A 57397-nucleotide genomic window follows, 5' to 3' on the forward strand; every position below is an offset into this window, starting at 1 on the left:
TACGCAGGGCAAGCCCTTCAACCACAGCGGTTTTACCCACCCCGGCTTCGCCAACCAGGATTGGATTATTCTTGCGCCTGCGCACGAGTATGTCGATCAATTGGCGGATTTCGGCATCGCGACACAACACCGGGTCGATACCGCCCTCCCGGGCCTGGCGGGTCAAGTCATGGGTAAAACGCGCCAGCAACGCATCGCCGCCCGGCACAGGGTCGAGTTCAGGCACCTGGCTCAACAAATAACTGCACACACGCTGTGCATCCAACCGACTCAGTACCGCCTGATAACCACTGTCGGCATGTTGTAACGGGTGACGCAACAGCGCCAGTAACAGAGCGCCGTGATCAACGTCCGCCTGCCGAAGCTCCAGGCGGGCCACCATCAGGGCGTGCTGCAGCCATTGCACCAGGGCCTGGGCAAACACCGGATTACACGAGGCATTCGTGCCAGCTTTGGGGTGCAGGGCCGCCTGCAGTTCGCCTGGCTCGACACCTGCATCCAACAACGCCCTTACCAGAATACCGTGGGGGTATTCCAGCAGGGTCAGCAGCAGGTCCTCCACCAACACTTCCCTGCCGCCGCGGGTCACGCAACGTTCCGCCGAGCGCTCAAGGTCTCGGCGCGCCTGGGGAGTCAATGTCTGGATAAGTTGCTGCAGGTCCACATTCTTCATAATCATTCATCCCTAATCAGCGTTGCTGGCCACAATGACCACACCGTCGGCACACCCATGGGCCAGCCAAGTGGTCCAGCCGAGGCGGCAGACGTTGTGTTCGCCGAGGTGCAACGGCCTGATCTCCTCCTTGAGCAGTACCAGACGCAGGTCATAGGCCAGAGGGTCGCGCACCGTCAGCCGCAGCAATGCGCACAGCAACGGGTAGTCCACACCCGTAGGTAGAAACTCATGGAAACGCTGCCAGCCCAGGTCCTGCACATGCACCCTGAACTTGCCGCTGCGGTCGGTGACCCGACAACCCAGCACCTGGTCATGACCGAGCACACTGTTGGTAGCACCCAGCCGATTCTGCTGGGGGACGGCAATAACCACCGAGCGTTCCACCCACTGCTCGACGAACAAGCGGGTGTGCTTGAAGTAGTAACGCAGCACCGTCTCGATCAAGGCTGCCGAATGGGCCCGCAGGCTGAGCAACCCCAGGTAGGGTAATAGCTGTTTGCAGTTCAATTGGGCAGTCGCGCGCAGGTGATGGCCCTTCAACCCGATCAGGGCAAACATCTGCTCGGAAAAGACATCCCGGGCGCCAGCCTGGAAACACGCCCGGTAGCGGTACTTGCGCCAGATCGGCAGCATCAGCCGCTGCAACCGATGATGAAACAGGTCGAGAAAGTCCCGGGTAGCCTGACCTCCCGCACCGTCAACAATCGCCTGCTCGCCATAAAATGCCGGCAATGGCGAACCTGAGCCGCACAGCCCCAACACGTTGAGGCAAAGACGCGCGCGCAATTGACCGTGTTCAACAAAAAACTCCACCCGTTCAATATCATGACCGGGGAAACCAAGACCTGGGTTGGCTTGAAACTCCAACTGGTCATACAGCGCGTCGTCATCCAGCATCGGATGAGCATCGCGTAAACGCCTGATCACCTGCAAAACCGCCTGGAACAGCGAGTATTCGCGGATGACGCTGGACAGTGCCGTCAAAGCAGGGGCTGCTGGCCCATCCGGGGTGGCCATAGGTACACGTCTCCTTGTGTGCTGATGACTCGCAATTCGTGATAGGTATTAAGGCTGGCGTAAAGCGCGAAGAATTCGTTGAGCACCGACGCGAACACAAACACCTCGCCCTGGCCAAGAAAACCTTGTGGATCAATCGTCAGGTCGATTCGCAAGCCCCTGAGCGGCAAGCCACGGTGCAATCGGTCGACAGCCGAGTGCCTGACGGATCGCAATGCGCCAAGCTTTCTCTCACTGACTTTCTGCGCCTGTCGGTCGTGGTAGCGCGGCAGGTCGTAGGTTTCGAGGATGACCTTCAAGGCATTGATGTCGGTCAATGACAGGTAGTTGAGCGACATGTTGCTGATGAGCCGCCAGAGAAAATCCTGCTCCAGGGGCGGCGAAAAACTCGCGGTCGGCGTGCAGATATTACGAAACGACAACCCTTCCGGTGTCTGCTCGCAAGGCTGGTTGATCTCCCCGATCTGAAGCAGCCGAGGCAGGTCGTGGTTGGTACACGTCAGCTCGACCGACAGGGTTTCCGGGCCAAGCTCCGGTGCATTGGAAAAACCTAGCCAGGTATCGAGGCCCGCGTGCTGTGCCGATGCATGTTGGCGAATGCTGTAGCTGGCGGAGGCCGCCGACAGTGCGTTATCGCTGTCATGCTCGAAGGATTCGAACGGTACGTAGGTCCGATACCCCGACCCGCCGGGACGCCAACCGGTGACACTGTCCACGGAAAATACACAGGCGTTTTCCCGTGAGTATTCCCCCGGTATCACCAGGTATTCGTCCTGCTTGCCGTCCAGGCGGATCGGTACGGCGTCATGTTTGAACAAATTGGCGATGGGCGTGCAATACAGCTTCACGTTGTCCAGGGTGGGGTGATGGGGCTCACGCCATGGGTTGCGCAGTTTGAAACGCAGCACCACTGCACGCACCTGCTTGAGCAACTCATGGGGCAAACCGTGCAGTACATCCAGCCCCACCACATCGACAAACAGGTACTTGTCAGGAAAGGCGAAGTACTCCTGCAAATGACGATATCCATGAAAGGTGTTCATTGGATACGGAATCAATGCCTGCTCCTCGCTGAATCCCACGGGGCGTACCGGGTCGGCACCCAATCGCAACGAGAGGGGTTGCCCATCCTCCCCACTGACCGGCAGGCCATCGCGGCCCAACGGTAGCAACTCGATACCCTCGAGATGACGCAACAGGCTCAGGTACAACCCTTGGCCGATGTGGCGATCACCCGCCAGGTGCAGGCGTAGTTGATCGAACGTCCATTCACTGAAGTTGCCCTCGGCACTCATGCCCAGGTGCAGACTCAACAGCGCATCTTCACCCTGGACGCTGTAATCCAGGGCGCTCAGTTGCAGCGGCAGGACTTGGGTGGCGTAACAGGTACGGAAGCGGCAACGCTCGCCCTTGACGGCGGCACTTTCGACCGGGGTATCCCGCGCGACCATCACCCCAGGGCCGACGTGCTTCAACGGATCAAACTGCAAGATGCTGAACGCGGGCATCGGCCGCATGTAGTTGGGCCACAGCAAATGCATCAAGGAATGAGTCAGCTCAGGCAGCTCATCATCCAGTTTCTGGCGCAAGCGACCGGTGAGAAACGCGAAGCCCTCCAACAAACGTTCCACGTCCGGGTCCTGGCCTGGGTCGGCAAGAAACGGCGCGAGCGCAGGGTTGCGTTCAGAGAAACGCCGCCCGAGTTGGCGCAACGCACTCAGCTCGCTCTGGTAATAGCGATTAAAGGACATCCGGCAAAACCTCAACCCGTCCGGGCTCGCAGAGTCGTGCAACGAACACCACAGGCTGCTTGACACCCGCCGCCATCAGCGTGGCCTCAATGGAGAACGCCTGGGCCAGAGGGTCGTGATCGCGCGGCAATGCCGTAACCCGCACCTGCTTCAATCGTGGCTCGTAGGCCCGTATGAATCGCTCTATCAACAAGCGCGACTGGCTTAATGACTCATGCAGGCTCTGGTTCATGTCATTAAGATCGGGCAAGCCGTAGTCCGGTAATGTCTGAACACTGCCCGCACGGATACTGAGCATTTTCCCCAGGTGGCTGGCAATGGACGTCACGCCACAGGCATGTACGGCCGCCGGGCGTTCGAGGCGCTCGAAAAGGCTATGTTTGTGGGGCATTCCCTGACCTTCTTTCATTCTTTGTCGAGCTTGCCAACCAGAGACAGGGTGAAGTCCGCCCCCATGTACTTGAAGTGCGGTCGCACACTCAGGTTGACGCGGTACCAGCCAGGCTCGCCCTCTACGTCACTGACAACGATGCGCGCCGCTCGCAACGGGCGCCGCCCACGCACTTCGGCGCTGGGGTTTTCCTGGTCGGCGACGTACTGGCGAATCCACTTGTTGAGCTCCAGCTCGAGGTCTGTACGCTCTTTCCACGAACCCAGCTGTTCACGCTGCAATACCTTCAGGTAATGGGCCAGCCGGTTGACCACCATCATGTAGGGCAACTGGGTCCCCAGGCGATAGTTCAGCTCCGCGTCCTTGCCCTCTGCGCTGATGCCGAACTGTTTAGGTTTCTGCACCGAACTGGCGGAAAAAAACGCGGCATTGTCACTGCCCTTGCGCATCGTCAAGGCAATGAAGCCCTCTTGCGCAAGTTCGTATTCGCGGCGATCGGACACCAGCACTTCGGTGGGAATCTTGGTTTCGATTTCGCCCATGCTTTGGAAGTGGTGCAACGGCAAGTCTTCCACGGCCCCTCCGCTCTGCGGACCGATGATGTTCGGGCACCAACGGAACCGCGCGAAGCTTTCGGTCAGGCGTGTGGCGAAGGCATAGGCGGTATTGCCCCACAGGTAATGCTCGTGGCTGCTCACCACGTTTTCCTGGTAGGCAAAGGTCTTGACCGGGCACTCAAGGGGATCATAGGGCGTACGGAGCAGGAAGCGCGGCACGGTCAGACCGATATAACGCGCATCTTCGCTCTGGCGAAAGCTTTGCCATTTGACAAATTGCGGCCCTTCGAAATGGTCCTTGAGATCCTTGAGGTCAGGCAGTCCCGTGAAGCTTTCCAGCCCGAAGAACGCCGGCCCGGCTGCTGCGATGAACGGCGCGTGCGCCATGCACGCGACACTGGCAGCGTATTGCATCAGTTTCACATCGGGCGCGCTGGGGGACAGAAAGTAATTGGCAATGATCGCGCCCACGGGCTGACCACCAAATTGACCGTACTCAGCGCTGTAGACATGTTTGTACAACCCGGATTGAGTCACTTCCGGTGAATCTTCGAAATCCTCCAGCAAATCTTGCCGGGAGACGTTCAACAGTTCGATCTTGATGTTTTCACGAAAATTGGTGCGGTCGACCAGCAATTGCAAACCTTTCCAGGAAGCTTCCAGGGCCTGGAACTCCGGATGGTGCAGGATTTCATCCATTTGCTGGCTGAGCTTCATATCGATCTCGGCAATCATTCGGTCGACCAGGCGCTTCTTGACGGGCTCGCCGTGGTTCTGTGGTTTGATCAACTCCTCGATAAAGGCCGAGACACCCCGCTTGGCAATGGCATAGGCCTCGTCATCCGCACTCAGCAGTGTTTGGGCGATGATGTTGTCGAGGATGCTGTAATCCTCACTGGTGTGTTCCGGTATCGGATTCTGTCGGGTGGTCATGCGGTCAGTGTCCTTTTACTGAAATGTCAGGCGGTGTGGTTGCTCAGCTCCAACTCGGCCAATACCCGGGCGCGGGACTCGTCATTCGCCAGGGCGTGCTCAATGGCTTTGCGAAAGCTTGGTGTATTGCCCAGCGGCCCTTTGAGCGCCATGAGTGCTTCACGCAATGCCATCAGCTTGTGCAATTCGGGTATCTGCTCCACCAGGTTCGCGGGATTGAAGTCCTTCATGGCATTGATACGCACCTCAATGGCCAGCTCCTCGACTTCAGCACACTCCTGCAGGCGATTGGGTACGTTCAGCGTCAGGCTTAATGCTTGCTTGGCCAGCACTTCATCAAGGGTGTTCTTGTCGATGGCAATGGGCTTGCGGTCTTCAAGCTTGCGTACATCCTCACGCTGGGTGAAGTCACCCAGCACCAGCAGCTTCAACGGCAGTTCGACTTCATCCTGCGCGCCGCCGATGGCAGGCTTGAAGGTGATATTGATACGTTCCCTGGGCGCTACCGAACCTTCTTTGGCCATCGTGTTTCTCCTTTTCCAAGTGGCTCGAAAGCCTATTCAAGTACCGCTTCAAGATCGAAGAGGCACAGCCTGCGATGGGTGTCTTCCTTACGCTCGCGTACGGCCTGGTTTTGTGGCAACACGTCACAGCAACGGTGCAGCAACTGGGTTACTTGCAAGGCCAGCTCCGGCTCCCAGTGTTCCAGGCCCCTGCGTTGCAGCTCGTTGTCGAGGTGTTCGAGCTGGATCTTCGCCAACTCGTGTTTGCCCGCCTGCCCACACAGGCGCGCCTGGGCAAGTCGCCAATGAAAACGGGCACGATCGCTATGAGCCGCATGCATGCCTTGCTTGAGTTCATGGACGGCCGCCTTGAGCCCGTCCTGGCGCAGCCGCAGCCGTGCCACTTGCAAGGCCACCTCCCAAGGCTCGGCGTCGGCATCCGCAACGGTCGGTGATTCGGGCCATTGCAGATGACGGGCAACCTGCTGCGCGATCCAGTCACGCGTGGGACCGTCGGCAAAAGGAGCGCCATCGTGAAAACGAAACTCGGGCAGGTGGGGCAGGCGCTGCAGCAGCAGGGCGAAGTTCACTTCCAGCTCAGTCATGGCCAGGTCGGCCTGCAGGGCTTCCAGGCACTGCCAGACCATGTACAACCCGTCGAACCAGAACAGCGCACCGGCGAGGCTGGCCTCGAGCTCGAGCATCAAGTCGGTGTAATGACCTTGGGCAAGCCGCTCCTGGTAACGCTTGAGCTTGTCGGGTGCAGGCCCGCGCAAGGTGGTGATCCGTTCGCTGTCAGCGTCCGGGTAGCTGACGAGGGTCAGCCAGGTTAGCGCCCGGTTCAGACGCAGCGCGCGCAGGTCGGTGGCGTTCTGGCGTAACCACCAGGCACACAGAGGACGGGCCTGATCCTGTAAGGCGCGCAGCAACTTGTGGGCATCTTTCTCGGTGCTCACCACGACCTCGGCATTCTGCAACAGGGTGGTCACCTGCCCGACCTGCTCCTGCACGGCAACACCGCCCAGGGTCGCGACCGGAGAATCGCCTTGCGCAGCACGCTCCAACCGCTGGGCCAGTTGCCTGCGAATCGGCAGGAACGGCGACGCGTTATCTTCAAGGCGCTCGACACAGCACTCATCGAGACACACCAGATGTTCAAGCACGGATTCGAACAAGGGCTGCTGGTCCTGCAGCGACAGGCTTTGCTCGAAGAGGGGCTCGAGGCGCCCCGCCAGCCAACTGAAGGCTGCGCCACGAGTACGCGGTTTTTCGGGATAGACCGCGGACCAATGATGCACACAGAGATAGCGCAATAACCCAAGGCCGGCCAACAGCCCTGGAAAGGACTCCCGTTGATACAATGCCCAGGTCAGCCAGACGACGATCCGCAGATCCTTGGATTGTTGACGCAACAGGTATTCACCGGTTTCCAGGACCTTCTGCCAGTCGGTCTGGACGCCCCCATGAATGGATTGCGCCTTGCCCAATTCGAACTCCAGAATTTCATACTCACTTGAATAGCGCATATCGCTGCCGGCAAAACTCGTCGGCGTGCAGGGCGACCGTGCAAGTTCAAGGTAGTCGTTATAAAGTTTTTCTGAATAAGACATTCGGCACAATTACCCAAAACAAAAAAGTCAGAGCATTAATATTTAAACCATCTATCAAATCGCCATCTAACCTTCGCCCCACCGCTGCAAAGTTCGTAAACCTTAGCCATGCAAACAGCATTCAACAAGCAGAGTCCCAACACTTAAGCCGTTTCCTACAACCACTATAATTCTAGGCCTGCGCAGGGTTTTGCGCAGTTAAACCTTCATCTGGCCTCGAGCATCTTTGCCTAGCCCAATACCAACAACCCCAATTCCATGAGCAACTAAATGCGCACTTATGCGCAACGTATTCTGCATATATTCGATTAAATCGCCCTCCCCCGAGCAAAAAACCGCTCCATTAACCGCTGACGCCAGTGTTTTTATTGAGCCTGATACTTTCGGGCACGCTTCTTGTTAATGAGAGTTGCCCGACCGGCACCATGATCGGTTGGAACAATTCATCAATCAGGCAAGGAAACCCGTCATGCCAACACCCGCGTATCTTTCCATCACCGGTGTCAAACAAGGTTTGATTACGGCAGGCACATTTACCCAGGACTCGGTAGGCAACATTTATCAGGAAGGTCATGAAGACCAGATTCTGGTCCAGGCCTTTGCTCATCAAGTAATCATCCCCCGCGATCCGCAGTCGGGTCAGCCGACGGGCCAGAGGGTCCATAAGCCGTTGATGATCAGCAAGGTCTTCGATAAGTCATCGCCTTTGCTGTTCAGCGCATTGACCAGCGGTGAAGAGGTCAAATGCCGACTGGAGTGGTTCCGTACATCATCGGCCGGCACCCAGGAGCACTACTTCACGATAGAACTGGAGGGCGCGACGCTCGTGGACATCCAGTCCCGCATGCCCAATTGCCAGGACCCGGACAATGCCCACTTCACTCACCTGGAGGATGTGTACTTCACCTATCGCAAGATCGTATGGACCCACGAAGTGTCGGGCACATCCGGATCGGATGACTGGCGCAGCCCGGTAGCGGGCTAAGTCGGACCTGAGCAGGAACGGGAGCCAGGGACGGCACCGTTTCTGCCAGGCAACTACACCATCGCCAGGGGATGCTTGCGCTTGGGTGCGCCGAACACCCGATCGATGGCATCCAGGTCGTGCTCATCCAGCACCACCTTGGCGGCAGCCGCATTGAGCCGCACATGCTCCGGGGTGACCGCCTTGGGGATGGCGATCACACCGTCCTGGCGCAGCACCCAGGCCAGGGCAACCTGGGCGGGCGTGACCTCGTGGCGGCGGGCGATCTGCTTGAGGGTCTGGCTGGACAGCAACGCCCCACCCTGGGCAATCGGGCAGTACGCCATCAGCGGCAAATGGTGTTGTTGCCACCAGGGCAACAGGTCGAATTCGATCCCGCGCTCTTCGATGTTGTACAGCACCTGGTTAGTCGCGCAGGCCGGGGATGCGAGTTCCTGCAGGTCGGCCACATCGAAATTCGAGACGCCCCAGCGGCCGATCTTGCCCGCCTCACGCAGGCGCTCGAACGCTTCGACAGTTTCTTCAAGGGGGTACTGGCCACGCCAATGCAGCAGATACAGATCAATGTAGTCCGTGCCCAGGCGCCGGAGGCTGGCTTCACACGCACGGGGCACGCCTTTTTGGCTGGCGTTGTGCGGGTAGACCTTGCTCACCAGGAACACTTGGTCACGCCTGCCGCTGATGGCTTCGCCGACGACTTCCTCGGCGCCACCCTCGCCATACATCTCGGCGGTGTCGATGAGGGTCATGCCCTCGTCGATCCCCAGTTGCAATGCCGCGACTTCAGCGCGGCGCCGGTCCGGGTCTTCGCCCATGCGCCAGGTTCCCTGGCCGATGACAGGGACGGGAACACCCGCCAGATCAATGGTGCGCATGACAACCTCCTGATGAGTTCGCGAATTAACAGTGTGGCATTGACCGGACAAAAGGGTTCAATCGAAGTATGGTTGCCCTTTGCCAAGTCGCCAGGAAGGACCTGCAATGCTGTTTGTCGTGATGCTCGGGGGCAAGCACCCACGGGCAAGGATTGAAGTGCACGATGTGGTGTTCGCCGTAGCAGACACCCTGGAAGGCACCTACCCGCAACTTCGCGAGGGCTGGTTTGGCAGCCCAAAGGGCGTGCATATCGATTCGTGGATGGCGGTGGACGGCGTCGACGGCTGGAAAGTCGAACTCAGCCACCTGGCCCCCGCTGCCGACGCCCATCACCTGTACTTCATCAACCTTGGCGGTTATGAAACCAATAGCTTTGGCGAGGCCCACCACTACCTGCTGGTGGTCGCCCGCAACAAACGGGAGGCGACCAGCAAGGGCAAGCAACAAATGCTGCGCCACTGGTCCCAGGCCCACACCGACGGCGTGATGGATATCGACGACTGCCTGCCCATCGACCTGGTGGACGGCCGCTACCTTCACCTGGTGCAAGGTGACCATCGACCGATCATTCAGCAGAATGACTATATCGTCTTGAATTGATGGGGGCTTATTCGACCTGACATGAGATGACTCCGGCAACGTCAGACGTAACACTGCTTTTGCTTTTGCTGTTGCTGTTGCTTTTGCTCTTGATCTCAGGCGCCCCGTCAAACACGCTGGCCGAACGCAGGCTTGAATCCGTGGGTAACCCGGCAGGACGCCGGGTTAGCCGTCCTGGGCCAGGGATGGCCCATGACGGCGGCCCACGGATTCAAGCCTGCGTTCGGGCACACCGAGCCTAGGCGAGGTGCCGAGTGTTGGGGCGAGGACCTTTTGCTTACTTTTGGGTCCCTCCAAAAGTGAGCCGCTGTAAGAGCGGAACCATAGGTGGCCGTTACCGCAGCAACGGATATGTACTCGGTCTGATCCAACATCCTGGTCGGCTGTCAGGCCGCCATCGGGGGCAAGCCCCCTCCCACATTTGATCTCCATACATCAGGTAGATACTAGTCTGCTCTGGATCTCACTCCATTACCGCAGCAACCGATATGCACTCGATCTAATTCAACATCCTGGTCGGCCATCAGGCCGCCATCGGGAGCAAGTCGAATCGTCGCACCGCCCCTCCCACATGTGATCTCTATGCATCAGGTAGATACCAGCCTGCTCTGGGTCTCACTCCATCACGCCAATACCCAAGCTCAGCGCCCCAACCTGAACCCCAGCGGAACTTTGCCAGGAAATAACCGCCTGAATCCGGTACGCTCACCGTTTTTACTCAAGGAGTTAATCCCCATGGCCAAAGCCACCGCCCGTCACATCCTCGTTGCCACCGAAGACAAGTGCAACGAACTCAAGGCCCAAATCGAAGGCGGCGCCGATTTCGCAGAAATCGCCAAAGCCAACTCCAGCTGCCCATCCAGCCGCCAGGGCGGTGATTTGGGTTCGTTCGGTCCAGGCCAGATGGTCAAGGAATTCGACACCGTCGTCTTCAGCGCCCCGGTCAACACCGTGCAAGGCCCGGTAAAAACCCAGTTCGGCTACCACCTGCTGGAAGTCACCAGCCGCCAGGACTGATCCCGTCCGCGCTGCTGCTTGAAACAACGGCCCGCCTTTTGGTGGGCCGTTGTGCATGTGACGACTGGCGACGCTGATGCCGTTAGCGTACAAATCCTTATTCTTCTTCACCCGGCGTTCAAGGCTGACAATGCGATTGGCTTTTTCCAGACTGTTCAGTACCTCCCTGGCCCTGCTGCTGGCCAGCAGCGCCGTGATCGCGGCGCCCCAACCGTCCATGACCGTGTACGGCGAACCGGCCAAGTATCCCGCCGGTTTCAGCCATTTCGACTACGCCAACCCCAACGCCCCCAAGGGCGGCAGCCTGCGGCGCTCGGCGCTGGAGATCGGGCGTTTCGACCATGTGCTGCCGTATATCGACAAAGGCATCGGCGTCTCCCAGGTCGACGGCTGGTTGTATGCGCCCCTGGCCCTGCGTTCCCTGGATGAGCCCTATACGGTGTATGGCCTGGTGGCCGAGAAGATGGAACGCGCGGAGGACGGCCTGTCCCTGCGCTTCTTCCTCAACCCCAAGGCGCGCTTTGCCGATGGCAAGCCGATCACCGCCGAAGACGTGCGCTACAGCTTCAACCTGCTGATGACCCAAGGCAGCCTGCGCTTTCGCACGCTGTTCGCCGACGTCAAGCACGTCGAAGTCGAAGGCCCGCGCCAGGTCCGTTTTGATTTCTCCAGCAATGAAAACCGCACCCTGCCCCTGGATGTCGCCACCCTGCCGGTGTTTCCCGAGCACTGGTGGAAAACCCGCGACTTCGCCAACGGCGGTGGCTACGAAGCCCCACTGGGCAGCGGCCCGTACAAGGTCGGCAAGATCGACTCGGGCAGCACCATCACCTTTACCCGCGACCCCGACTGGTGGGGCAAGGACCTGCCCGTCAGCCGCGGCCTGTACAACTTCGATCACCTGAGCCTGGAGTACTTCGGTGACACCGAAGTGGCCCGCCAGGTACTGCGCGGTGGCGCCTACGACTTCAACCGTGAGTTTTCCGCCACCGGCTATTCCATCGGCTACAACGGCCCGGCCCTGGACGATGGCCGCCTGCAACGTGCGCACCTGGCCAAGGACATGCCGCAACCGGCCCAGGGTTATGTGTTCAACGTGCAAAAGCCGATGTTCAAGGACCGTCGCGTGCGCCAGGCCCTGGCGATGCTGTGGGACTTCGAATGGGCCAATCGGCAGATGATGCGCAATCTGTACATCCGCCAGCAAAGCTACTTCTCCAACAGCCCGTTGGCCGCCACCCAGCTGCCCACCCCGGAAGAACTGGCGATTCTCGAACCCTTGCGCGGGCAGATTCCCGACGAGGTATTCACCCAGGTGTTCAAGGCCCCGGTCACCGATGGCAGCGGCATGATCCGCGACAAACAGCTGCAAGCCCTGGCGCTGCTGGAAGAAGCCGGCTGGAAGCCAGACGGCGACAAACTGGTCAACGCCGAGGGCGAGCCGCTGGAGTTCACCTTCCTCAATGCCCAGAACGGCCTGGAACGCCTGCTGTTGCCGTACAAACGCAACCTCGCACAGATCGGCATTACCTTGAACATCCGCCGCATCGACTCTTCGCAATACGTCAACCGCCTGATGGCCCGCGACTACGACATGATCGTCACCGGCTTCCCGGTCACCACCTCGCCCGGCATGGAGCTGTACAACTACTTCGGCTCGAGCGCCGCATTCGATCCGGGCGCCAACAACTACATGGTGCTCAAGGACCCGGCCGTCGACAGCCTGATCAAGGGCCTGGTCAAGGCCGACACCCAGGCGCAGATGCTTACCTATGCCCATGCCTTGGACCGGGTGCTGCAATGGAATTACCTGTGGATCCCCAATTACTACCCGCCCGGCACCTCCGCCGCGTGGTGGAACCGCTTCGGCCGTCCGGCCATCGAGGCCAGGAATGATGAAGCCCTGGAAACCTGGTGGGAAATCAGCCCTACCCCGCTGACCAATGAACAAATGAATGCCGAGTTGAAAAAACGCGCGGGAGCTCGCTGATGTTTGCCTATATCGTGCGGCGCCTGCTGCTGATCATCCCGACGCTGGTGATCATCCTGCTGGTCAACTTCGTGATCGTCCAGGCCGCCCCCGGCGGACCGGTGGAACAAGCCATCGCCCACTTGCAGGGCATCGGCGGCGGCGCGGTCGGTGGCTCATCCGGCGACGGTGTCAGCAGCGGCTCCCGTGCCAGCCGTGGCCTGGACCCGAAACTGATCAAGGACATCGAAAAACAATACGGCTTCGACAAGCCCGCGCCGGAACGCCTGTGGCTGATGCTCAAGAGCTACGCCCAGCTGGACTTCGGCAACAGCTTCTTTCGCGGCGCCACCGTGATCGACCTGATCCTGGAAAAAATGCCGGTGACCATTTCCCTCGGCCTCTGGGCCACGCTGATCACCTACCTGGTGTCGATCCCCCTGGGCATTCGCAAGGCGGTGCGCCATGGCAGCAGCTTTGATGTGTGGAGCAGCACCGCCATTGTGATTGGCTACGCGATGCCGGCGTTCCTGTTCGCGATGTTCCTGATCGTGGTGTTCGCCGGAGGCACGTCATTGAACTGGTTTCCGGTGCGCGGGCTGGTCTCGGAAAACTTCGCCGAGCTGAGCACCGTGGGCAAGATCGCCGACTACTTCTGGCACCTGGTGCTGCCGGTCAGTGCGCTGGTGATCGGCGGGTTCGCCACCCTGACCATCCTGACCAAAAACTCGTTCCTCAATGAAATCACGCGCCAGTACGTAGTGACCGCTCGTGCCAAGGGCCTGAGCGAACGCCGGGTGCTGTACGGCCATGTGTTTCGCAACGCCATGCTGCTGGTGATCTCGGGGATTCCCCAGGCGTTCATCAGTGTGTTCTTTGCCGGTTCGCTGTTGATCGAGGTGATCTTTTCCCTCGATGGCCTCGGCCGCATGAGCTACGAGGCCGCCGTGTCCCGGGACTACCCGGTGGTGTTTGGCTCGCTGTTTATCTTCACCTTGTTTGGCCTGCTGATAAAACTGATCGGCGACCTCTGCTACACCCTGGTGGACCCGCGTATCGACTTCGCCGCGAGGAACGCCTGATGCTTAACCTGTCTCCCGTGGCCCGTCGGCGTTTCGAACGATTCAAGAAAAACCGTCGCGGCTGGTGGTCGCTGTGGCTGTTTATCGGGCTGTTTATCCTGACCCTGGGCGGCGAGTTGATCGCCAATGACAAACCCTTGGTGCTCAGTTACAAGAACGAGCTGTATTTCCCCGTCTTCAAGCGCTACACCGAGCAGCAGTTCGGCGGGCAACTGCCGTTCCAGGCCGATTACCGCAGTGACTACGTGCAAAAGCTGATCAAGCAGGACGGCGGCTGGATGCTGTTCCCGCCCATCCCGTTCAGCGACGACACGCCCAACTACGAACTGACCCGCCCGGCCCCCAGCCCGCCCTCGACGGTGAACTGGCTGGGTACCGATGACCAGTCGCGGGATGTGTTGGCGCGGGTGATCTTCGGCGCGCGGGTGTCGATCCTGTTTGCCCTGGCACTCACGGCGATCAGCGCCACCATCGGCATCGCCGCCGGGGCCTTGCAGGGCTATTACGGCGGCTGGGTGGATCTGCTCGGCCAACGCATCCTTGAAGTGTGGTCCGGGCTGCCGGTGCTGTACCTGCTGATCATCCTGTCGGGGTTTGTCGAGCCGAACTTCTGGTGGTTGCTGGGGATCATGGCGCTGTTTTCCTGGCTGGCCCTGGTGGATGTGGTGCGCGCCGAGTTCCTGCGCGGGCGCAACCTGGAGTACGTCAAGGCCGCGCGGGCCCTGGGCCTGGGCGATGGCAAGATCATTCGCCGGCACATCCTGCCCAATGCCATGACCGCCACCTTGAGCTACCTGCCGTTCATTCTCACCGGGGCGATTTCCACCCTGAGCGCCCTGGATTTCCTCGGTTTCGGCATGCCTGCGGGCAGTGCGTCACTGGGCGAGCTGATTGCCCAGGGCAAGCAGAACCTGCAAGCGCCGTGGCTGGGCCTGACGGCGTTTTTCACCTTGGCGCTGATCCTGTCGCTGCTGGTCTTTATCGGCGAGGCATTGCGTGATGCCTTCGACCCACGCTCATGAGTGACTGCGTATGAACCTGATCGAAATCCGCGACCTCAGCGTCGCCTTCAGCGGCCAGACCGTGGTACGCAACCTGAGCCTGGATGTACGCCCCGGCGAGTGCCTGGCGCTGGTGGGTGAGTCCGGCTCCGGCAAGTCGGTGACCGCCCATTCGATTCTGCAACTGCTGCCCGAAGCCGGTACTGAAACCCATGGCTCCGTGAAATATCGCGGCCAGGAACTGGTCGGCGCCTCGGCGTCGACCTTGCAGAAACTGCGCGGCAACCGCATTGCGATGATCTTCCAGGAGCCGATGACCTCCCTCAACCCGCTGCACAGCATCGAAAAACAGATCGGCGAAACCTTGCTGCTGCACAAGGGCCTGGGCGGCAAGGCGGCGCAGGCGCGAATCCTCGAGTTGCTGCAGTTGGTGGGTATCCAGAAACCCCAGGAACGCCTCAAGGCTTATCCGCACCAACTCTCCGGCGGCCAGCGCCAACGGGTGATGATCGCCATGGCCCTGGCCTGTGAGCCGGAACTGCTGATCGCCGACGAGCCCACCACCGCCCTCGACGTGACCGTGCAGCGCAAGATCCTGCTGCTGCTCAAGTCCCTGCAACACCGCCTGGGCATGTCGCTGCTGCTGATCAGCCATGATCTCAACCTGGTGCGCAGCATCGCCCAGCGGGTGTGCGTGATGCACGCCGGGGAGATTGTCGAGCAGGCTGACTGCGAGACCTTGTTCACGGCACCACAACATCCCTACAGCCGCCTGCTGCTGGACGCCGAGCCGTCCGGCGATGTGCTGTGCAGCGAGCCACGGGAGACCGTGCTGGACGTGCACGACCTGAGCGTGCAATTCCCCCTGGGCGGCGGCCTGTTCCGGCGCAAGACCTACCTGTGCGCGGTGGATGGCATCAGCCTCAGCGTGCAGCGCGGCAAGACCCTGGGGATTGTCGGCGAGTCCGGTTCGGGCAAGTCCACCCTCGGCCAGGCGATCCTGCGCCTGCTGGATTCCACCGGCAGCATCCGCTTCCAGGGCGAGGCCCTCGACCCGCTCAACCACAAGCAGATGCGCCCGTGGCGCAAACAGATGCAGGTGGTCTTCCAAGACCCCTACGGCAGCCTCAGCCCGCGCATGTCGGTGCAGCAGATCATCAGCGAAGGCCTGGAGGTGCATGCGCCGTGCAGCCTGGCCGAGCGCGATGCGCAAGTGATCCAGGTGCTCAAGGACGTGGGCCTCGACCCCGCCAGCCGCCATCGCTTCCCCCATGAATTCTCCGGCGGCCAGCGCCAACGCATCGCCATCGCCCGCGCGCTGGTGCTCAAGCCGGCGCTGATGCTGCTGGATGAACCGACCTCGGCACTGGACCGTACGGTGCAGAAGCAGGTCGTAGCGTTGCTGCGTGAATTGCAGGAAAAGTACGGCCTGACCTACCTGTTTATCAGCCATGACCTCGCCGTGGTGCGCGCCATGGCCCATGACATGATCGTGATCAAGGACGGCAAGGTGGTGGAGCGCGGGCCGAGCCATGACGTTTTCGAAGCACCGCAGCACCCGTATACCAAAGAACTCCTGGCGGCGGCCGGCGGGCTGTCGTCATGAGTACCAGCCTGACGGACTACCAACAGGTTCGCGGCCTGGCGATCCAGTCGCTGTTCGAGATCATCGAGCAGTCCAGCGAAGGCACGGTGATTGTCGACCGCGACGCCAATATCGTCTGGATGAACGAGCGCTACGCCAAGCGCTTCGGCCTCAAGAGTGCCGATGAAGCCATCGGCCAGCCGTGCGAGCAGGTGATTTCCAACAGCCTGTTGCGCCAGGTGGTGCGCACCGACCGGCCGATTCTGCTGGACATCCAGGACACCCCCAAAGGCCCTTTGGTGGTGATGCGCCTGCCGATCCACAACGACGCCGGTGCAGTGATCGGTGCGATTGGTTTTGCCTTGTTCGATGAGCTGCGCAACCTGTCGCCGCTGATCGAGCGCTACCTGAGCATGCAGCAGGAACTGGCCTCCACCCGCTCGTTGCTGCGCTCACGCCAGAGCAAGTACAACTTTGCGCACTTTATCGGCACCAGCGCCGCCAGCCTGGAAGTCAAACGCCGTGCCCGGCGCAGCGCAAGCGCCGAGTCACCGGTGCTGCTGCTGGGCGAGACCGGTACCGGCAAGGAATTGCTCGCCCAGGCGATCCACGGCGCCTCACCGCGTGCGCACAAGGCGTTTGTCAGCATCAACAGCGCGGCGATTCCCCATGACCTGCTGGAAGCCGAGTTCTTCGGCACCGCGCCGGGCGCCTTTACCGGTGCCGATCGCAAGGGCCGCCCGGGTAAATTCCAGATTGCCCAAGGCGGCACGCTGTTCCTCGATGAAATCGGCGATATGCCGCTGCCGCTGCAAAGCAAGCTGCTGCGGGTGTTGCAGGAAAAGGAATTCGAACCGGTGGGTTCCAACGAAATGCTGCACAGCGATGTGCGGGTGATCGCGGCCACCTCCATGGACCTGGAAGCGGCGATCAAGCGCGGTGAGTTCCGTGCGGACCTGTATTACCGCCTGAACGTATTGCCGATCCAGGTGCCGCCGCTGCGTGAGCGGCTGGAGGACATTCCGGCGCTGAGCGAAGCGATCCTCGAGGAACTGCGCAGCCAGCATGAACTGGACCGCGAAGCCCTGGCGCTGTTGGCACAGCATGCGTGGCCGGGGAACATCCGCGAACTGCGCAACGTGCTGGAGCGCGCGGCGTTGCTGAGCGATGACCTGGTGTTGAACGCTGGGGACATTCGTGCGGCGATTGGCACGTTCAGCCCGGTGGAACGCGGTGCGGTGGACACGGTTGAGGGTGAGACGTTTGCGGCGGCGCGGGAGCGGTTTGATCGGCAGGTGATTGCGGCGGCGCTCGAGGCGTGTGACGGGAATGTGGTGGAGGCGGCCAGGCGATTGGGGCTGGGGCGATCGACGTTGTACAAGAAGATGGTGGCACTGGGTATCGCCTAGTCTCAAAATAGAGACCAAATTCTCCATACAAAGACATTCCCTGTGGGAGGGGGCTTGCCCCCGATAGCATTAGGTCAGTCAACACATATGCTGGCTGATGCACCGCTATCGGGGGCAAGCCCCCTCCCACATTTGATCTTCATTTGTCTCCAAATAGAGACAGCATTCAAAAACACTCGAAAGAAATTAAAAAATATCCATATATTTCAATAACTTGAAAATATGGCACACATCTCGCTATAGCCCTCCCCACTGCTTCACCCACAACAATAACAATCCGATGGAGACACACCATGAGTGTGATCATTGCCCTGGCAGCGCTCGCGTTGCTGATGCTGGCTGCCTACCGTGGCTATAGCGTTATCCTGTTTGCCCCCATCGCCGCCCTCGGCGCCGTGCTGCTCACCGACCCGTCCGCCGTCGCCCCTGCCTTTACCGGGGTGTTCATGGAGAAAATGGTCGGCTTTATCAAACTGTATTTCCCGGTATTCCTGCTCGGTGCGGTGTTCGGCAAGCTGATCGAGCTGTCGGGTTTCTCGCGTTCTATCGTGGCGGCGGCGATCCGTTTGCTCGGCACGCGCCAGGCGATGCTGGTGATCGTGCTGGTCTGCGCCCTGCTCACCTACGGCGGCGTGTCGCTGTTTGTGGTGGTGTTTGCGGTGTACCCGTTTGCGGCGGAGATGTTCCGCCAGAGCAATATCCCCAAGCGCCTGATACCGGCGACCATCGCCCTCGGTGCGTTCTCGTTCACCATGGACGCCCTGCCCGGCACGCCGCAGATCCAGAACATCATCCCCAGCACCTTCTTTAACACCACCGCCTGGGCGGCGCCGTGGCTGGGGCTGATCGGCACGATTTTCGTGTTCTGCGCCGGCATGCTCTACCTGGCGCGCCAGCGCAACAAGGCCCAGCGCGCCGGTGAAGGCTACGGCACCGAGCTGCGCAACGAGCCGGAAACCGCCGAAAACCTCACCCTGCCCAACCCGTGGGTCGCGCTGTCGCCGCTGATCCTGGTGGGCGTGATGAACCTGCTGTTCACCCACTGGATCCCACAGTGGTACGGCAAGACTCACAGCCTCAGCCTGCCGGGCATGAGCGCGCCGGTGACCACTGAAATCGCCAAGCTCACTGCGATCTGGGCGGTGCAGGCGGCGTTGCTGGTGGGCATCATCATGGTGCTGGTATTCGGCTGGTCGGCGATCAAAAGTAAGCTCGCCGACGGCAGCAAAAGCGCAGTCAGCGGCGCATTGCTGGCGGCGATGAACACCGCGTCCGAATATGGCTTCGGCGCGGTGATCGCTTCGCTGCCGGGCTTCCTGGTACTGGCGGACTGGCTCAAGGGCATCCCCAACCCGCTGGTCAACGAAGCGATCACCGTGACCCTGCTGGCCGGTATCACCGGCTCCGCATCCGGCGGCATGAGCATCGCCCTGGCGGCCATGTCCGAGAGCTTTATTACGGCGGCCCATGCGGCCAATATTCCCCTTGAAGTGCTGCACCGGGTCGCGGCCATGGCCAGCGGCGGAATGGACACCCTGCCCCACAACGGCGCGGTGATCACCCTGCTGGCGGTGACCGGCCTGACCCACCGCGAAGCCTACAAGGACATTTTCGGCATCACGATCATCAAGACCCTCGCGGTGTTCGTGGTGATCGGTACTTTCTACGCCACCGGCATTGTGTGAGGTTTTCATGACGACTTTGAACAGCAAGACCGCCCTGGTCACCGGCTCCACCAGCGGCATCGGCCTGGGTATCGCCCTGAGCCTGGCCAAGGCCGGTGCCAACCTGATCCTCAACGGTTTCGGCGACGCCAGCGCGGTGATTGCCCAGGTGCAGGCGTTTGGCGGCAAGGTCGGCCACCACCCGGCGGACGTCAGCGACCCGGCGCAGATCGCCGACATGCTGACCTACGCCGAGCGTGAGTTCGGCGGTGTCGACATCCTGGTCAACAACGCGGGCATCCAGCATGTGGCGGCGGTGGAGGACTTCCCGGTGGAACGCTGGGACGCGATCATCGCGATCAACCTGTCCTCGGTGTTCCACAGCACGCGCTTGAGCCTGCCGGGCATGAAGGCCAAGGGCTGGGGGCGTATCGTCAACATCGCCTCAGTGCACGGCCAGGTCGGCTCGGTGGGCAAGGCCGCGTACGTGGCGGCCAAGCACGGCGTGATCGGCTTGACCAAGGTGGTGGGCTTGGAGACCGCCACCAGCAACGTGACCTGCAACGCGATCTGCCCCGGCTGGGTGCTGACGCCGCTGGTGCAGAAGCAGATTGATGATCGCGTGGCCAACGGCGTCGATCCGCAGCAGGCGCAACATGATCTGCTGGCGGAGAAACAGCCGTCACTGGAGTTCGTGACGCCGTCGCAGCTGGGAGAGCTGGTGCTGTTCTTGTGCAGCGAGGCCGGTGCCCAGGTGCGGGGGGCGGCGTGGAACATTGATGGCGGCTGGCTGGCCCAATAAGGCCAGACACATTAGAACGCTATAGTTTGGAAAACCTGCATAAGAACAAGAGACCGTGCTGATGTCCGAAATCCTCTGGCAACCTTCCCCCGAACGCATCCGCAACACGCGAATGGACCAGTTCCGGCGCTTTATCAATGATCGCCACGGCGTGCAGCTCAGCGACTATCCGGCCCTGCACCAGTGGAGCATCGACCAGCGCCCGGACTTCTGGCAGGCGATCGTCACGTTCTTCGATGTGCAGTTTCGCAGCCCGCCCAGTGCAGTGCTGATCGAAGACGTCGAGATGCCCAGCGCCCAGTGGTTTCCCGGCGCGACCCTGAATTTTGCCGAACACCTGTTGCGCCGCCGCGACGATCACCCGGCGGTGGTCGCGATCAGCGAAGACGGCCAGCGTGAACAACTGACCTACGCCGAACTGGCCGCCCACGTCGCCGGCCTGCAGGACAGCCTGCGGGCGGCCGGTGTCGGCCGCGGTGACCGGGTCGCCGCCTGCATGCCCAACACCTGGCAAACCCTGGTCGGCATGCTTGCCACCACCAGCCTGGGCGCGATCTGGTCGTGCTCCTCGCCAGACTTCGGCACCCAAGGCGTCATCGACCGCTTCGGCCAGATCGAGCCCAAGGTGCTGATCACCTGCGCCGGCTACCGCTACGCCGGTAAAACCATCGACCAGAGCGCCAAGCTCAATGAAATCCTCGAACGCCTGCCGTCCCTGAAGCAATTGATCATCGTCCCGTATGCACGGCCCCAGGCCTGCGTCGAGGACTATCAGACCCAGGCCCGCGTCGCCCTGTGGAACGACTTCTACCAACCCGGCGGCGAGCCTGAGTTCGTCGCGGTGCCGTTCGATCACCCGCTGTATATCCTCTATTCCAGCGGCACCACCGGCGTGCCCAAATGCATCATCCACGGCACCGGCGGCGTGCTGCTCACCCACCTCAAGGAACACGGCCTGCACGCGGATATCTCCCGCGAGGACTGCCTGTTCTACTACACCACCTGCGGCTGGATGATGTGGAACTGGCTGGTTTCGGTGCTGGCGATCGGGGCCACGGCGGTGCTGTATGACGGCTCGCCGTTTCACCCCGGCCCGGAACGCTTGATCGACCTGATCGACGCGGAAAAGATCAGCGTGTTCGGCACCAGCCCCAAGTTCCTCGCCACCCTGGAAAAGGCCGGGCTGCAACCGCGCCTGAGCCACGACCTGGGCAGCCTCAAGGGCCTGATTTCGACCGGCTCGCCCTTGTCGCCCCAGAGCTACGACTACGTGTACCGCGAGATCAAGGCCGAGTTGTGCCTGTCCTCGATGTCCGGTGGCACCGATATCGTCTCCTGCTTTGTGATCGGCAATCCGGTGTTGCCGGTGCGGCGCGGGGAAATGCAGTGCAAGAGCCTGGCCATGGCCATCGAGGTGTGGGACGACCAGGGCCAACCGTTGGTCGGGGAAAAAGGCGAGCTGGTGTGCACCCGGCACTTCCCGGCGATGCCCATCGGCTTGTGGAACGACCCGCACCAGAAGAAGCTGCGCGCCTCGTATTTCAGCCAGTTTCCCGGGGTGTGGGCCCAGGGCGACTACGCCGAGCAACGCCCCAACGGCAGCCTGCTGATTCACGGCCGCTCCGACGCAGTGCTCAACCCCGGCGGCGTGCGCATCGGCACTGCGGAGATTTATCGCCAGGTGGAAAAAGTCCCGCAGGTGCTGGAAAGCCTGGCCATCGGCCAACGCTGGCAGGACGATGTGCGGGTGGTGCTGTTTGTGCGCCTGGATGACGGCATCGAACTGGATGAGGCCCTGGCGCAGCAGATCCGCCAGGTGATCCGCGCCAACACGACGCCGCGCCATGTGCCGGCGAAGATCCTCGCTGTCAGCGATATCCCCCGCACCATCAGCGGCAAGATCGTCGAGCTGGCGGTGCGCAACGTGGTGCACGGCGAGCCGGTGAAGAATACCGACGCACTGGCCAACCCACAGGCCCTGGAGCAATTTCGCGACCGCCCCGAACTGGCGGAAAGATGAAAGGTTTCAGCCCTGCCGCACTCATTTGAAGACAAACCCTCAATGCATGCTATTTTTCGAGGGTAGTCACCCATCGGTGTCCCACGGGATAATGGGTGTTGTCATTTTTCAAAGCGTTACGCTCAGGGCTTTTTATGAAGGAAACAACCACCGGCAGCGAAGCCGCTGCATTGATTGCGCGGCTGGACTGGGCGCACAGCCCCCTCGGTGAGGCCAATGATTGGCCGCAAAGCCTGCGCACAGCCGTGGACATCGTCATCCACTCTCCGATGCCGATGCTCCTGCTGTGGGGCAGCGAACTCACCCAACTCTACAACGACGGCTTCGCCCTGCTGGCGGGCAATAAACACCCGGACGCCATGGGCCAGCCGGCGCACCAGACCTGGCCGGAACTCGAAAGCTTCACTGCGCCGATCTACGACGCCGTGCTGACCGGCCAGGTGCGCACCTTCAGCGAGCAGCGTTTTGTCCTGCAACGCAACAATCGCGACACCGAAATCTGGCTGGACCTGACCTACAGCCCGATCCGCGATGAAAGCGCCAATGTGGCCGGCATCCTGGTCACGGCCATCGAAACCAACGAACGGCGCAAGGCCCAACACAACACCGAACAACGCCTGCAACTGGCCCTGGCTGCCACCGATGCGGTGGGCACCTGGGACTGGGACATTGGCGAAGACCGCTTTATCGCCGACGCGCACTTCGCCTACCTGCACGGGGTTGATCCAAGCGACGCCAGCCGGTTGCCGATCAGCAACTACCTGCAAGGCGTACACCCCGAAGACCGCGGCATGGTGGCGCGCAGCATCAAGCATTGCATCACCTTCGGCACTGAATACGCCGAGGAATATCGCTTGCAACAGGCCGACGGCCAGGTGCGCTGGGTGTTCGCCCGAGGGCGTTGCTACAAGGATCATCAAGGCCGCCCCGCGCGCTTCCTCGGCGCGGCACTGGACCTCACCGAGCGCAAAAATACCGAGCAGGCCCTGCGCCAGAGCCAGACCGAACTGCAGTTGATCATCAACGCCATGCCGGTGCTGATCGGCTACGTCGACCACGAGCAGCGTTTTCGCCTGAACAACAGTGCCTACCTCGACTGGTACGGCCTGACGCCCCAGGAGCTGTACGGCAAGACCATCCGCGAAGTGCTCGGCGACGATGTGTACGCCGGGCGCGAGGACAAGATCGCCGCTGCGCTCAGGGGCAAGGCCTGCAGTTTCATGACCGTCACCCCCCATCGCGATGGCCGCCCGCGCCATGCGTTGATGAAATACCTGCCACGCTTCAGCAATGACGGCTCGGTGAACGGTTTCTACATCTTTGTCATCGATGAAACCGAACGCAAACTCACCGAAGAAGCCCTGCGCCACCTCAACGAGAACCTCGAGGAGCGCGTGGCCCAGCGCACCCAGGCGCTGGCCGAAGCCAACGAACGCCTGCAAAACGAGATGTTCGAGCGCGAGCGCGCCGAAGATGCCCTGCGCCATGCGCAGAAGATGGAAGCAGTGGGCCAGCTCACCGGAGGTATCGCCCACGACTTCAATAATATGCTCACCGGCATCATCGGCAGCCTGGACCTGATGCAGCGCTACATCGCCGCCGGGCGCAGCGACGAGATCGGCCGCTTTACCGACGCCGCCGTGTCCTCGGCCCATCGCGCGGCCGCCCTCACCCACCGCCTGCTGGCCTTTTCGCGGCGCCAGTCGCTGGACCTTCGCCCGCTGGATCCGAACCAGTTGGTAGCGTCCCTGGAGGAGCTGTTCCAGCGCACCAAGGGCGCGCATATCACGCTCAAGGTGCAACTGGGCCGCGACATCTGGCCGGTCAACACCGACGCCAGCCAACTGGAAAACGCCCTGCTCAACCTGGTAATCAACGCACGCGACGCCATGCCCGATGGCGGCGAACTGCTGATCGAAACCGCCAACAGCTACCTGGACGGCACCGATATCACCACCCTCGAACCGGTCAGGGCCGGCGACTACGTGATGCTCGGCGTGTGTGACAACGGCAGCGGCATGGCACCGAAGATTCTCGCCAAGGCGTTCGACCCGTTCTTCACCACCAAGCCCATCGGCCAGGGCACCGGCCTGGGGCTGTCGATGATCTATGGGTTTGCCCAGCAGTCCGGTGGCCACGTGACCATCCAGAGCGAACCGGGCCAGGGCACTTGCGTGCGCCTGTATCTGCCGCGCCTGCACGGCACCTCCCTGGAAAGCAGCCAGCCCGCCCATCTGGGCGAAGTCCCGCTGGCCCTTGCCGGCGAAGCGGTGGTGGTGGTCGAGGATGACCCGGCGGTGCGCATGCTGGTGGTCAATGTGCTCGACGAGTTGGGCTATACCGCGCACCAGGCGGCGGATGCGCGTGCGGCGCTGCCGTTGCTGGAGTCGGACTTGCGCGTGGACCTGCTGGTGACCGACGTCGGCCTGCCCGGCATGAACGGCCGCCAACTGGCGGAGATCGCCCGCCAGCATCGGCCGGGGCTCAAGGTGCTGTTCATGACCGGCTACGCGGAGAAAGCCGCCGAGCGCCAGGGCTTCCTGGAGGACGGCATGGACATGGTCGCCAAGCCGTTTTCCATCGACCTGCTGGCGACCAAAATCCGCAGCATGATCAGCGTCGATGATTCAGTTCAGGCATAATCGCGCGCCGTCGCACACCTGGTAGAGACCGATGAAAGCCCAAGCCCGCCATATCCTGGTGAAAACCAGCGAAGAAGCCGAACAACTCAAGCAGCGCATTGCCAAGGGCGAAGCCTTTGATGTGCTGGCCAGGAAGTACTCCACGTGCCCCTCCGGCAAGCGCGGCGGCGACTTGGGTGAAGTGCGGCCGGGGCAGATGGTCGGGGTGATCGATGCGGTGATCTTCAAGAAACCGGTGAAGGTGGTGCACGGGCCGATCAAGAGCAAGTTCGGGTATCACCTGGTGCAGGTGTTTTACCGCGACTGAGCGGTTGTCTTTACACCGCTATCGGGGGCAAGCCCCCTCCCACAGGGGGTTTGCTCCCGATCCGCCGCAGGCGGCCATTCATCTACTCCCTGGGGATCAGCGCCCCCGGCACCTGGATAACCCGGCTCGCCAATCGATGCCCGGCCAAAGCAGCCTCCTGGGGCGAACCGCCCTTGAGCCGACTGGCCAGGTACGCCGCACTGAACGAATCCCCCGCCGCCGTGGTGTCCACCACCTTCTCCACCTTCAGCGCCGGCACGGCAAGGCGCTCGCCGTCGCAACGGATCAAACACGCATCCGCACCGCGCTTGAGCACCACTTCCGCAATCGCCGGGTACGCCGCGAATACCTGTTCGCTGTCGGCATAACCAAACAACGCGCGTTCGTCATCCTCGGTCAGCAAGGCGATATCCACCTCGGCCAGTACGCTGCGATAAGCCTCGCGGGCAACGTCCACCGTGGCCCAGAGCCGTGGCCGGTAGTTGTTGTCAAACACCACTGCACCGCCACGTCGGCGGGTTTCGCTCAGGACTTCGAGCAGGCGCTGGCGCCCGACTTCACCCAGCACCGCCAGGGTAATGCCGCTGAAATACACCACGTTGTAGTCCGGCAATGCCGCCAGGATCGGGGCAGCCGCCGGCGTGGTAAAACAGTCGCGCACGGCCGCTTCGTTGCGCCAGTAGAGGAATTTGCGCTCGCCGTTGGCATCGGTCTGGATGCAGTACAAGCCGGGCAAACGTCCGGGCAGGCGCTGGACCCGCTCCAGCCCCAGGCCTTCTTCGGCCCAGTGCGCACACATGGCGTCGCTGAAGCTGTCATCGCCCAAGGCGGTGACATAGTCCACCGTGCCGATATCCCCCAGCTCACGGCGCAGGTACACCGCCGCGTTCAGGGTGTCGCCGCCGAAGCTCTGTTGCAGGCTGCCGTCGGCGCGGTGTTGCAATTCGATCATGCATTCGCCGATCAGGGCGATGCGGGGATGGGTGGTGGTCATGGCTTTACACTCAGAAACGGGTTTCCAGGGACTCGATCACCCGCAACTGCTCATCCACCAGGCAGCCGACCTGCCACTTGTCGAAGGTCAGGCAAGGGTGCGAGGTGCCGAAGGAAATGATGTCGCCGATGCGCAGCTCGACACCTGCCGCGACGGTCATGAAGGCGTGCTGGTCCATCACGGCGGTGACGGTGCAGGCGCTCACATCATCGCCTTCCGCCGGCAGGATCCCGGCGCGATAGCGTTTAAGCGGCACCGGCAAACCGGCGTCGTAGGCCACGTCGCGCTTGCCCAGGGCGATCACCGCAAAGCCCGGCTCAGGCAACGATTGCACATGGGCCCAGACTTCCAGGGCCGGACGCAGGCCTTCCTGGAGGTCGCTGCGGCGGTCGAGCACGCAGCATTGCGCCTCTTTGTAGATGCCATGGTCGTGGGCCACATAGCTGCCGGGGCGCAATACGCTGAGGAAACGGCCGGCGGCGTTTTGGGTTTCGAAGGACTCGGCGATCAGGTCGTACCAGGCCGACCCCGACGCCGTGATAATAGGCTTGGGCAGGTCGAAGGCCCCATTGTTTTGCAGGTCCACGGCCAGGCGCACCAGGCTCGCGGCAAAGTCGCGGATGCCACTGATGGCGTGCTCGCCGTGGATCACCCCTTCGTAGCCTTCGATACCGGTGAGGGCCAGGGCCGGTTGGGCCTTGATCGCCTTGGCCAGGTCGCGCACTTCCTGCTCGCTGCGGCAACCGCAACGGCCGCCGACCACGCCGTATTCGATCATCACGTTGAGGCGCAGGCCACGGGCGGCGAAGAACAGGCCCAGGTCGGCGACGTTGTCCGGGTGATCGACCATGCAGTGAAAGTCGAAATCCTTATCGGCCAGCAGGTCGGCGATCAACGCCATGTTCGGTGCGCCCACCAACTGGTTGGCCATCAGCACCCGGCGCACGCCACCGGCATAGGCGGCGCGGGTCTGCACCGCGTTGGCCAGGGTGATGCCCCAGGCGCCTGCGGCAAGCTGGCGCTGGAACAACGCCGGCATCATGCTGGTCTTGCCGTGGGGCGCCAGTTCCGCGCCGCTGTTGCTGACAAAGTCCTGCATCCAGCGAATGTTGTGCTCCAGGGCGTCGCGGTGCAGCACCAGGGCGGGCAGGCTGACGTCGCGGACCAGGTGGGCACCGACGGCGGCGGCGCCCTTTTCAACGGCATTGATGGCTGACATGGAAAACTCCTATTCGTTGATGCGACGGGCCAGGTTGTTGGCGCTGTCGATCAACACCCGGCGATAGTCGTTGTAGTTTTTGCTCGCATCGGCCCGAGGGGCGACGATGCACAGCGTCGCAATGCTGATGCCCTGCGCGTCCCGGACCGGGGCGGCAAAGCAGTGGGTAAAGGTGTCGGCCACACTGTCGAAGGAAAAGAACCCATCGAGGGTGGCCTGGCGGATTTGCGCGAGGAAGGTCTCCAGCGGCAGGCGCTGGCCGTCCGGCAGGATAAAGTCGTCGTGGTCGATCAGGTCGATGATCTGCTGGTCGCTCAAATGCCCCAGCAACAGGCGCCCGGAGGCGGTCCATGGGATCGGCGCGTCTTCACCGATGTCCGAGGAAATACGGAAATGCCGCTCGCCTTCGCGCATCAGCGCCACCGTGTATTTGCGCCCGTTGAGCAGGCACATCTGCGCGGTTTCGTGGGTTTGGCTGACGATCTCCTGCAAGGCGTGATCGGCCTCGCGGGCCAGGTCGAAATGACGCAAGTGGGCCTGGCCGAGGAAATACAACTGACGGCCGAGGTAGACGTGACCGTCCTTGCCCACGGTTTCGAGGATGCGCCGCTCCAACAAGGAGGCGACCAATTCGTAGACCGTGGATTTGGGGCTGCCGATGCCACTGGCAATATCATTCGGGCGCAGGGGCTGGCCGATTTCCTTGAGAAAATCGAGGATATCGAATGCACGGTCCAGGCCTTTGGCGCGGCGTTTGATGGTGTCTTCGGTCATGGCGATATCAGTCCGGTCGAAATGGTAGGGCTGGCGCAGGTCCACTGTGGGAGGGGGCTTGCCCCCTCCCACATTTGATCTCTGGTGGGCTTAAGAGTGGGGCAATTTAGCCCTTTTTCTTGTAGGCCACGCAATCAATCTCGACCTTGCAGTCCACCATCATGTTGGCCTGCACACAGGCGCGCGCCGGCGCGTGTTCCGGGGTGAAGTATTCGCCGAAGACCTTGTTGAAACTCCAGAAGTCCCGCGGGTCTTCCAGCCACACGCCGACCCGCACCACGTCTTTCAACTCGTAGCCGGCTTCTTCGAGGATCGCCACCACGTTGCGCAGGGTCTGCCGGGTTTGCTCGATGATCCCGCCGGTGATGATTTCGCCGTCCACCGCAGGCACTTGGCCCGAGACGTACAGCCAACCGTCCGCTTCCACCGCGCGGGCGAAGGGACGCGGCTGGCCACCGCCGGCCGTACTGCCGGCTCCGTAACGAGTGATGCTCATAAAACGATGCTCCTGATTAAAAACGAATGTTCTTGAGAAATTCCGCCAGGCGCGGCGATTGCGGCCGCTCGAAGATGTCCTTCGACGAGCCCTGCTCTTCAATCCGGCCCTGGTTCATGAAGACGATCTTGTCCGAGACTTCATAGGCAAAGCGCATTTCGTGGGTGACCAGCAACATGGTCATGCCCTCTTCCGCCAGGCCCTTGATCACACTGAGCACCTCGCCCACCAATTCCGGGTCGAGGGCCGAAGTGACTTCGTCGAAGAGCATCAGGCTCGGGTTCATGGCAATGGCACGGGCTATCGCCACACGCTGTTGCTGGCCGCCGGACAGTTGGCCGGGAAAGTGATCGCGGCGCTGCAAAAGTCCTACACGGTCCAACCATTTTTCCGCGAGTGCCACCGCCTCGTCCTTAGGCATCTTCTTAACTTTCAACAGGCCGAGGGTGACGTTCTGCAATGCGCTCAGATGGGGAAACAGGTTGAACTGCTGGAACGCCATGCCGGTCATCGCCCGGTGCTGGGCGATCACGCGTTCGGGGTGACGCACGCGCCTGCCGCCGATGTCGCTGTAGCCGATGGACTCGCCATCCAGGGTGATCTGCCCGCCCTGGAATTCTTCCAGCAGGTTGACGCAACGCAGCAAGGTGGTCTTGCCCGAGCCGCTGGAGCCGATCAACGTCACCACGTTGCCGCGCGCCATGGACAGGTCGACGCCCTTGAGCACTTCGACCTCGCCGTATTGTTTACGCAGGCCGCGGATGTCCAGCAGCGGCTCGGTTGTTTGAGGTTGGTTCATGGCAAGGCCACCCGCTTTTCAATGTAGCGCCCGAATAACTCGATGGCGTAGTTGATGACAAAGAACAGAAACCCGGCGAACAGGTAGAACTCCAGGGTCATGAAGGTACGCGCGATCACTTGTTGGGTACTCAGCAGCAATTCGGCCACGCCGATCACCGAGAGCAAGGTCGAGGCCTTGACGATTTCCGTCGAGGAATTGACCCAGGTCGGCAGGATCTGCCGCAGCGCCTGGGGCAGCAGCACGTAGGCCAGGGACTGCCGGAATGTCAGGCCAATCGCCTTGCCTGCTTCCAACTGCCCACGGGGAATGGCTTGCAGTGCACCGCGCACGATTTCCGACACGTGGGAGCCGCAGAACAGCGTGAGCCCGACGGCGCCGGCCTGGAACGCGGTGATTTTCCAGCCGAGCGCCGGCAGCATGTAGAAACACGCCAACACCAGCACAAACACCGGCGTGCCACGGATCAGGTCGACATACAGGCGAAACGGTGCACGCATCCAGAATTTGCCGTAGGTCAGGATCAACCCGGCGACGATGCCGATCAGCGTGCCAAAGATAATCGCCAGCGCCGACACCGCGACACTGGCCTGAAACCCCGCCCAGAGCGTATCCCGGGCGATCCACAACTCATGCAGCCAGCTGGGGGACTCGTACATGGACACCCTCCTTAACGACGGATCGCCAGACGCTGCTCCAGGTAACGGAGCAGCATGGCAATGAGGTAACAGGCCGCCACGTAGAGCGCGGTCGTGACCAGCCAGGTTTCAATCACCCGGTAGCTTTCGACGTTGATCTTGCGGGCGTAATAGGTCAGCTCGGGCACTGCGATGGCGGCGGCCAGGGACGTGTCCTTGAACAGCGAAATGAAGTTGTTCGACAACGCCGGCAACACATTGCGCAGCATCACCGGCACGGTGATATACGCACGGATCCGCCATTCGCCGAGGCCGATGGCCAGTCCGGCTTCACGCAAGCCCTTGGGAATATTCAACAGCCCGGCGCGGAACACTTCGGTCAGGTAGGCACCGGCGTACAGCGACAGGGTGATGATGAACGACGGGATCTTGTCTAGGCGGATACCCAGGCTGGGCAACGCAAAGTAGATCAACAGGATCAGCACCAGGATCGGCGTATTGCGGATCACCGTCACATACACCGAGGCCAGGATGCGCAGCGCACGGTGTCTGGACAGCATGGCAAACGCCATCAACAGGCCGATCACGCAGCCGATGGCGATCGACAGCAATGCCAGTTGCAGGCCCAGGCCGAGCCCCGCCAGCAAGGTGTCGAAATCGCGCCACACGGCGGCAAAGTTCAACTGATAGTTCATGGTCAGCAGTACCTGATGGGGGCGCCGTTGGCGGCGCCCCGGTTTTCACGAATCACTTGAACTCGACGGGGAAGCCGATGGCAGGTTCCGGCAGGTCCACACCGAACCACTGCTTGAACGACGCCTTGTAGGTGGGGAATTCCACACCGGTCATGGCTTCATGCAGCGCGGTATTGACGAAGTTCAGCCAGTCCTGGTCGCCACGCTTGACCGCGCACGCGTAGGTTTGCGGGCTCCAGGCATAGGCCGGGCTGCGGTAGCGGCCGGGGTTCTGCACCATCAGGTATTTGACCGAGGACTGGTCGGTGGCGGCGGCATCGGCGCGGCCGGAGTTCACCGCCTGGTACATCAGGTCGACGCTGTCGTACTGGTCGACCTTGGCCTTGGGCAGTGCCTGGTGCACCAGTTCTTCGGCATACACGTTCTGCAGCACCGCCACGGTGACGCCATCGCCCGCCGCCTGCAGGTCTTCGATTTCCTTGTACTTGCTGTTGTTCGGCAGCAGCAGGCCCACGCCTTCGCGGTAGTACGGCAGCGTGAACGCCACTTGTTGGGCACGGCTGGCGGTGACGGTGATGAACTGGCAGCTCATGTCGACCTTGTCGGTCAGCAGGTTGGGAATGCGTGCGTCGGACGACTGCACCACAAACTCGACCTTGCTCGGGTCGTTGAACAAGCCCTTGGCCACAATGCGGCCGATGTCGATATCAAACCCCTGCAACTTGCCATCCGCTCCCTGGAAGTGCCACGGCGCATTGGTACTGCCTGTACCCACGATCAGGTGCCCACGCTTGAGCACATCATCGAGCTTGCTGTCCGCCGCCTGCACGATGCCTGCGAGGGAAGCCGATGCGGCGAAGAGAAAAACACACGCTTTGAACACGGAAGGTCGGTGATGCATGACAAGCACTCCAGGAGTTGTGTATTCCGCTATACCGGAACTTAGTATGTAACAACGGAATAGACAGCAGAAAGTGTGCCACACGCACCCGCAGAAAAACATGCCTGGGATAAAGGCTTGTTAAATCAGATAGATAAATATTTCTGGGAGATAAGGCGCTACGCCAGCACCTGCAATCACTTTGCTACCCAGGGCCCCATAAGGCGGTGACAGGTCCCGGCGGACGCACTGCAACAGCGTTACCGCGCACCGTTGCAGTGCGCGTGCAGCGTGGAAAAATTCCCACGCTGGACTAGCCTTGGCACATCCCTGCCGACAAGGACCCTGCCCTGATGAAGTCATGTCTTACCCTGCTGGTGCTCACCTTGCTGGCAGCCGGCAACGCGTCGGCCAGCAACGACCGCCGCGACTGCAAGGAAGAACTGCGCAGGCTCAAGGAAGCCTTCGACACCAACTACACCAGCCAGAACCACCACGACTACCGCCGGGCCAAGGCCTCCCGGGACAATGAGGAATACCGCAAATGCGCGAACCAGGCGCGCAAGGCCCGGGAACGTGTGGAGCGTGAGGCAGACCTGTGAAGGTTGACAGTAGACGAAGGTGATCCTCCGGCCTAGCGTTGGCAAAAAGCCGCAGCGTCCAGGAGGAACATTGTCATGGGGTATGCCACCGCAACCATCGCCAACGCCGAGGAGTATCAACGCCTGCTGAGCACATCACGCCCGGTGTTCCTACTATTTGTCTCGCAGCATTGCGCTGCCTGTGCAGGCTCGGCACCCTTGTTTGAACGGATAGCGGGCAAATACCCCGCTGTGACGAGCCGGGTACTGGATTGCGCCCAGACGCCAAGGCACCCGGAGGTCACGGGCACCCCAACGCTGTTGATCTACCTCAACGGCAACCTGGTCGAGAAACTCAAGGGTTTCGGCCCCGAGGATCAACAACCACAGCGGGTAGAAGCGCTATTCAAGCGCTATGCGCTTCTCCAGGATGCAGCAGCACCTGTGTCACCCGCCGCTCCTCCACCGCAGCCACCGTCAGGCGCCAGCCCTCATGCTCCAGGTCATCGCCCACCACCGGCAGGCGGTCGAGCAGGCTCATGACCAGACCGGCCAGGGTCTGATAATCCTCGGTCGCGACGGCCTTGAAGCCGGTACGCTGACGAATCTGGGTGAGATTCAGGGCGCCATTGGCACGAAAACCCGCGCCCTCCTCGACAATATCCGGTCCTTCGATCTCACTGGCATCCGGCAACTCACCGGCAATGGATTCAAGAATGTCGGTCATGCTCAGTACGCCCATGAAGTCACCGAATTCGTTGATCACGAAGGCGATATGGGTGGATTCCTGGCGCATCTGTTCCAGGGCGTTGAGGATCGAAAAGCTCTCCAGCAGGTTGATCGCCCGGCGTGCGAGGTGCTCCAGGTTCGGCTCGTTGCCGGCCAGGTATTCCTTGAGCAGTTCCTTCTTGTGCACGAAGCCCAACGGCTCATCCACCGCGCCATTGCGGATCAACGGCAGGCGCGAATAGGACGAATGCATCAGCTTCAGGCGAATCGTGTCGGGGTCGTCCGCCAGGTCGATAAAGTCGACGTTGGCCCGCGGCGTCATCAAGCTGCGAATCGGCCGCTCGGCCAGTTGCAGCACACCGCTGATCATCACCCGCTCGCGTCGGTCGAACAGCGGCCCCTGGGCGGCATCCGTCTCGCCCAACAGGTCAGCCACCTCTTCACCCACTTCCTCCACCGCCAGGCTGCGACCGCCGAGCAAGCGCATCACCGCATGGGCCGTACGTTCACGCACCGGCAACACGCCCTGGGCCGACTTCTTGCGACGCGCCCGGGCAATCTGATTGAACACCTCGATCAGGATCGAGAAACCAATCGCCGCGTACAGGTAGCCCTTGGGAATATGGAAACCCAGGCCTTCGGCGGTCAGGGCGAAACCGATCATCATCAGGAAGCCCAGGCACAGCATGATCACCGTCGGGTGGGCGTTGACGAAGCGTGTGAGCGGCTTGCTCGCGACGATCATCAGGCCGATGGAAATGATCACGGCGATCATCATCACCGCCAACTCATCCACCATGCCCACGGCCGTGATCACCGCATCCAGGGAGAACACCGCGTCGAGCACCACGATCTGCGCCACAATCGGCCAGAACATGGCGTATGCCACGTTGCCGGTGCGCTGGGCCACATGGCCTTCCAGGCGTTCATGCAATTCCATGGTGGCCTTGAACAACAGGAACACACCGCCGAACAGCATGATAAGGTCACGGCCGGAGAAGCTCTTGTCGAACACCTCGAACAGCGGCTGGGTCAGGGTCACCAACCAGGAAATACTCGCCAGCAGGCCCAGGCGCATCAGCAACGCCAGGGACAAACCGATCAAGCGCGCACGGTCGCGCTGCTCCGGCGGCAGTTTGTCCGCCAGGATCGCAATAAACACCAGGTTATCGATGCCCAGCACCAGTTCCAGCACAATCAAGGTCAACAGGCCGAGCCAAGCCGTTGGATCCGCTAACCATTCCATTTATATCAGTCTCTCTACAGGTTTCAGAATGCCGGGCACGGCAAGGCGCGGTCAGTGGACCGGGACAAGGCTGGCAGTCGGAATACGAGGTGTTTCAGCGGGAACAGCGGCAGCGGATGTCTTGGGGAAAGACGACTGGGAGGCTCCGAGAGGATGTTCATGCAGGTCCTGAAATAACAAAAGGACTTGAATCCTACAGGCGAAATACAAATTCCCTACAACGCAAAACTATTACAAAACCTGTCTTCGAACCCCACACAAAATCATGTGGGAAGGGGCTTGCCCCCGATGAGCGTGGGTATTTTCAGATCCTGCCCAATCTCTGTGGTGAGCGGGCTTGCCCCGCGCTGGGCTGCGAAGCAGCCCCAGTAAAGAAGAACGCGGTGTATCAGGCGCTCTGTAGAGGCTGGTTTTGGGGCTGCTTCGCAGCCCAGCGCGGGGCAAGCCCGTTCACCACAACAGCCCTGTCTGCCGGGCGTCCGGCGTTGAGCCAACGTTGTGTAGATACCCATGCCCAGATGAGGGCGTGTCAGGTTTTACGGGTTGCATCGTCCAGCGCCAGGATGGTGTGGGCATTCGTCACCGTCGTCGCCAGGGTATTGATCACCCCCGACCGCAACGCCCCCAACGTCGCCGCCGCCTTGGTGTTCTCACTGGCAATCGCCACCACGTCCGGGATGCGGAACAACTCCTGCACCGTCAACCCGATCACTCGCCCCTGGATCGCGTTGACTGCCGGCTGGCCGTGGATGTCGATGAAGTCATAGCCCATCATGTCGCCCACGGTACCGGACAGGCGTGCCTGGGCGATCTCCTGGGGCGAGAACCAGCCCATACGGACCATGTTGCTGTTCTCGCTCATGTCGCCGATGCCGATCAGCGCCATGTCAGCCCGCCGCGCACGGTCGAGGGTCGAGCGCACCGTGTCATTGTTGATCAACACCCCGCGCAACTCCGGGTTGGCCACCAAGGCCGGGGCGTACAGGCTTTCACTCTCGCCGCCAAAGCGCAGGGCCAGGCGCCGGCAGATGTGATCGGGGTTCATGTATTCGCCGGCCTTGAGCGAACCGCCAATGGCGCAGACAAATGTGCAGTTGCGCGTCACCGGCAGGAACACGTTATCGGCCACGGCGCCGACGTTGCGGCCCATGCCGACGGCGACGATCATGCCGTCGCTCAAGGTCTTGTTCAGGTAGTTGGCCACCAGGCTGGCGACGGCCGAGCGCTGGGTATCGGGGTCGCGGTGGTCCACCGCGATCAACGCGCGATCCAGCTTGAAGCGCGCCACCAAGGCCTGTTCCAGCTCGTTGTTCATCGCCGGATGCTGCAAGACGCGCACCTCGACAATGCCTTCATCCCGCGCACGTTTGAGCAATCGGCTGACTTTAGCCCGGGACAGGTCGAAGCGCTTGGCGATGGCTTCCTGAGTGACGTTCTCGAGGTAATAGAGCATCGCCACTTCGGTCATCTGATCAATATCGCTGGCCATGCGCTGGGTACTGTCACTCATGGGGACGGGCTTCCGTTTCGGCGTCAAAGGCGCATTCTCCCGACTCTTGCCCTGCTACGTCCACTATTGATGCCCATCGCGCTCAATCGCATTGATGCGCTCGACCTTGGCCCCGGAACGGGCCGCCTCGAACTCCGACTCTAGGAACGACTTGACGACGCTTTTCGCCAGTTCGGCGCCGATCACCCGCGCGCCGATAGAGAGGATCTGCGCATCGTTGCTCTTGCGCGCCCGCTCTGCCGAGTACGTGTCATGGGCCTGGGCCGCACGAATTCCAAGCACCTTGTTGGCCGAGATCGCCATGCCGATCCCCGTGCCGCACACCAGCACGCCCAGGCGCTGCTGCCCGGCGTTGATGGCGGTGGCCACGGCCAGGGCGATGTCCGGGTACAACACCGGCGCGGTGGAATGGGTGCCGAAGTCGGTCACCGGATAGCCCAGCGCCTCGATATGGCGCTTTAACAGCTCCTTGAGCTCAAAACCCGCTTCATCGCATCCGATAGCCACCGGGAAAGGTGTGTTCATGGTGTCTGGCTCCGCTGCCGTGAGGGTACTTACGATTGATCAATTGATCACTCAATGAAATTTCTATCATTCATTTCGCAGGCGTTACCCCTCTTATGTCAAGCGGGATTTAACTGACCTGCCAGTCAAAGCGCTCTAAAAAAGGGTAATTGGCGAAAAAGATCAGAATCACCGCATTTACATGAAAGAGATTGACTGATCAGAATTTCATTTGATACACATATGATCACAGCGAAACATGACTGTGCGACCTAATAAGAATTCACAGCACGAGGACACGCCGATGGCCACGCCATTACTGCTCCAGGCTGAACACGTCGCCAAGGCTTACGCCGGGATCCCTGCCCTGCGTGACGGGCGCCTCTCTCTGCGGGCCGGCAGCGTCCACGCCCTGTGCGGCGGCAACGGCGCAGGCAAGTCGACTTTCCTGAGCATCCTGATGGGTATCACCCCGCGTGATGCCGGCAGCATTCTGCTCAACGGCACCGCCGTACAGTTCAATCGCCCCAGCGAAGCCCTCGCGGCGGGGATCGCGATGATCACCCAGGAACTGGAACCGATCCCCTACATGACCGTCGCCGAAAACATCTGGCTGGGCCGCGAACCGCGCCGCGCCGGCTGCATCGTCGACAACAAGGCCTTGAACCGCCTCACCCGCGAACTGCTGGAAAGCCTGGAATTCGAGGTGGACGCCAGCAGCCCCATGCACCGCCTGAGCGTGGCGCAGATCCAGCTGGTGGAAATCGCCAAGGCGTTCAGCCATGACTGCCAGGTGATGATCATGGACGAGCCCACCTCGGCCATTGGCGAGCGCGAAGCCGAAACCCTGTTCAAGGCGATTCGCCGCCTCACCGCGCGGGGCGCCGGCATCGTCTATGTATCGCACCGCTTAAGCGAACTGGCGCAGATCGCCGATGACTACAGCATCTTCCGCGACGGCGCCTTTGTGGAAAGCGGACGCATGGCCGATATCGACCGCGACCACCTGGTGCGCGGCATCGTTGGCCAGGAACTGACCCGCATCGACCACAAGGTCGGCCGCGAATGCGCCGCCGACACCTGCCTGCAAGTCGACAACCTCAGCCGCGCCGGCGAGTTCCACGACATCAGCCTGCAACTGCGCCAGGGTGAAATCCTCGGCATCTACGGCCTGATGGGCTCGGGGCGCAGTGAATTCCTCAACTGCATCTATGGCCTGACCGTGGCGGACTCCGGCAGCGTCACCCTGCAAGGCAGGCCCATGCCCGTCGGCCTGCCCAAGGCGACCATCAATGCTGGCATGTCGCTGGTCACCGAAGACCGCAAGGACAGCGGCCTGGTGCTGACCGGCAGCATTCTTTCCAACATTGCACTGTCGGCCTACAAGCGCCTGTCGAGCTGGTCGCTGATCAACGCACGCAAGGAAACCCAACTGGCCCAGGACATGGTCAAGCGCCTGCAGATCAAAACTACCTCACTGGAACTGCCGGTGGCGTCCATGAGCGGCGGCAACCAACAGAAAGTGGTGCTCGCCAAATGCCTGTCGACCGAACCGGTGTGCCTGCTGTGCGATGAGCCGACACGGGGTATCGATGAGGGCGCCAAGCAGGAGATCTACCACCTGCTGGATCAATTCGTGCGCGCCGGTGGCGCCGCCATCGTGGTGTCGTCGGAAGCCCCGGAACTGTTGCACCTGAGTGACCGCATCGCCGTCTTCAAGGGCGGCCGCCTGGTGACCATCAGCACCGACACCGCCCTTTCCCAGGAAGCCCTGTTGAGTCTTGCCTCATGAACGCCAAAACCATTGCCGCCCCTATCACCACCGCACCGCGCAACCGCCTGCGCCTGTCCCTCGACCGTTTCGGCCTGCCGCTGGTGTTTATCCTGCTGTGCGTGGTGATGGCGTTTTCCAGCGAGTACTTCATGACCTGGCGCAACTGGATGGACATCCTGCGCCAGACCTCCATCAACGGCATCCTCGCGGTGGGCATGACCTACGTGATCCTGACCAAGGGCATCGACCTTTCCGTCGGCTCGATCCTGGCCTTTGCCGGATTGTGCAGCGCCATGGTCGCGACCCAGGGCTACGGGCTGCTGGCGGCGGTGAGCGCGGGGATGTTTGCCGGGGCGATGCTCGGCGTGGTCAACGGCTTTATGGTCGCCAACCTGTCGATCCCACCGTTCGTGGCCACCCTCGGCATGCTCAGCATTGCCCGCGGCATGACCTTCATCCTCAACGACGGCAGCCCGATCACCGACCTGCCCGACGCCTACCTGGCCCTGGGCATCGGCAAGATCGGCCCGATTGGCGTGCCGATCATCATCTTTGCGGTGGTCGCGCTGATCTTCTGGATGGTGCTGCGCTACACCACCTACGGCCGCTACGTGTACGCGGTGGGCGGCAATGAAAAAAGCGCGCGCACCTCCGGGATCGGCGTACGCAAGGTGATGTTTTCGGTGTACGTGGTGTCCGGCCTGCTCGCCGGGCTGGCCGGCGTGGTGCTGTCGGCACGCACCACCTCCGCCCTGCCCCAGGCCGGGGTGTCCTATGAGCTGGACGCGATTGCCGCCGTGGTGATCGGCGGCACCAGCCTGTCGGGCGGTACCGGCAGCATTGTCGGCACGCTGTTCGGCGCGTTGTTGATCGGCGTGATCAACAACGGCCTGAACCTGCTCGGCGTGTCCTCCTATTACCAGCAGGTCGCCAAGGGCCTGATCATCGTGTTTGCAGTACTGATCGACGTGTGGCGCAAGAAAAAACGCTAGAGAACGACCACTACAACAATAACCGGAGTTCCCCCCATGAAACTTGGTACCACCCTGGCCGCCGCAGCGGCTCTCTCCCTGCTCGCCGGCAGTATCGCAATGGCCGCCGATGGCAAGACCTACAAGGTCGGCGCGGCCGTCTACGGCCTCAAGGGCCAGTTCATGCAGAACTGGGTCCGCGAGCTCAAGGAACACCCGGCGGTCAAGGACGGCACCGTGCAGTTGACCGTGTTCGACGGCAACTACGACGCCCTGACCCAGAACAACCAGATCGAAAACATGGTGACCCAGCGCTACGACGCAATCCTGTTCGTGCCGATCGACACCAAGGCCGGCGTCGGCACGGTCAAGCAAGCCATGAGCAACGACGTGGTGGTTATCGCCTCCAACACCAAGGTCGCCGACGCCTCGGTGCCCTACGTCGGTAACGATGACGTCGAAGGCGGCCGCCTGCAGGCCCAGGCCATGGTCGACAAGCTCAACGGCAAGGGCAACGTGGTGATCATCCAGGGCCCGATTGGCCAGTCGGCGCAGATCGACCGCGAGAAAGGCGAGCTGGAAGTGCTGGGCAAGCACCCTGGCATCAAGATCATCGAGAAAAAGACCGCCAACTGGGACCGCGCCCAGGCGCTGGCGCTGACTGAAGACTGGTTGAACGCCCACCCCAAAGGCATCAACGGCGTGATCGCGCAGAACGACGACATGGCCCTCGGCGCCGTACAGGCCCTCAAATCCCACGGCCTGACCTCCAAGGATGTGCCCGTCACGTCCATCGACGGCATGCCGGACGCGATCCAGGCGGCGAAGAAAGACGAAGTCACCACCTTCCTCCAGGACGCCCAGGCCCAGTCCCAGGGCGCACTGGACGTGGCGTTACGCGCACTGGCCGGCAAGGACTACAAACCGCAGTCGGTGATCTGGGAGCGCTATGCCAAGGACGTGAAATGGGGCGATGGCACGGCCAAGACCTACATCCTGCCGTGGGTGCCCGTGACTAACGCCAACGCCGATGCGCTGTACAAACAGGTCAGTGGCGGTAAGTAGTCATTGGCTTGAAATACAGTCAAGTGTGGGAGAGAGCTTGCCCCCTCCCACATTGGACCTCGATGGTTATTGAAAGAGGAGTCATGCATGTCTGGATTCTGGAACCAAGCCTTCGACCTCAACGGCCGTTGCGCGGTGATCACCGGCGGTGCCGCCGGTATCGGCCTGGCCTGCGCCAGCCTGCTGGTGGAGCGCGGCGCCCGCGTAGCGTTGCTCGACCGCGACCCGGCGGTGGCTGAAGTGGCAGCAAGCCTGGGTGCCGGGCATCTGGGCATTGCCGTCGACCTCAGCCGGATCAACCAGGTGCAACACACCATCGACCAGGTCTTCGCACACTTCCAACGCCTGGACTACCTGATCAACAGCGCCGGGGTGGCCCTGCTGGACAAGGCCGTCGATGTCAGCGAAAGCGCCTGGGACACCACCCTCGACATCAACCTCAAGGCCAGCTTTTTCGTGGCCCAGGCCTGCGCGCGGCACATGCTCGCCCAGGGCAGCGGGCGCATCGTCAACCTCGCGTCCCAGGCCGCGGTGATCGGCCTCGACCGCCACGTCGCCTACTGCGCCAGCAAGGCGGCCATCGTCGGCATGACCAAGGTGCTGGCCATGGAATGGGCGCCGCATATCAACGTCAACGCCATCTCCCCCACCATCGTCGAGACCGCGCTGGGCAAGAAGGCCTGGGCCGGTGAAGTCGGCGAACGGGCCAAATTGCAGATCCCGGCGGGCCGCTTTGCCCAGCCGGAGGAAATCGCCGGGCTGGCGTTGTACCTGCTCAGCGATGCCGCGCAGATGATCACCGGCGCCAACCTGGTGATCGACGGCGGCTACAGCATTCAGTAATTCATTTATCTGTCGTGAGGTTTTGTCATGTCCACTGTCACCGAACGCACACCCGAACAACTCTCGCCGGTCATCCCGAAAACCATGCAGGCCGTGGTTTGCCATGGCCCGGAAGACTATCGCCTGGAAACCGTCGACGTGCCCACGCCCGGCCCCGATGAGATCCTCACCAAGGTCGAGTTGTGCGGCATATGCATGGGCGACATCAAGACCTATCGTGGCGCGCCGTCGTTCTGGGGCGATGCCGAGCAACCGCGCTACGTCAAGCCGCCGATGATCCCCGGCCATGAGTTCGTGTGTCGCGTGGTGGCCCTGGGCCCGGGCGCGGAAAAGCGCGGCGTGAAGGTCGGTGACCGGGTGATCTCGGAGCAGATCGTGCCGTGCTGGGGCTGTCGCTTCTGCAACCACGGCCAGTACTGGATGTGCCAGAAACACGACCTCTATGGCTTCCAGAACAATGTGCAGGGTGCCATGGCCCAGTACATGATCTTCACCAAGGAAGGCATCATTCACAAAGTGCCGGAATCCATCGCCCCCGATGAAGCGATCCTGATCGAACCCCTGGCCTGCTCACTGCATGCGGCGGAACGCGCCAACGTCGACCATGACGACGTCGTGGTGGTGGCCGGTGCCGGCACCCTGGGCCTGGGCATCATCGGCGCCGTGCGCCTGCGCAACCCGAAAAAACTCATCGTGCTCGACATGAAACCCGAACGCGCCGCCCTCGCCCTGCGCATGGGCGCCGACGAAGTGTGGAACCCGGCCGAAGTGGACGTACTGGCCAACATCCGCGCGATCACCGACGGCTATGGCTGCGACATCTATATCGAGGCCACCGGGCACCACAAGGCGGTGAACCAGGGCCTGGCGATGCTGCGCAAGCTGGGGCGCTTCGTGGAGTTCAGCGTATTCAACGACGAGGCCACGGTGGACTGGTCGATCATCGGCGACCGCAAGGAGCTGGACATCCTCGGCTCGCACCTGGGGCCGTACATGTACCCGCGGGCCATCGACTTTATCGGCAACCGCAAGATCGATATGCGCGATGTAGTCACCCACAAGTTCGCTCTGGCGGACTTCAAGGAAGCGTTTGCGGTGATGGAACGTGGCGACAAGTCGCTCAAGGTTGTACTAGAGCCCTAAGCACCCCACAGGTCCAAATGTGGGAGGGGGCTTGCCCCCGATTGCGGTGGCTCAGTAATAGATAAGCTAACTGTCACACCGCTATCGGGGGCAAGCCCCCCCCCCCCCACAATTGGATAGCGGTGAACCCATAAAAACAGGAACCCGCGTTATGAATCGAGTCATCAACGATCCGGACCAAGTGGTCGAGGACATGCTGCGCGGCATCCTGGTCGCGCACCCCGAACTGCGCCAGTACGAAAGCAACCCACGGGTGATCGTCAAGGCCAGGCCTTCCGGGCCAGGGCGTGTCGGCATTGTCACGGGGGGCGGCTCCGGCCATGAGCCGGCCTTTCTCGGCTATGTCGGCCCCGGCCTGGTCGACGCGGTGGCCGTCGGTGAGATTTTCTCCTCGCCCACCGCCAAGAGCTTTTTCGACGCCTTCCGCGCCGCCGACCATGGCGCCGGCGTGGCCTGCCTGTACGGCAACTATGCCGGCGACAATATGAACGTGAAGCTGGCGATGAAAATGGCCGCCAGCAAAGACATGCGCATCCGCACCGTGGTCGCCAACGACGACGTGGCCTCCGCGCCCAAGGCCGAGATCGCCAAGCGTCGCGGCGTGGCCGGGGAAATCTTCATGTGGAAGATCGGCGGTGCCGCCGCCGCCCAGCACTACGACCTCGACGGCGTGATTCGCGTCGCGCAGAAAACTGTCGACCACTGCCGCTCGATCGGCATCGGCCTCACGCCCTGCACCATTGCCGCCGTGGGCAAGCCCAACTTCCAGATCCCCGACGGCCAGATGGAACTGGGCATCGGCCATCACGGCGAACCGGGCATTGAGGTCATCCCCATTGAGTCCGCCGCCGCCATGGCCGAGCGCATGCTCGCGCCGATCCTCGCCGACCGCGACTTCAGCCAGGATGACAGCGTGGTGGTGCTGGTCTCCGGTCTTGGCGCCACGCCGGTGATGGAGCTGTATATTTTCTACGCCGAGGTGGAACGCCAACTCAACGCCAAGGGCCTGAAGATTCACCGCTGCTACGTCGGCAACTACTTCACCTCCCTGGAAATGATGGGCGTGACCCTGACCCTGCTCGGCCTCGACGCGGAGCTGAAAACCCTGATCGACCAACCCTGCCGCTCCATCGGCATGACCCAGGCGGACTGAACCATGAGCCAGCATTTTTCCAGCCACCACGGCAGCGCCATCGTCACCGACCTGGTCAGCGTGATCGTGGCCAACCGTGAATACCTCAGCGAAGTCGACGGCGCGATTGGCGACGGCGACCATGGCATCAACATGGCCAAGGGCTTCGCCCATTGCGGGCGCACGATCGAAGGTCGCCAACTGACCCTCGCCGAAGCCCTGGATGAGCTGACCCTGAGCCTGATGGAAGGCATCGGCGGCTCCATGGGGCCGTTGTATGGCAGCCTGTTTATCGGCATGGCCGACGAAGTGCGCGGCCGTGACGACATCGACGCAGCCACCTTCGCCCACCTGTTGCGCGGCGGCCTGACCTCGTTGCAGGACATCACCGAAGCGGGCGTGGGCGACAAGTGCCTGATGGACACATTGATCCCGGCGGTGGAAGCCTTCGAGCGCGCGCACGCCTCGGGGGCGTCCTTCAGCGATGCACTGGAGGCAATGAAAACCGCCGCCTCCCAGGGGCGCGACTCCACCAAGGACCTGGTGGCGAAGATCGGCCGCGCCAGTCGCCTGGGCGAGCGCTCACTGGGCGTGCTGGATGCGGGGGCGGTGTCGTGCTGCCTGATCCTTACGCGCCTGGCGGATTCGGTGCAGCCGCGCCTGAGTGCTTGACCTGCTGGATATACCGCGCCACCGCCGGCGCTTTCTCGAAGCGCCGGTGAATCAGCGACAGCCACGAGGATGCGTCGCAGCCCTGAATGCTGCGATACACCACGCCCGGCAACTGCACATGCCCGACCATTGATGCGGGCACCACCGCCACGCCCTGCCCCATCGACACCAGCGCCACCACCGCGACCAGCCCACCGGGCTGTGGCCCCAGGCGCGGGGCATAACCGCCTTGCGCGGCGACATGCAGGGTGCCGCTGATTTGCTCCGGCAGGATAAATGTCTCGTTTTGCAGGTGTTCGCAGCCAATGGCTGCGAGCCCCAGCAGCCAGGAATCCTGGGGCAGCGCCAGGACAAAACCTTCGCCGTCCAGGCGCACCGCCTCCACCCCCTCGGGCAAGGTCATCGGCGAGCGGATGTAGCCGATGTCGTAGCGCCCGTCCGCCACCGCACTCGGCAACGTGGCCATGGCGCATTCGCGCACCGTCACGCTGACGTCGGGAAACGCCTGGCCGAACGCACGCATTTGCCGCTGCAACAGCCCGGCGTACAGCGCCGAGGCGACGTAACCCAATTCGATATGGCCGATCTCGCCACGCCCGGCGCGCTGGGCATGGTGCTGGGCGAATTCGAACTGGCGCACGGTGGCTTCGGCTTCGACCAGCAAGGCGGCGCCGGCTTCGGTGAGGCTGACTTCGCGTTGCCGGCGGATAAACAGGCGCGTGCCCAGGCTGGTTTCCATGTCCTGGATCTGTCGGCTCAGGGTCGGCGGCGCAATGCCCAATTGCTCGGCGGCACGGGTGAAGTTGCGCTGCCGGGCCACGGCGAGGAAGTAGCGAAAATGGCGGATATCCATAACAGGATTAGCTCAAAGGTAATGAAGTGCTCCACAGTGGCTAACAATACCAGCAGCGGCGAGGGATAAGCTCGAAGCACCTCAACACTGGAGCGCCCTTGCGATGCCCACCAACTGCATTTCCCCTATTGCCCGTAAGGCAATCAAACCATGAGTCGGGTCAGCCCACGCCTGACGTTGCTCACCGCGTCCGGTGTCTGCTCGCTGATCGTGCTCGACACCAATATCGTCGCCGTGACCCTGCCGAGCATCGCTCGCGACCTGGGGGCGAACTTTGCCGATATCGAATGGGTCGTCAGTGCCTACATGCTGGCGTTTGCCGCCTTGCTGCTGCCGGCCGGGAGCCTGGCCGATCGGTTCGGACGCAAGAAATCCCTGGTCTGGGGCCTGAGTATTTTTATCCTCGCCTCCCTTGGCTGCGGGGCGGCGCCGAGTGCGTTGTGGCTGGATATCGCCCGCGCGGTCAAGGGCGTCGGTGCAGCGTTATTGCTCACGTCAGCCCTGGCCTCCATTGGCCACACCTTCCACGATGAAGTCGAGCGGGCCAAGGCCTGGGCGTTCTGGGGCGCCTGCATGGGCGTGGCGATGACGGCCGCGCCGACCCTGGGCGGCTTGATCACCGAGTACCTGGGCTGGCGCTGGATTTTCTACCTCAACCTGCCCGTGGGCCTGGCGCTGATGAGCCTGGTGCTGCACGCGATTCCGGAATCCCGCGATAGCCAATCCGCCCGCCTCGACCCGTGGGGCAGCCTGGCCTTCAGCGCGAGCCTGTTGTGCCTGATCTGGGGCCTGATCGAGGCCAACCGTATCGGCTGGGATAACCCGCTGACCTATGCACGCCTGATCGGCGGTGCGGTGTTGCTGGGTGTATTTGTAGGGGTCGAACGTGTGCAGCAGCGGCCCATGGTGGACCTGCAACTGTTTCGCCACCCGCGTTTTATCGGCGCCTTGCTCGGGATGTTTGCCTACGCCGGCTGCGCCCAAGTGATGATGACGCTGCTGCCGTTCTATCTGCAGAACGGCCTGGGTTTCTCCGCGATTGCCTCGGGCCTGGGCATGCTGCCGTTCGCCCTGACCATGCTGGTCTGCCCCCGGATCGGCGCGCGGCTGGCGGGGCGCTTCGCACCGGCAACGATGATGGCGGCCGGGTTGACCCTGGTGGGCTGCGGCAACCTGCTGAGTGCCTGGGCGGTGAATATCGGCGGCTACCTGCCCTTCGCCCTGGCGATTGCCGTCACCGGTGCCGGTGCCGGTTTGCTCAATGGTGATACGCAAAAAAACATCATGGCCTGCGTGCCACGGGACCGTGCGGGGATGGCCTCGGGCATGAGCACCACCATGCGGTTCAGCGCGATCATGTTGGCGATTGGCGTGTATGGCGCACTGCTGAGCAGCCACAGCGAGCACGTGTTGCGCGCACGTATCGACACGCAATGGCAGGCGCAGGCGGCGGGGATTGCTTCACGGGTGGTGGCCGGGGATATGCCGGCGGCAATGAGCTTGTTGCCGGAGCCGGCACGGGCGGTGGTGCAACCGCTGGCGCGGCAGGCGTTTGTGGATGGGTTCAGCGGGGTGCTGTGGGTGGCAGGGTTATTGGGATTGCTCGGAGCACTGGTGGTGGGGAGGCTGATGCGCAAACCGATACCCACACCGAACTAAATGTGGGAGGGACGGTGCGACGATTCGACTTGCCCCCGATGAGCATAGGTATCTACAAAAATTTGTAGCAGCCAACGCTAACCACGATGCGAAGCGAGCCGCTCTTGATCTTGATCTTGATCTCAGGCGCCCCGTTAAACCACGCTGGCCGGAATTCGATAGTGATTTGGGGGGTAAACCGGCAGGGATGCCGGTTTATCCGCCATCGGGGCAAGCCCCCTCCCACAGGTATTAGCTATCCCCCAAAGTGGGCTTACCAGAAGCGTTGCTGGGTCAGGCGGCTCCACCAGGTCAGCAGCACCTGGTCTACCGAGCCGCTGGCCGCCAGGCCCACCCGTTCCTGCAGGCTTTTACGCTCGGCATAGTGCAGGTGGAACACTTCGGCGGTCTTGGCCTTGGTGGCCAGGTATTCGTCGCTGGTTTGCAGTTCGTCGACCAGTTGCTTATCCAGCGCGGCCACACCCAGCCACACCTCTCCGGTCGCTACGTCATCAATCGCCAGCTGTGGGCGATAACGCGAGACGAAGTTCTTGAACAACTGATGGGTGATGTCCAGATCTTCCTGGAACTTCTCGCGGCCTTTCTCGGTGTTTTCGCCAAACACCGTGAGGGTGCGCTTGTACTCGCCGGCGGTCAGTACTTCAAAGTCGATGTCGTGCTTTTTCAGCAGGCGGTTGACGTTGGGCAACTGCGCCACCACGCCAATGGAGCCGAGGATGGCAAACGGTGCGCTGATGATCTTCTCGCCGATGCACGCCATCATGTAGCCGCCGCTGGCCGCGACCTTGTCGATGCACACGGTCAACGGCACGCCCGCCTGGCGGATACGCGCCAATTGCGACGACGCCAGGCCGTAGCTGTGGACCATGCCGCCGCCGCTTTCCAGGCGCAGCACCACTTCGTCCTTGGGCGTGGCCAGGCTCAGAAGCGCGGTGATTTCATGGCGCAGGCTCTCGGTGGCCGAGGCCTTGATGTCGCCGTCGAAATCCAGCACGAACACCCGTGGCTTGACCTCGGGTTTCTTCTTGCCGTTCTTCTTTTCGGCTTTGCTTTCGGACTTGCGCAGGGCCTTGAGCTGCTCCTTGTCGAGCAGGCTCGACTCCAGGCGCTCACGCAGGCCCTTATAGAAGTCATTGAGCTTGCTGACCTGCAGTTGGCCGGCGGCTTTGCGACGCCCTTTGCTGCGCAGTGCCGCGAAGCTGATCAAGACCACCAGAATAGCGACCACCAGGGTGACGGTCTTCGCCAGAAAGCTCGCGTATTCAGCCAAAAAATCCATGTGTCTCCTTAACAATGCACGGCGCCAGGCGCGGATTGCCCAAGCATACCGACGGGATCGCCGGGCGGCCAGTGCTCAAACCGCCAGCAGGAACGCGCTCCAACGAGCTTTTAAAACAAGCGTATGTTTTTTCATTGACAGCACCCTGGCATCCTCATAACCTCGCCAGACTTTCAACGTACCGGGAAAACGGACGTGGGCAGCATCTATTTGATTCGACATGGCCAGGCCTCCTTCGGTGCAGACGACTATGACGTGCTGTCGCCCGTCGGCGTGGAACAAGCGCAAGTGCTCGGCCGCCACCTGGCGGATATGGGCCTGGTGTTCGACCGCTGCATCGCCGGCGACCTGCGCCGCCAGCAGCACACCGCCACTGCCGCCTTTGATCAATACAGCACCCTCGGCCTGCCGGTGCCTGCATTGGAAACCGACAGCGCCTTCAACGAATTCGACGCCGACGCGATCATCCGCGCCCTGCTCCCCGACCTGCTCGGCAGCGAACCCGACGCCCTGGACATCCTGCGCAACGCCGCGCAAAACCGCAGCGAATTCCAACGCATTTTCGCCCTGATCATCGAGCGCTGGCTGGCCGGTACCTATGACCCCCCGGGGCTGGAAAGCTGGCTGGGCTTCGTCGAGCGCGTCCAGGGTGGCCTGCAACGCATTCTGGAAGCGGCGGACAACACGCAGAAGATCGCCGTGTTTACCTCCGGCGGCACCATCACCGCCCTGCTCCACCTGATTACCCGGATGCCTGCCGCCCAGGCCTTCGAACTGAACTGGCAAATTGTTAACACCTCGCTCAACCAGCTGAAATTCCGCGGTCGCGAGGTGGCACTGGCTTCCTTCAACAGTCACACCCACTTGCAACTGTTGAAGGCGCCGCAACTCATCACCTTCCGATGAAGTGCGGCCAACCGTGACCCCAAGGTCACTGGACTCACCATAAAAGGATCGAAACCATGACTGACGTAGCTAAAGCCGTAGAAGCAATGAAAGCCAAATTCAACCCAAGCGCTGCCGAAGGCTTGGACCTGGTGTTCGGTTTCCGTATCGACGACACCAAGAACTTTTCCCTGGTGGTCAAAGACAAGACCTGCGAACTGCAGGAAGGCGAAAACCCGGACGCCCAAGTGACCCTGGTCATGGACAGCGAGACCCTTGAAGGCATCGTCGACGGTTCCACCGACGGCATGCAGGCCTTCATGGGCGGCAAGCTGCGCACCGAAGGCGACATGATGCTGGCCATGAAGCTGAGCGAACTGTTCCCTTCCTGATTCACGGGCAACCCTGAATCTCTGTGGGAGGGGGCTTGCTCCCGATGGCGGTTTGTCAGTCGCGTCATCAGTTGACTGATCCACCGCTATCGGGGGCGAGCCCCCTCCCACATTTGGGCTGTAGCAGCAACGCCACCAACGCACTCCATCCGGTCTGGTGCGAAGCCCCCAACCCCCGCCCCGTCTCGCCATGGAAATACTCATGGAACAACACCAGGTCACAACTGGCCGGGTCCGCCTCCAACTGCGCATACCCCGCCATCGACGGTCGTGAACCGTTTTCATCCCGCAGAAACAGGCGGGTCAAGCGCTGGCTGAGGCTGTCGGCCACGTCCTCCAGGGATGCCAGATACCCGCTGCCCGTGGGGTATTCCACCGAGAAGTTGTCCGCGTAGTAGCGGTGAAATTCCCGCAGCGATTCGATCAGCATGTAGTTCACCGGCATCCACAAGGGCCCGCGCCAATTGGAGTTGCCACCGTACAGGCGCGAGTCGGATTCACCTGGCTGGTAACGGGCGCACAGGGTGTCGCCATTCATCTTCAGCGCCAGTGGCTGCTCGGCGAACGCCTTGGACAGGGAACGCACACCAAAGGCCGAGAGGAATTCGTCGTCATCGAGCATGCGCCGCAGCAGATCCTTGGTGCGCTCGCCACGCAACAGCGCCAGCAACAGGCGATTGCCCTGCCCCGGTTCGTTCCAGCGCGACACCAGTTTGGCCAGGTCCGGCCGGTGATGCATGAACCCCAACAGCCGTTCACGCAACCCCGCCAGCCCTTCGTGTTCGCGCTGTTCCAGCACCAGCACGGCAAACAACGGCATCAGGCCGACGATGGAGCGCAGGCGCACCGGCTCGTTCTGGCCGTCGGGACGGTGCAGTACGTCGTAGAAGAACAGGTCCTGCTCGTCCCACAGGCCTTCGGCGCTGTCGTCAACACGGTTGATAGCGCCGGCGATATACAGGAAGTGCTCGAAAAACTTCACTGCAATATCGACGTACACGACATTGCGTTTGGCCAACTCCAGGCCGATACGCATCAAGTCCAGCGCATACGCCGCCACCCAGGCGGTGCCGTCGGCCTGATCGAGCTGATACCCCGGCGGCAACGCGGCCGAGCGGTCGAACAAGGCGATATTGTCCAACCCCAGGAAGCCGCCCTGGAACAGGTTGCGACCCTCGGCATCCTTGCGGTTGACCCACCAGGAAAAATTCAGCAGCAGCTTGTGGAAGATCCGCTCGAGGAAATCCAGGTCGCCCACACCGGTCAGCGCCTTGTCCTGCTGGTACACGCGCCAGCTGGCCCAGGCATGCACCGGTGGGTTGGCGTCGTCGAAGCGCCATTCATAGGCCGGCAGTTGGCCGTTGGGGTGCATGAAGCGGTCCTTCACCAGCAACAACAACTGTTGCTTGGCATACCCCGGATCGATCAGGGCAAACGCCACCGCCTGGAAGCCCTGGTCCCAGGAGGCGTACCACGGGTATTCCCAGGTGTCGGGCATGGACAGGATGTCGAAGTTGGACAGGTGCCGCCAATGGGTATTGCGGATATGCAGGCGCTCGGGCGGTGGCGCGGGCTGGGCCGGGTCGCCGTCGAGCCACTGGTTCACATCGAAATAGTAGAGCTGCTTGGACCACAGCAAGCCGGCCAGGGCCTGGCGCTGCACGTTGCGCGCGTCGTCATCGACGAGGCCTTGCTGCAAGGCGGCGTAGAAGTCATCGGCTTCCTGGCGACGCTGCTCAAACAGTTTGCGCGCGTTGACCTCCGGCGCGTCCACGGGCGCAAGGCGCAGGTAAAGGCTTTGGCTTTGCAGGCCCGCCAGTTCAAGGATAAAGCGCGCGGCAACCTTGGTACCGGTGTCGCGACGAATCGCAGCGTCCAGCCCTTCAACCACATAATCGTTGATCCCGTCCTTGAACGGCCCCGGCGCCGGTTGCCCGCCCAGTCGCGGGAAGTTGCTCTCGTTTTCACAGAACAGCCATTCCACGCCCTCCTGCCCCCAGGCGCTGAGGCGCAGATCGGGCAATGCATGATGACGGGCCAGCACGTGTTCGCCGTCCAGCCTCAACTGCGGCTTGGGCGCATCCGAGGTCCAGCTCCAGTCATTGCGCGCCCATAGCTGCGGCAGCACCTGCAGGCGCGTCGGCTGCTGCGAGCGGTTGTGCACGGTGACGCGCATGAAAATATCGTCGGGCTGGTGCTTGGCGTATTCGATGCTGACGTCGCAGTAATGGTTGTCTTCGAACACGCCGGTATCAAGGATCTCGTACTCGGCATCGCCCAGCCCGCGCCGGGCGTTCTCGGCAATCAGGTCGGCGTAGGGAAAGGCCGCATGGGGGTATTTGTAGAGCATGCGCATGTAGGCATGGCTGGGCACACCGTCGACGAAAAAGTACAGTTCCTTGACGTCTTCCCCGTGGTTGCCCTCGGCGTTATTCAGGCCGAACAGGCGTTCCTTGAGGATCGCGTCGCGCTCGTTCCACAGGGCCAGGCCCAGGCACCAGCGTTGCGCCTTGTCGCTGAAACCGGCCAGGCCATCCTCGCCCCATCGATAGGCGCGGCTGCGTGCATGTTCATGGGGGAAGTAAGCCCAGGCATCGCCGTCAGCGCTGTAGTCTTCGCGCACCGTGCCCCATTGGCGTTCGCTCAGGTAGGGGCCCCACTCGCGCCAACGCTCGGCCTCCGGCGTCGCCAGGCGTTGGCCTTCGATCGTGTCCAGTATTCGGGTGTCGGGTGTGGCCGTCATCGGGTCCTCCATCGCCTACCAGGTGAGGAGCAGTGTAGAGCCCAATGACGCCCGGTTGCACATGAAGACTTAGAAGATGGCGTAGGTGTAGTTGAAGATCAGGCGGGTCTGGTCCTGGTCGGCGGTGCCGGTGTTTTTGCCGTGATAGGTGCCGGTACGCAAGGTGGTACCGAAGCCTTTCAGAGGCCCGGCCTGCACCACGTAGTCCAGGCGGAAGTCGGTTTCGTTTTCTTTCTGGTCAGGGCCACCCGCGACCTTCGACTTGATATCCGTACCGTCCAGGTAGGCCACGGACGCTTTCAGGCCCGGCACGTAGGCCTTGAAGTCATACGCGTACTGCCCGAAGTTGACCTGCTCGCCCGCCCGGGAGAACTGGCCCACCACCGCATCGGTGAACAGGTAGAAGTCGCTGCCGCCGGCACCTTGGGCATGCGGGTCGGCAAGGCTGCCCTGGTTGACCCAGACAAAACCACCATCGTCACCCACGCCAATGTGACCAAGCATCAGGCTGCTGCCGCCCAGTTGGTAGGTGAACGCGGCACTGTAGGTTTTGTTGTCCACTTCGTTGGCGTGCTTGGCGTAGCCGCCGTTGTTGTTGAATTGGTAGCCACTCTCGCCATTCTTGCCGTCGCTGCTGCTGTCGAAGTAACGCAGGTCGGTCTTGAACGACTGGTCGTTGCCCAGGGGCAGCACGTGGACCAAGCCGACGTAGTTCTGTTTGTAGAAGTCCTGCAACTGGGCGTAGTAGTACTGCAACGTCAGGTTTTTTGCGATGGCGTTGTCGGACGAACCAAACGGCTTGTAGTCCACCCCACCGAATTTGAAGCTGTCGCTGTCGCGCGTACCGCCGGCCACGCTCAAGCCCGTGGCGTTGCTGGAGGCACGGCCTTCGGCACGGTTCAACTCGCCGCCGGTGAAGGTGACGTTGGGAATATCGTTGGAGGTGAGGATGCCGCCGTCAAAGGTTTGCGGCGCCACGCGGCTGTCGTTGGAGACCAGGATCGGCAGCACCGGCGCCAGGCCACCACCGACATGCAACTCGGTCTGGGAAATGCGGAACTTCACGTTGCCGGCCGCGCGACCGAAGGCATCGGCCGGCTCGGTGCCGTTGTTTTTGGTCGGGAAGAAGCTGTTGCCATTACCCGCCAGGCCCGGGCCCGCAGTGTGACCATCGCCGCCGTCCAGGCGCAGGGCGCCGAAGGCCATCACGTCGAAACCCAGGCCAACGGTGCCTTGGGTGAAGCCGGATTTGTAGTCGAAACGCAGTGCGGTAGCAGCTTCGCGCAAGTCGTTGTTGGTGCCCGAGCGGTTATCTGCGCTGTAGTACATGGTCCGCGAACTGACGGACGCATGGCTGTCTTCGAGAAAGCCGCTGTGACCATTGCCCGTGCCCAGCGCGCCGAGCCCGAAGTCATCAGCGTAAGCCTGTTGCGCAAGAACGGCGGCGGTGATCGACAGCGCCAGTGTAGAAATTTTCATTAACTGCGGCCCCTGAATGTTTTTTTATCGTGTTTGGCGTGCAAACCCACTGTCGGCTCTGCAAACGTGACGATTCTTTCATGCCGGCCAGGGCGGACCTCGTGAAGCTTTCTTTAGAAAAGGGCCTGGAAAATGAAATTTCCCTACCGCCGTTTTTTGTCATATTCACGTCATTTCATTCATTTGCAGAATGAAGTCCAGAGGATTCTTCGTTTGCACGCGCGCCCACAGCCCAACAAAATCCAGGTATCGGCCGCGCCCATCAGCATCGTGATCAGGAATTTTTCTATGCACAGCACCGCACATGTCAGCCCCGACGAGATCCGCAAGGGCTTTTCCAAGGCCATGTCCGACATGTACCGAGATGAAGTTCCGCTGTATGGCGCACTGATGGAGCTGGTCGCCGCCACCAACGCCCGCGTACTCGCCAGCGAACCGGACCTGGCGCAACAGCTGCAACGCACCGGTGAGATCCAGCGCCTGGACATGGAACGCCATGGCGCCATCCGCCTCGGCACCGCGGCGGAACTGGCGACCATCGGCCGCCTGTTCGCGGTGATGGGCATGCAGCCGGTGGGCTACTACGACCTGACCCCCGCCGGCGTCCCGGTGCACTCCACTGCGTTCCGCGCCGTGCACGAAAGCGCGCTGCAGACCAGCCCGTTTCGCGTGTTTACCTCGCTGCTGCGCCTGGAGCTGATCGAAAACCCCGAGCTGCGCGGGTTTGCCGAAACCGCCCTGGCCAAGCGCTCTATCTTCACCCCCCGCGCCCTGGCGCTGATCGAACAAGCGGAGAAGGACGGTGGCCTCAACTCTGCGGATGCCGATGAGTTTGTGCGCCAGGCCCTGGAAACCTTCCGCTGGCACCACACCGCGACCGTGACCGCCGCGCAGTACCAGCAACTCAGCGACCAGCACCGCCTGATCGCCGACGTGGTGGCCTTCAAGGGCCCGCACATCAACCACCTGACCCCGCGCACCCTGGACATCGACCAGGTCCAGGCCGCCATGCCCGGCAAGGGCATCACCCCCAAGGCCGTGATCGAAGGCCCGCCCCGCCGCCAGTGCCCGATCCTGTTGCGCCAGACCAGCTTCAAGGCCCTCGACGAACCCATCGCCTTCACCGATGCCCAGGGCAGCCACAGCGCGCGCTTCGGCGAAATAGAACAACGTGGCGTGGCGCTGACGCCCAAGGGCCGTGCGCTGTACGACCAGTTGCTGAATGCCGCGCGCGACGAACTGGGCGCCTTCCCCAACGAGGGCAATGCCGCGCGCTACATGCAGTTGATGGAGCAGCACTTCCAGGCCTTCCCGGATAACCACGGGCAGATGCGTGAGCAGGATCTGGCCTACTTCCGCTACTTCGCCACGGAGAAAGGCCTGGCGGCACGCGGCCAGGCCGATCAACCGCGCACACTGGAGGCACTGGTCGCCGCCGGCCATGTGGCTGTCGAACCCTTGGTGTATGAGGATTTCCTGCCAGTGAGTGCGGCGGGGATTTTCCAGTCGAACCTGGGGGATGGGGCGCAGAGTCATTACGCGGCCAATTCGAACCAGGCCGAATTCGAGAAGGCCCTGGGGCGCACGACTGTCGATGAATTGAAGGTGTATGGCGAGACGCAGCAGCGCTCCATAGATGAATGCACCCGGGCACTGCTGGTGTAGAAACGGAAAGTGCCCACCCGGCTCACCGGCGCAATCCTTGCGCCGCAGCAGTCCCCAGGGCCGGGTGGGCGAGCGGGATCATAGGCAGTGGCGTGAATGATGCCCCTAAGACAATCCTGAATAAATACGCTGTGCTTTTTGTAGGAGCGAGCTTGCTCGCGAAAAACTTGAGAACGCCGCGTTAAATCAGAAGAGCTGCGTAATCGTTGACGCTCTTCGCGAGCAAGCTCGCTCCTACCGGTGGGTCAAGATTTTCATTTAACCCAATCGCCCCACAATCTCGTCTTTGACCAACAGGCGTTTCTTCTTCAGCTTCTCCACCTCCTCATCGCTGGCCTTGGCCGATTCCGCCTTCAGCACCTCCCCATCGGCCGCATCGTATTGAGTGAACAGCGAGTCCAGGCGTTTGTCGTTCGCCCTGCGTTCGTGAACGGCTTCCTTGCTCAACCCCAAATCCTGATACAGGTCGTGTTTCACTGGCATGGCGTACCTCCGCAAGTTGATCAATGGCTTACCCCCTTGAAGCTAGCCCATTCCAGCCGGTCTTGTCATGTTCAGGGTCAATCCATCCCCGTTCGTCGCGGCGCGGGCAATGGGATCAAACCTTTGCCACACCCCGCCCTCCACTGTAAATCGCCACCCGAGGGAGAACGGTTTCATGACTCATGCTGCCACCGCTGTCGACACCCAATGCATCAACACCCTGCGCACCCTGGCCATGGACGCCGTGCAGAAGGCCAACTCCGGCCACCCCGGCACGCCCATGGGCCTGGCGCCGGTGGGGTATACGCTGTGGAGCCGCTTCCTGCGTTACCACCCCGAGCATCCCGACTGGCCCAACCGTGACCGCTTTGTGTTGTCGGTGGGGCATGCGTCGATGCTGCTGTATTCGCTGCTGCACCTGGCCGGTGTGGTCGAGATCGATGCCCACGGCAAACGTTCGGGGCAACCGGCGATCAGCCTGGACGATATCAAGCAGTTCCGCCAGATGAGCTCCAAGACCCCCGGCCACCCCGAGTACCGCATGACCACCGGTGTGGAAACCACCACCGGGCCGCTGGGCCAGGGCTGCGCCAACAGCGTCGGCATGGCCATGGCCCAGCGCTGGCTGGGCAAGCGTTTCAACCGCGACGGCCAGGTGCTGTTCGACTACAACGTCTACACCCTGTGCGGCGACGGCGACATGATGGAGGGCATCAGCAGCGAAGCCGCGTCCATGGCCGGGCACCTGAAGCTGGATAACCTGTGCTGGATCTACGACAACAACACCATCAGCATCGAAGGCCACACCGAGCTGGCCTTCAGCGAAGACGTGATCAAGCGCTTCCAGGCCTATGGCTGGCACACCGTGCACGTGACCGATGCCAATGACCTGCAGGCCTTGAGCGAAGCGCTGAACACCTTCAAGGGCAACACCGGCGCGCCGACCCTGATCGTGGTCGACAGCGTGATCGGCTACGGTTCGCCACACAAACACAACACCGCCGCCGCCCATGGCGAGCCGTTGGGCGATGAAGAGATCTGCCTGACCAAGGCTGCGTATGGCTGGCCGCAGGATTCCAGCTTCCTGGTCCCCGACGAGGCCCGCACGGTGTTGCGTGACGCCCTGCTGGAGCGCAGCCGGCCGTTGTATGACGCCTGGCAGCACAGCCTGGCGCAGCTGCAGCAGCACGAGCCGCAACTGGCCGAAGAGCTGCGCCGCATGCGTGCCGGCGAAATGCCGGAGCATTGGCAGGATGACCTGCCCGGTTTCGACCCCGACGCCAAGGGCGTGGCCAGCCGTGCCGCCGGTGGCCAAGTGCTGAATGCCTTTGCCCGGCAGATCCCGTGGCTGCTCGGCGGCTCGGCGGACCTGTCGCCCTCGACCAAGACCAACCTCACCTTCGACGGTGCCGGGCGTTTCAGTGCCGACGACTACAGCGGGCGCAACCTGCACTTCGGCATCCGCGAACACGCCATGGGCGCGATTGCCAACGGCATGGCGCTGTCCTACCTGCGGCCGTACACCTCGACGTTCCTGGTGTTCAGCGACTACATGAAGCCGCCGATCCGCCTGGCCGCGATCATGGAGCTGCCGGTGGTGTTCGTGTTTACCCATGACTCGATTGGCGTGGGCGAAGATGGGCCGACCCACCAGCCCATCGAACACCTGACCCAACTGCGCGCCACGCCGGGGCTGCTGACCCTGCGCCCCGGCGACGCGAATGAAACCCTGGAAGTGTGGAAGGTCGCACTGGCGCAGACCCACCGGCCAAGTTGCGTGATACTGTCCCGCCAGCCACTGCCGACGCTGGATCGTACGAAATACGCGGCGGCATCGGGGGCGGCCAAGGGCGCCTATGTGCTGGCGAGGGCAGATGATCCTCAGGTGATTCTGCTG

General features: G+C 61.9%; 50 protein-coding genes and 1 pseudogene (2 of these 51 only partly in view). 27 read left to right on the top strand and 24 right to left on the bottom strand.

All coding sequences use genetic code 11. From position 1 onward, the window contains the following. The 7 genes in view from tssH to tssA are tightly spaced (at most 32 nt apart) and all read right to left on the bottom strand, a layout consistent with a single transcriptional unit that may run on beyond the window. Nucleotides 1-673: the beginning of a type VI secretion system ATPase TssH gene (gene tssH / locus AC07OP_RS20760; RefSeq protein WP_495102351.1), read on the bottom strand. The gene continues 1895 nt to the left of window position 1, outside the view; the window shows 673 of its 2568 coding nt (coding positions 1-673); the start codon lies at nt 671-673; its stop codon lies off the left edge, out of view. Nucleotides 674-685: 12 nt separating this feature from the next. After that, nucleotides 686-1693 carry a type VI secretion system baseplate subunit TssG gene (tssG, locus tag AC07OP_RS20765; RefSeq protein WP_495102352.1) on the bottom strand — a complete coding sequence of 336 codons (1008 nt, stop codon included), beginning with the start codon at nt 1691-1693 and terminating at the stop codon, nt 686-688. Further along, complete coding sequence (gene tssF / locus AC07OP_RS20770) at nt 1657-3444, bottom strand: type VI secretion system baseplate subunit TssF (RefSeq protein ID WP_495102353.1); 1788 nt, start codon at nt 3442-3444, stop codon at nt 1657-1659. Before tssF ends, tssG begins: the two co-directional genes overlap by 37 nt. Further along, nucleotides 3434-3835: a type VI secretion system baseplate subunit TssE gene (gene tssE, locus AC07OP_RS20775; RefSeq protein WP_065941989.1), complete on the bottom strand. Its 402-nt coding sequence runs from the start codon at nt 3833-3835 to the stop codon at nt 3434-3436. The genes tssF and tssE overlap by 11 nt, the downstream gene beginning before the upstream one ends. 14 nt (nt 3836-3849) lie before the next feature. Then, nucleotides 3850-5325: a type VI secretion system contractile sheath large subunit gene (gene tssC / locus AC07OP_RS20780; RefSeq protein ID WP_141155197.1), complete on the bottom strand. Its 1476-nt coding sequence runs from the start codon at nt 5323-5325 to the stop codon at nt 3850-3852. 26 nt (nt 5326-5351) lie between these two features. Further along, complete coding sequence (gene tssB / locus AC07OP_RS20785; protein ID WP_495102354.1) at nt 5352-5849, bottom strand: type VI secretion system contractile sheath small subunit; 498 nt, start codon at nt 5847-5849, stop codon at nt 5352-5354. A 32-nt stretch (nt 5850-5881) separates the two neighbouring features. Further along, nucleotides 5882-7438 carry a type VI secretion system protein TssA gene (gene tssA / locus AC07OP_RS20790; RefSeq protein ID WP_495102355.1) on the bottom strand — a complete coding sequence of 519 codons (1557 nt, stop codon included), beginning with the start codon at nt 7436-7438 and terminating at the stop codon, nt 5882-5884. A 469-nt stretch (nt 7439-7907) separates the two neighbouring features. On the opposite strand from tssA, the gene AC07OP_RS20795 reads away from it, so the two are divergent. Continuing rightward, nucleotides 7908-8423: an Hcp family type VI secretion system effector gene (locus AC07OP_RS20795; RefSeq protein ID WP_048729440.1), complete on the top strand. Its 516-nt coding sequence runs from the start codon at nt 7908-7910 to the stop codon at nt 8421-8423. 53 nt (nt 8424-8476) lie between these two features. On the opposite strand, the gene AC07OP_RS20800 is transcribed toward AC07OP_RS20795, so the two are convergent. Further along, nucleotides 8477-9298: an aldo/keto reductase gene (locus AC07OP_RS20800; protein ID WP_027608616.1), complete on the bottom strand. Its 822-nt coding sequence runs from the start codon at nt 9296-9298 to the stop codon at nt 8477-8479. A 106-nt stretch (nt 9299-9404) separates the two neighbouring features. Between AC07OP_RS20800 and AC07OP_RS20805 the strand changes: the two genes are divergently transcribed. The 12 genes from AC07OP_RS20805 to AC07OP_RS20860 all read left to right on the top strand — a co-directional run bounded on the left by AC07OP_RS20805 (nt 9405) and on the right by AC07OP_RS20860 (nt 25397). Further along, nucleotides 9405-9899 carry a DUF1543 domain-containing protein gene (locus AC07OP_RS20805; RefSeq protein ID WP_495102356.1) on the top strand — a complete coding sequence of 165 codons (495 nt, stop codon included), beginning with the start codon at nt 9405-9407 and terminating at the stop codon, nt 9897-9899. Nucleotides 9900-10634: 735 nt separating this feature from the next. Continuing rightward, a complete protein-coding gene (locus AC07OP_RS20810) occupies nt 10635-10916 on the top strand; it encodes a peptidylprolyl isomerase (protein ID WP_044274278.1) in 282 nt (93 codons plus the stop codon). Nucleotides 10917-11046: 130 nt separating this feature from the next. After that, the gene (locus tag AC07OP_RS20815; protein ID WP_115488205.1) at nt 11047-12906 is read left to right on the top strand and encodes an extracellular solute-binding protein; all 1860 of its coding nucleotides are present in this window, start codon (nt 11047-11049) and stop codon (nt 12904-12906) included. Next, nucleotides 12906-13967, top strand: a complete 1062-nt coding sequence (locus tag AC07OP_RS20820) for a microcin C ABC transporter permease YejB (protein WP_027608619.1) — start codon at nt 12906-12908, stop codon at nt 13965-13967. Before AC07OP_RS20815 ends, AC07OP_RS20820 begins: the two co-directional genes overlap by 1 nt. After that, entirely contained in the window at nt 13967-14989 is a 1023-nt protein-coding gene (locus AC07OP_RS20825) for an ABC transporter permease (RefSeq protein ID WP_175539029.1), read from the top strand. The genes AC07OP_RS20820 and AC07OP_RS20825 overlap by 1 nt, the downstream gene beginning before the upstream one ends. A 10-nt stretch (nt 14990-14999) precedes the next feature. Then, nucleotides 15000-16574, top strand: a complete 1575-nt coding sequence (locus tag AC07OP_RS20830; RefSeq protein ID WP_495102357.1) for an ABC transporter ATP-binding protein — start codon at nt 15000-15002, stop codon at nt 16572-16574. Further along, nucleotides 16571-17962 carry a sigma-54 interaction domain-containing protein gene (locus AC07OP_RS20835; protein ID WP_495102358.1) on the top strand — a complete coding sequence of 464 codons (1392 nt, stop codon included), beginning with the start codon at nt 16571-16573 and terminating at the stop codon, nt 17960-17962. The genes AC07OP_RS20830 and AC07OP_RS20835 overlap by 4 nt, the downstream gene beginning before the upstream one ends. Before the next feature lie 293 nt (nt 17963-18255). Beyond that, entirely contained in the window at nt 18256-19647 is a 1392-nt protein-coding gene (locus tag AC07OP_RS20840; protein WP_495102359.1) for a GntP family permease, read from the top strand. 7 nt (nt 19648-19654) lie between these two features. Next, nucleotides 19655-20428: a 3-hydroxybutyrate dehydrogenase gene (locus AC07OP_RS20845; protein ID WP_495102360.1), complete on the top strand. Its 774-nt coding sequence runs from the start codon at nt 19655-19657 to the stop codon at nt 20426-20428. A 61-nt stretch (nt 20429-20489) separates the two neighbouring features. Next, nucleotides 20490-22448: an acetoacetate--CoA ligase gene (locus AC07OP_RS20850; protein WP_495102361.1), complete on the top strand. Its 1959-nt coding sequence runs from the start codon at nt 20490-20492 to the stop codon at nt 22446-22448. Nucleotides 22449-22582: 134 nt separating this feature from the next. After that, complete coding sequence (locus tag AC07OP_RS20855) at nt 22583-25090, top strand: PAS domain-containing hybrid sensor histidine kinase/response regulator (protein ID WP_495102362.1); 2508 nt, start codon at nt 22583-22585, stop codon at nt 25088-25090. 31 nt (nt 25091-25121) lie between these two features. Further along, nucleotides 25122-25397 (top strand): peptidylprolyl isomerase, encoded by a 276-nt coding sequence (locus AC07OP_RS20860; RefSeq protein ID WP_065941977.1) that lies wholly within the window; start codon nt 25122-25124, stop codon nt 25395-25397. 82 nt (nt 25398-25479) lie between these two features. Here the strand turns inward: AC07OP_RS20860 and AC07OP_RS20865 are convergent, their stop codons facing one another. The 8 genes from AC07OP_RS20865 to AC07OP_RS20900 all read right to left on the bottom strand — a co-directional run bounded on the left by AC07OP_RS20865 (nt 25480) and on the right by AC07OP_RS20900 (nt 31913). Further along, nucleotides 25480-26391 carry a sugar kinase gene (locus AC07OP_RS20865; protein ID WP_495102363.1) on the bottom strand — a complete coding sequence of 304 codons (912 nt, stop codon included), beginning with the start codon at nt 26389-26391 and terminating at the stop codon, nt 25480-25482. Between the two features lie 10 nt (nt 26392-26401). Next, nucleotides 26402-27610, bottom strand: coding sequence for an amino acid deaminase (locus tag AC07OP_RS20870; protein WP_253490783.1), 1209 nt, complete (start codon nt 27608-27610; stop codon nt 26402-26404). A 9-nt stretch (nt 27611-27619) separates the two neighbouring features. Continuing rightward, nucleotides 27620-28384 (bottom strand): IclR family transcriptional regulator, encoded by a 765-nt coding sequence (locus AC07OP_RS20875; protein ID WP_495102364.1) that lies wholly within the window; start codon nt 28382-28384, stop codon nt 27620-27622. A 106-nt stretch (nt 28385-28490) separates the two neighbouring features. After that, on the bottom strand, nt 28491-28880 hold the full coding sequence (locus AC07OP_RS20880; protein WP_012723821.1) for a RidA family protein: 390 nt from the start codon (nt 28878-28880) through the stop codon (nt 28491-28493). 16 nt (nt 28881-28896) lie between these two features. Then, entirely contained in the window at nt 28897-29679 is a 783-nt protein-coding gene (locus AC07OP_RS20885; RefSeq protein ID WP_495102365.1) for an amino acid ABC transporter ATP-binding protein, read from the bottom strand. After that, nucleotides 29676-30338, bottom strand: coding sequence for an amino acid ABC transporter permease (locus AC07OP_RS20890; RefSeq protein ID WP_065941973.1), 663 nt, complete (start codon nt 30336-30338; stop codon nt 29676-29678). The genes AC07OP_RS20885 and AC07OP_RS20890 overlap by 4 nt, the downstream gene beginning before the upstream one ends. 11 nt (nt 30339-30349) lie before the next feature. Then, nucleotides 30350-31012 (bottom strand): amino acid ABC transporter permease, encoded by a 663-nt coding sequence (locus tag AC07OP_RS20895; RefSeq protein WP_027608632.1) that lies wholly within the window; start codon nt 31010-31012, stop codon nt 30350-30352. Between the two features lie 52 nt (nt 31013-31064). Continuing rightward, nucleotides 31065-31913, bottom strand: a complete 849-nt coding sequence (locus tag AC07OP_RS20900; RefSeq protein WP_027608633.1) for a transporter substrate-binding protein — start codon at nt 31911-31913, stop codon at nt 31065-31067. A 332-nt stretch (nt 31914-32245) separates the two neighbouring features. Between AC07OP_RS20900 and AC07OP_RS20905 the strand changes: the two genes are divergently transcribed. Both AC07OP_RS20905 and AC07OP_RS20910 read left to right on the top strand, forming a co-directional pair. Then, complete coding sequence (locus tag AC07OP_RS20905) at nt 32246-32494, top strand: hypothetical protein (protein ID WP_495102366.1); 249 nt, start codon at nt 32246-32248, stop codon at nt 32492-32494. Between the two features lie 75 nt (nt 32495-32569). Further along, a pseudogene (locus AC07OP_RS20910) lies at nt 32570-32839 on the top strand (thioredoxin family protein); the annotation flags it as partial. Between the two features lie 40 nt (nt 32840-32879). Here AC07OP_RS20910 and AC07OP_RS20915 read toward each other — a convergent pair. The 3 genes from AC07OP_RS20915 to rpiB all read right to left on the bottom strand — a co-directional run bounded on the left by AC07OP_RS20915 (nt 32880) and on the right by rpiB (nt 36483). Then, entirely contained in the window at nt 32880-34448 is a 1569-nt protein-coding gene (locus tag AC07OP_RS20915) for a TerC family protein (RefSeq protein WP_115488215.1), read from the bottom strand. A 529-nt stretch (nt 34449-34977) separates the two neighbouring features. Then, nucleotides 34978-35958 carry a sugar-binding transcriptional regulator gene (locus AC07OP_RS20920; RefSeq protein ID WP_495102367.1) on the bottom strand — a complete coding sequence of 327 codons (981 nt, stop codon included), beginning with the start codon at nt 35956-35958 and terminating at the stop codon, nt 34978-34980. Nucleotides 35959-36021: 63 nt separating this feature from the next. After that, nucleotides 36022-36483 (bottom strand): ribose 5-phosphate isomerase B, encoded by a 462-nt coding sequence (gene rpiB / locus AC07OP_RS20925; protein ID WP_200434645.1) that lies wholly within the window; start codon nt 36481-36483, stop codon nt 36022-36024. Between the two features lie 283 nt (nt 36484-36766). Here rpiB and AC07OP_RS20930 point away from each other — a divergent pair, with 283 nt between their 5' ends. The 7 genes from AC07OP_RS20930 to dhaL all read left to right on the top strand — a co-directional run bounded on the left by AC07OP_RS20930 (nt 36767) and on the right by dhaL (nt 44062). Continuing rightward, nucleotides 36767-38254, top strand: a complete 1488-nt coding sequence (locus AC07OP_RS20930) for a sugar ABC transporter ATP-binding protein (protein WP_495102368.1) — start codon at nt 36767-36769, stop codon at nt 38252-38254. Beyond that, nucleotides 38251-39228 carry an ABC transporter permease gene (locus AC07OP_RS20935; protein WP_027608638.1) on the top strand — a complete coding sequence of 326 codons (978 nt, stop codon included), beginning with the start codon at nt 38251-38253 and terminating at the stop codon, nt 39226-39228. The genes AC07OP_RS20930 and AC07OP_RS20935 overlap by 4 nt, the downstream gene beginning before the upstream one ends. A 36-nt stretch (nt 39229-39264) precedes the next feature. Next, complete coding sequence (locus AC07OP_RS20940; protein ID WP_027608639.1) at nt 39265-40272, top strand: substrate-binding domain-containing protein; 1008 nt, start codon at nt 39265-39267, stop codon at nt 40270-40272. Between the two features lie 87 nt (nt 40273-40359). After that, nucleotides 40360-41115, top strand: coding sequence for an SDR family oxidoreductase (locus AC07OP_RS20945; RefSeq protein WP_495102369.1), 756 nt, complete (start codon nt 40360-40362; stop codon nt 41113-41115). 27 nt (nt 41116-41142) lie between these two features. Then, nucleotides 41143-42258, top strand: coding sequence for an MDR/zinc-dependent alcohol dehydrogenase-like family protein (locus AC07OP_RS20950; protein WP_027608641.1), 1116 nt, complete (start codon nt 41143-41145; stop codon nt 42256-42258). 151 nt (nt 42259-42409) lie between these two features. Next, nucleotides 42410-43411 (top strand): dihydroxyacetone kinase subunit DhaK, encoded by a 1002-nt coding sequence (locus tag AC07OP_RS20955; RefSeq protein ID WP_065941967.1) that lies wholly within the window; start codon nt 42410-42412, stop codon nt 43409-43411. 3 nt (nt 43412-43414) lie between these two features. After that, entirely contained in the window at nt 43415-44062 is a 648-nt protein-coding gene (gene dhaL, locus AC07OP_RS20960) for a dihydroxyacetone kinase subunit DhaL (RefSeq protein WP_065927173.1), read from the top strand. Here dhaL and AC07OP_RS20965 read toward each other — a convergent pair. Then, nucleotides 44019-44915: a LysR substrate-binding domain-containing protein gene (locus tag AC07OP_RS20965; RefSeq protein WP_027608644.1), complete on the bottom strand. Its 897-nt coding sequence runs from the start codon at nt 44913-44915 to the stop codon at nt 44019-44021. The genes dhaL and AC07OP_RS20965 overlap by 44 nt on opposite strands. 150 nt (nt 44916-45065) lie before the next feature. Here AC07OP_RS20965 and AC07OP_RS20970 point away from each other — a divergent pair, with 150 nt between their 5' ends. Continuing rightward, a complete protein-coding gene (locus tag AC07OP_RS20970) occupies nt 45066-46574 on the top strand; it encodes an MFS transporter (protein WP_495102370.1) in 1509 nt (502 codons plus the stop codon). Between the two features lie 253 nt (nt 46575-46827). Here AC07OP_RS20970 and sohB read toward each other — a convergent pair whose 3' ends face one another. After that, complete coding sequence (sohB, locus tag AC07OP_RS20975) at nt 46828-47853, bottom strand: protease SohB (RefSeq protein WP_495102371.1); 1026 nt, start codon at nt 47851-47853, stop codon at nt 46828-46830. Between the two features lie 195 nt (nt 47854-48048). On the opposite strand from sohB, the gene AC07OP_RS20980 reads away from it, so the two are divergent. Together AC07OP_RS20980 and AC07OP_RS20985 are read left to right on the top strand one after the other, a co-directional pair. Further along, complete coding sequence (locus AC07OP_RS20980; RefSeq protein WP_092356735.1) at nt 48049-48759, top strand: histidine phosphatase family protein; 711 nt, start codon at nt 48049-48051, stop codon at nt 48757-48759. A 56-nt stretch (nt 48760-48815) separates the two neighbouring features. Beyond that, nucleotides 48816-49130: an SCP2 sterol-binding domain-containing protein gene (locus AC07OP_RS20985; RefSeq protein ID WP_005788868.1), complete on the top strand. Its 315-nt coding sequence runs from the start codon at nt 48816-48818 to the stop codon at nt 49128-49130. Nucleotides 49131-49197: 67 nt separating this feature from the next. Here AC07OP_RS20985 and AC07OP_RS20990 read toward each other — a convergent pair whose 3' ends face one another. Together AC07OP_RS20990 and AC07OP_RS20995 are read right to left on the bottom strand one after the other, a co-directional pair. Beyond that, entirely contained in the window at nt 49198-51873 is a 2676-nt protein-coding gene (locus tag AC07OP_RS20990; RefSeq protein WP_495102372.1) for an MGH1-like glycoside hydrolase domain-containing protein, read from the bottom strand. 69 nt (nt 51874-51942) lie between these two features. After that, entirely contained in the window at nt 51943-53352 is a 1410-nt protein-coding gene (locus AC07OP_RS20995) for an OprD family outer membrane porin (protein WP_495102373.1), read from the bottom strand. A 288-nt stretch (nt 53353-53640) separates the two neighbouring features. Here AC07OP_RS20995 and hglS point away from each other — a divergent pair, with 288 nt between their 5' ends. Beyond that, nucleotides 53641-55017 carry a 2-oxoadipate dioxygenase/decarboxylase HglS gene (gene hglS / locus AC07OP_RS21000; RefSeq protein WP_495102374.1) on the top strand — a complete coding sequence of 459 codons (1377 nt, stop codon included), beginning with the start codon at nt 53641-53643 and terminating at the stop codon, nt 55015-55017. Nucleotides 55018-55275: 258 nt separating this feature from the next. Here hglS and AC07OP_RS21005 read toward each other — a convergent pair whose 3' ends face one another. After that, a complete protein-coding gene (locus AC07OP_RS21005; protein WP_027608652.1) occupies nt 55276-55500 on the bottom strand; it encodes a DUF465 domain-containing protein in 225 nt (74 codons plus the stop codon). A gap of 175 nt (nt 55501-55675) precedes the next feature. Between AC07OP_RS21005 and tkt the strand changes: the two genes are divergently transcribed. After that, nucleotides 55676-57397, top strand: the 5' portion of a protein-coding gene (gene tkt / locus AC07OP_RS21010) for a transketolase (RefSeq protein WP_495102375.1). It continues 336 nt past the right edge of the window; 1722 of the gene's 2058 nt are visible here — the first part of the coding sequence; it begins with the start codon at nt 55676-55678; the stop codon falls past the right edge of the window.

This window comes from Pseudomonas sp. GW821-FHT09D08, from assembly GCF_059416305.1.

What these genes read in the sequence shown, in the direction of transcription:
- AC07OP_RS20905 (WP_495102366.1), top strand. Translation starts at nt 32,246, where the DNA reads ATGAAGTCATGTCTTACCCTGCTGGTGCTCACCTTGCTGGCAGCCGGC.
- AC07OP_RS20815 (WP_115488205.1), top strand. Translation starts at nt 11,047, where the DNA reads ATGCGATTGGCTTTTTCCAGACTGTTCAGTACCTCCCTGGCCCTGCTG.
- AC07OP_RS20840 (WP_495102359.1), top strand. Translation starts at nt 18,256, where the DNA reads ATGAGTGTGATCATTGCCCTGGCAGCGCTCGCGTTGCTGATGCTGGCT.
- AC07OP_RS20995 (WP_495102373.1), bottom strand. Translation starts at nt 53,352, where the DNA reads ATGAAAATTTCTACACTGGCGCTGTCGATCACCGCCGCCGTTCTTGCG.
- AC07OP_RS20820 (WP_027608619.1), top strand. Translation starts at nt 12,906, where the DNA reads ATGTTTGCCTATATCGTGCGGCGCCTGCTGCTGATCATCCCGACGCTG.
- AC07OP_RS20990 (WP_495102372.1), bottom strand. Translation starts at nt 51,873, where the DNA reads ATGACGGCCACACCCGACACCCGAATACTGGACACGATCGAAGGCCAA.
- tssE (WP_065941989.1), bottom strand. Translation starts at nt 3,835, where the DNA reads ATGCCCCACAAACATAGCCTTTTCGAGCGCCTCGAACGCCCGGCGGCC.
- dhaL (WP_065927173.1), top strand. Translation starts at nt 43,415, where the DNA reads ATGAGCCAGCATTTTTCCAGCCACCACGGCAGCGCCATCGTCACCGAC.
- AC07OP_RS20830 (WP_495102357.1), top strand. Translation starts at nt 15,000, where the DNA reads ATGAACCTGATCGAAATCCGCGACCTCAGCGTCGCCTTCAGCGGCCAG.
- AC07OP_RS20805 (WP_495102356.1), top strand. Translation starts at nt 9,405, where the DNA reads ATGCTGTTTGTCGTGATGCTCGGGGGCAAGCACCCACGGGCAAGGATT.
- AC07OP_RS20985 (WP_005788868.1), top strand. Translation starts at nt 48,816, where the DNA reads ATGACTGACGTAGCTAAAGCCGTAGAAGCAATGAAAGCCAAATTCAAC.
- AC07OP_RS20810 (WP_044274278.1), top strand. Translation starts at nt 10,635, where the DNA reads ATGGCCAAAGCCACCGCCCGTCACATCCTCGTTGCCACCGAAGACAAG.
- rpiB (WP_200434645.1), bottom strand. Translation starts at nt 36,483, where the DNA reads ATGAACACACCTTTCCCGGTGGCTATCGGATGCGATGAAGCGGGTTTT.
- AC07OP_RS20950 (WP_027608641.1), top strand. Translation starts at nt 41,143, where the DNA reads ATGTCCACTGTCACCGAACGCACACCCGAACAACTCTCGCCGGTCATC.
- tssC (WP_141155197.1), bottom strand. Translation starts at nt 5,325, where the DNA reads ATGACCACCCGACAGAATCCGATACCGGAACACACCAGTGAGGATTAC.
- hglS (WP_495102374.1), top strand. Translation starts at nt 53,641, where the DNA reads ATGCACAGCACCGCACATGTCAGCCCCGACGAGATCCGCAAGGGCTTT.
- sohB (WP_495102371.1), bottom strand. Translation starts at nt 47,853, where the DNA reads ATGGATTTTTTGGCTGAATACGCGAGCTTTCTGGCGAAGACCGTCACC.
- AC07OP_RS20835 (WP_495102358.1), top strand. Translation starts at nt 16,571, where the DNA reads ATGAGTACCAGCCTGACGGACTACCAACAGGTTCGCGGCCTGGCGATC.
- tssB (WP_495102354.1), bottom strand. Translation starts at nt 5,849, where the DNA reads ATGGCCAAAGAAGGTTCGGTAGCGCCCAGGGAACGTATCAATATCACC.
- AC07OP_RS20930 (WP_495102368.1), top strand. Translation starts at nt 36,767, where the DNA reads ATGGCCACGCCATTACTGCTCCAGGCTGAACACGTCGCCAAGGCTTAC.
- AC07OP_RS20795 (WP_048729440.1), top strand. Translation starts at nt 7,908, where the DNA reads ATGCCAACACCCGCGTATCTTTCCATCACCGGTGTCAAACAAGGTTTG.
- AC07OP_RS20965 (WP_027608644.1), bottom strand. Translation starts at nt 44,915, where the DNA reads ATGGATATCCGCCATTTTCGCTACTTCCTCGCCGTGGCCCGGCAGCGC.
- AC07OP_RS20970 (WP_495102370.1), top strand. Translation starts at nt 45,066, where the DNA reads ATGAGTCGGGTCAGCCCACGCCTGACGTTGCTCACCGCGTCCGGTGTC.
- AC07OP_RS20860 (WP_065941977.1), top strand. Translation starts at nt 25,122, where the DNA reads ATGAAAGCCCAAGCCCGCCATATCCTGGTGAAAACCAGCGAAGAAGCC.
- AC07OP_RS20865 (WP_495102363.1), bottom strand. Translation starts at nt 26,391, where the DNA reads ATGACCACCACCCATCCCCGCATCGCCCTGATCGGCGAATGCATGATC.
- tssF (WP_495102353.1), bottom strand. Translation starts at nt 3,444, where the DNA reads ATGTCCTTTAATCGCTATTACCAGAGCGAGCTGAGTGCGTTGCGCCAA.
- AC07OP_RS20895 (WP_027608632.1), bottom strand. Translation starts at nt 31,012, where the DNA reads ATGAACTATCAGTTGAACTTTGCCGCCGTGTGGCGCGATTTCGACACC.
- AC07OP_RS20850 (WP_495102361.1), top strand. Translation starts at nt 20,490, where the DNA reads ATGTCCGAAATCCTCTGGCAACCTTCCCCCGAACGCATCCGCAACACG.
- AC07OP_RS20915 (WP_115488215.1), bottom strand. Translation starts at nt 34,448, where the DNA reads ATGGAATGGTTAGCGGATCCAACGGCTTGGCTCGGCCTGTTGACCTTG.
- AC07OP_RS20885 (WP_495102365.1), bottom strand. Translation starts at nt 29,679, where the DNA reads ATGAACCAACCTCAAACAACCGAGCCGCTGCTGGACATCCGCGGCCTG.
- AC07OP_RS20880 (WP_012723821.1), bottom strand. Translation starts at nt 28,880, where the DNA reads ATGAGCATCACTCGTTACGGAGCCGGCAGTACGGCCGGCGGTGGCCAG.
- AC07OP_RS20955 (WP_065941967.1), top strand. Translation starts at nt 42,410, where the DNA reads ATGAATCGAGTCATCAACGATCCGGACCAAGTGGTCGAGGACATGCTG.
- tssG (WP_495102352.1), bottom strand. Translation starts at nt 1,693, where the DNA reads ATGGCCACCCCGGATGGGCCAGCAGCCCCTGCTTTGACGGCACTGTCC.
- AC07OP_RS20845 (WP_495102360.1), top strand. Translation starts at nt 19,655, where the DNA reads ATGACGACTTTGAACAGCAAGACCGCCCTGGTCACCGGCTCCACCAGC.
- AC07OP_RS20875 (WP_495102364.1), bottom strand. Translation starts at nt 28,384, where the DNA reads ATGACCGAAGACACCATCAAACGCCGCGCCAAAGGCCTGGACCGTGCA.
- AC07OP_RS20890 (WP_065941973.1), bottom strand. Translation starts at nt 30,338, where the DNA reads ATGTACGAGTCCCCCAGCTGGCTGCATGAGTTGTGGATCGCCCGGGAT.
- AC07OP_RS20870 (WP_253490783.1), bottom strand. Translation starts at nt 27,610, where the DNA reads ATGTCAGCCATCAATGCCGTTGAAAAGGGCGCCGCCGCCGTCGGTGCC.
- AC07OP_RS20940 (WP_027608639.1), top strand. Translation starts at nt 39,265, where the DNA reads ATGAAACTTGGTACCACCCTGGCCGCCGCAGCGGCTCTCTCCCTGCTC.
- AC07OP_RS20920 (WP_495102367.1), bottom strand. Translation starts at nt 35,958, where the DNA reads ATGAGTGACAGTACCCAGCGCATGGCCAGCGATATTGATCAGATGACC.
- AC07OP_RS20855 (WP_495102362.1), top strand. Translation starts at nt 22,583, where the DNA reads ATGAAGGAAACAACCACCGGCAGCGAAGCCGCTGCATTGATTGCGCGG.
- AC07OP_RS20800 (WP_027608616.1), bottom strand. Translation starts at nt 9,298, where the DNA reads ATGCGCACCATTGATCTGGCGGGTGTTCCCGTCCCTGTCATCGGCCAG.
- AC07OP_RS20945 (WP_495102369.1), top strand. Translation starts at nt 40,360, where the DNA reads ATGTCTGGATTCTGGAACCAAGCCTTCGACCTCAACGGCCGTTGCGCG.
- AC07OP_RS21005 (WP_027608652.1), bottom strand. Translation starts at nt 55,500, where the DNA reads ATGCCAGTGAAACACGACCTGTATCAGGATTTGGGGTTGAGCAAGGAA.
- tssA (WP_495102355.1), bottom strand. Translation starts at nt 7,438, where the DNA reads ATGTCTTATTCAGAAAAACTTTATAACGACTACCTTGAACTTGCACGG.
- AC07OP_RS20900 (WP_027608633.1), bottom strand. Translation starts at nt 31,913, where the DNA reads ATGCATCACCGACCTTCCGTGTTCAAAGCGTGTGTTTTTCTCTTCGCC.
- AC07OP_RS20935 (WP_027608638.1), top strand. Translation starts at nt 38,251, where the DNA reads ATGAACGCCAAAACCATTGCCGCCCCTATCACCACCGCACCGCGCAAC.
- AC07OP_RS20825 (WP_175539029.1), top strand. Translation starts at nt 13,967, where the DNA reads ATGCTTAACCTGTCTCCCGTGGCCCGTCGGCGTTTCGAACGATTCAAG.